General features: G+C 37.3%; 58 protein-coding genes, 1 pseudogene and 1 riboswitch (1 of these 60 running past the window's edge). Of the genes and pseudogenes, 21 read left to right on the top strand and 38 right to left on the bottom strand.

Features of this window, described 5'->3' with window-relative positions; all coding sequences use genetic code 11:
- Positions 1 to 302 precede the first annotated feature (302 nt).
- On the bottom strand, positions 303 to 482 hold the full coding sequence (locus tag ACHZEU_RS17135; protein WP_004230485.1) for a gamma-type small acid-soluble spore protein: 180 nt from the start codon (positions 480 to 482) through the stop codon (positions 303 to 305).
- A gap of 77 nt (positions 483 to 559) precedes the next feature.
- Positions 560 to 1,609: an A/G-specific adenine glycosylase gene (gene mutY / locus ACHZEU_RS17130; protein ID WP_048394777.1), complete on the bottom strand. Its 1,050-nt coding sequence runs from the start codon at positions 1,607 to 1,609 to the stop codon at positions 560 to 562.
- Between the two features lie 197 nt (positions 1,610 to 1,806).
- Between mutY and ACHZEU_RS17125 the strand changes: the two genes are divergently transcribed.
- Entirely contained in the window at positions 1,807 to 2,793 is a 987-nt protein-coding gene (locus ACHZEU_RS17125) for a metal-dependent hydrolase (RefSeq protein WP_054549020.1), read from the top strand.
- A gap of 36 nt (positions 2,794 to 2,829) precedes the next feature.
- Here ACHZEU_RS17125 and ACHZEU_RS17120 read toward each other — a convergent pair whose 3' ends face one another.
- Genes ACHZEU_RS17120 through recX form a run of 3 tightly spaced genes read right to left on the bottom strand, consistent with a single transcriptional unit; the run spans position 2,830 to position 4,229 of the window.
- Positions 2,830 to 3,099: a YfhJ family protein gene (locus ACHZEU_RS17120; protein ID WP_048394780.1), complete on the bottom strand. Its 270-nt coding sequence runs from the start codon at positions 3,097 to 3,099 to the stop codon at positions 2,830 to 2,832.
- Positions 3,100 to 3,429 carry a YfhH family protein gene (locus tag ACHZEU_RS17115; protein WP_036076977.1) on the bottom strand — a complete coding sequence of 110 codons (330 nt, stop codon included), beginning with the start codon at positions 3,427 to 3,429 and terminating at the stop codon, positions 3,100 to 3,102.
- Complete coding sequence (recX, locus tag ACHZEU_RS17110) at positions 3,426 to 4,229, bottom strand: recombination regulator RecX (protein ID WP_036219262.1); 804 nt, start codon at positions 4,227 to 4,229, stop codon at positions 3,426 to 3,428. Before recX ends, ACHZEU_RS17115 begins: the two co-directional genes overlap by 4 nt.
- 162 nt (positions 4,230 to 4,391) lie before the next feature.
- Between recX and ACHZEU_RS17105 the strand changes: the two genes are divergently transcribed.
- The 3 genes from ACHZEU_RS17105 to rlmD all read left to right on the top strand — a co-directional run bounded on the left by ACHZEU_RS17105 (position 4,392) and on the right by rlmD (position 7,609).
- Positions 4,392 to 5,300, top strand: a complete 909-nt coding sequence (locus ACHZEU_RS17105; RefSeq protein ID WP_103118836.1) for a TIGR01777 family oxidoreductase — start codon at positions 4,392 to 4,394, stop codon at positions 5,298 to 5,300.
- A gap of 67 nt (positions 5,301 to 5,367) precedes the next feature.
- Positions 5,368 to 6,192: a polysaccharide deacetylase family protein gene (locus tag ACHZEU_RS17100; protein WP_009371550.1), complete on the top strand. Its 825-nt coding sequence runs from the start codon at positions 5,368 to 5,370 to the stop codon at positions 6,190 to 6,192.
- Between the two features lie 37 nt (positions 6,193 to 6,229).
- Positions 6,230 to 7,609, top strand: a complete 1,380-nt coding sequence (gene rlmD / locus ACHZEU_RS17095) for a 23S rRNA (uracil(1939)-C(5))-methyltransferase RlmD (RefSeq protein ID WP_279496211.1) — start codon at positions 6,230 to 6,232, stop codon at positions 7,607 to 7,609.
- A 325-nt stretch (positions 7,610 to 7,934) separates the two neighbouring features.
- Here rlmD and ACHZEU_RS17090 read toward each other — a convergent pair whose 3' ends face one another.
- Both ACHZEU_RS17090 and ACHZEU_RS17085 read right to left on the bottom strand, forming a co-directional pair.
- Positions 7,935 to 8,570 carry a hypothetical protein gene (locus ACHZEU_RS17090; RefSeq protein WP_048394785.1) on the bottom strand — a complete coding sequence of 212 codons (636 nt, stop codon included), beginning with the start codon at positions 8,568 to 8,570 and terminating at the stop codon, positions 7,935 to 7,937.
- A gap of 238 nt (positions 8,571 to 8,808) precedes the next feature.
- Entirely contained in the window at positions 8,809 to 9,993 is a 1,185-nt protein-coding gene (locus ACHZEU_RS17085; RefSeq protein ID WP_279496212.1) for an MFS transporter, read from the bottom strand.
- A gap of 371 nt (positions 9,994 to 10,364) precedes the next feature.
- Between ACHZEU_RS17085 and ACHZEU_RS17080 the strand changes: the two genes are divergently transcribed.
- A complete protein-coding gene (locus tag ACHZEU_RS17080) occupies positions 10,365 to 10,550 on the top strand; it encodes an SE1561 family protein (RefSeq protein WP_016995373.1) in 186 nt (61 codons plus the stop codon).
- Positions 10,551 to 10,590: 40 nt separating this feature from the next.
- On the opposite strand, the gene ACHZEU_RS17075 is transcribed toward ACHZEU_RS17080, so the two are convergent.
- Positions 10,591 to 11,391: a YwqG family protein gene (locus ACHZEU_RS17075; protein ID WP_054549016.1), complete on the bottom strand. Its 801-nt coding sequence runs from the start codon at positions 11,389 to 11,391 to the stop codon at positions 10,591 to 10,593.
- A gap of 188 nt (positions 11,392 to 11,579) precedes the next feature.
- Here ACHZEU_RS17075 and ACHZEU_RS17070 point away from each other — a divergent pair, with 188 nt between their 5' ends.
- Together ACHZEU_RS17070 and ACHZEU_RS17065 are read left to right on the top strand one after the other, a co-directional pair.
- The gene (locus tag ACHZEU_RS17070; protein ID WP_048394791.1) at positions 11,580 to 13,118 is read left to right on the top strand and encodes a fumarate hydratase; all 1,539 of its coding nucleotides are present in this window, start codon (positions 11,580 to 11,582) and stop codon (positions 13,116 to 13,118) included.
- Between the two features lie 272 nt (positions 13,119 to 13,390).
- Positions 13,391 to 15,295 (top strand): heavy metal translocating P-type ATPase, encoded by a 1,905-nt coding sequence (locus ACHZEU_RS17065; protein WP_259951029.1) that lies wholly within the window; start codon positions 13,391 to 13,393, stop codon positions 15,293 to 15,295.
- Between the two features lie 174 nt (positions 15,296 to 15,469).
- Here the strand turns inward: ACHZEU_RS17065 and ACHZEU_RS17060 are convergent, their stop codons facing one another.
- Both ACHZEU_RS17060 and ACHZEU_RS17055 read right to left on the bottom strand, forming a co-directional pair.
- Positions 15,470 to 16,387 carry a YihY/virulence factor BrkB family protein gene (locus ACHZEU_RS17060; protein ID WP_259951028.1) on the bottom strand — a complete coding sequence of 306 codons (918 nt, stop codon included), beginning with the start codon at positions 16,385 to 16,387 and terminating at the stop codon, positions 15,470 to 15,472.
- A gap of 22 nt (positions 16,388 to 16,409) precedes the next feature.
- Positions 16,410 to 16,736 carry a YtxH domain-containing protein gene (locus ACHZEU_RS17055; protein WP_115674536.1) on the bottom strand — a complete coding sequence of 109 codons (327 nt, stop codon included), beginning with the start codon at positions 16,734 to 16,736 and terminating at the stop codon, positions 16,410 to 16,412.
- Between the two features lie 177 nt (positions 16,737 to 16,913).
- On the opposite strand from ACHZEU_RS17055, the gene ACHZEU_RS17050 reads away from it, so the two are divergent.
- On the top strand, positions 16,914 to 17,135 hold the full coding sequence (locus tag ACHZEU_RS17050; RefSeq protein ID WP_004225580.1) for a DUF1128 domain-containing protein: 222 nt from the start codon (positions 16,914 to 16,916) through the stop codon (positions 17,133 to 17,135).
- Positions 17,136 to 17,190: 55 nt separating this feature from the next.
- Here the strand turns inward: ACHZEU_RS17050 and motB are convergent, their stop codons facing one another.
- Together motB and motA are read right to left on the bottom strand one after the other, a co-directional pair.
- Complete coding sequence (motB, locus tag ACHZEU_RS17045; RefSeq protein ID WP_048394798.1) at positions 17,191 to 17,955, bottom strand: flagellar motor protein MotB; 765 nt, start codon at positions 17,953 to 17,955, stop codon at positions 17,191 to 17,193.
- Positions 17,939 to 18,742: a flagellar motor stator protein MotA gene (gene motA / locus ACHZEU_RS17040; protein ID WP_004225583.1), complete on the bottom strand. Its 804-nt coding sequence runs from the start codon at positions 18,740 to 18,742 to the stop codon at positions 17,939 to 17,941. The genes motB and motA overlap by 17 nt, the downstream gene beginning before the upstream one ends.
- 191 nt (positions 18,743 to 18,933) lie before the next feature.
- Here motA and ACHZEU_RS17035 point away from each other — a divergent pair, with 191 nt between their 5' ends.
- The 3 genes from ACHZEU_RS17035 to ACHZEU_RS17025 all read left to right on the top strand — a co-directional run bounded on the left by ACHZEU_RS17035 (position 18,934) and on the right by ACHZEU_RS17025 (position 21,194).
- Positions 18,934 to 20,175, top strand: coding sequence for an aminopeptidase (locus ACHZEU_RS17035; protein ID WP_054549013.1), 1,242 nt, complete (start codon positions 18,934 to 18,936; stop codon positions 20,173 to 20,175).
- A 140-nt stretch (positions 20,176 to 20,315) separates the two neighbouring features.
- Complete coding sequence (locus ACHZEU_RS17030) at positions 20,316 to 20,450, top strand: hypothetical protein (protein WP_004225590.1); 135 nt, start codon at positions 20,316 to 20,318, stop codon at positions 20,448 to 20,450.
- 180 nt (positions 20,451 to 20,630) lie between these two features.
- Entirely contained in the window at positions 20,631 to 21,194 is a 564-nt protein-coding gene (locus ACHZEU_RS17025; RefSeq protein ID WP_004225593.1) for a carbonic anhydrase, read from the top strand.
- 72 nt (positions 21,195 to 21,266) lie between these two features.
- On the opposite strand, the gene ACHZEU_RS17020 is transcribed toward ACHZEU_RS17025, so the two are convergent.
- Together ACHZEU_RS17020 and ACHZEU_RS17015 are read right to left on the bottom strand one after the other, a co-directional pair.
- The gene (locus ACHZEU_RS17020) at positions 21,267 to 21,854 is read right to left on the bottom strand and encodes a GNAT family N-acetyltransferase (RefSeq protein WP_054549012.1); all 588 of its coding nucleotides are present in this window, start codon (positions 21,852 to 21,854) and stop codon (positions 21,267 to 21,269) included.
- Between the two features lie 159 nt (positions 21,855 to 22,013).
- Positions 22,014 to 22,838: a polyphosphate kinase 2 family protein gene (locus ACHZEU_RS17015; protein WP_048394803.1), complete on the bottom strand. Its 825-nt coding sequence runs from the start codon at positions 22,836 to 22,838 to the stop codon at positions 22,014 to 22,016.
- A 199-nt stretch (positions 22,839 to 23,037) separates the two neighbouring features.
- Here ACHZEU_RS17015 and ACHZEU_RS17010 point away from each other — a divergent pair, with 199 nt between their 5' ends.
- Positions 23,038 to 23,751 carry a hypothetical protein gene (locus tag ACHZEU_RS17010; protein WP_066038227.1) on the top strand — a complete coding sequence of 238 codons (714 nt, stop codon included), beginning with the start codon at positions 23,038 to 23,040 and terminating at the stop codon, positions 23,749 to 23,751.
- Positions 23,752 to 23,780: 29 nt separating this feature from the next.
- Here ACHZEU_RS17010 and map read toward each other — a convergent pair whose 3' ends face one another.
- Together map and thiT are read right to left on the bottom strand one after the other, a co-directional pair.
- Positions 23,781 to 24,536: a type I methionyl aminopeptidase gene (map, locus tag ACHZEU_RS17005; RefSeq protein WP_048394807.1), complete on the bottom strand. Its 756-nt coding sequence runs from the start codon at positions 24,534 to 24,536 to the stop codon at positions 23,781 to 23,783.
- 162 nt (positions 24,537 to 24,698) lie between these two features.
- Complete coding sequence (gene thiT / locus ACHZEU_RS17000; RefSeq protein ID WP_066038226.1) at positions 24,699 to 25,259, bottom strand: energy-coupled thiamine transporter ThiT; 561 nt, start codon at positions 25,257 to 25,259, stop codon at positions 24,699 to 24,701.
- A 134-nt stretch (positions 25,260 to 25,393) separates the two neighbouring features.
- Positions 25,394 to 25,501, bottom strand: a riboswitch (TPP riboswitch).
- Positions 25,502 to 25,626: 125 nt separating this feature from the next.
- Between thiT and ACHZEU_RS16995 the strand changes: the two genes are divergently transcribed.
- Both ACHZEU_RS16995 and ACHZEU_RS16990 read left to right on the top strand, forming a co-directional pair.
- Positions 25,627 to 25,950: a DUF4870 domain-containing protein gene (locus tag ACHZEU_RS16995; RefSeq protein WP_066038225.1), complete on the top strand. Its 324-nt coding sequence runs from the start codon at positions 25,627 to 25,629 to the stop codon at positions 25,948 to 25,950.
- 55 nt (positions 25,951 to 26,005) lie between these two features.
- A complete protein-coding gene (locus ACHZEU_RS16990; RefSeq protein WP_004225603.1) occupies positions 26,006 to 26,128 on the top strand; it encodes a hypothetical protein in 123 nt (40 codons plus the stop codon).
- 40 nt (positions 26,129 to 26,168) lie between these two features.
- Here the strand turns inward: ACHZEU_RS16990 and ACHZEU_RS16985 are convergent, their stop codons facing one another.
- From ACHZEU_RS16985 to ACHZEU_RS16945, 9 genes are all read right to left on the bottom strand, one after another.
- On the bottom strand, positions 26,169 to 29,249 hold the full coding sequence (locus ACHZEU_RS16985; RefSeq protein ID WP_066038224.1) for an AAA family ATPase: 3,081 nt from the start codon (positions 29,247 to 29,249) through the stop codon (positions 26,169 to 26,171).
- Positions 29,246 to 30,403 (bottom strand): exonuclease SbcCD subunit D, encoded by a 1,158-nt coding sequence (locus tag ACHZEU_RS16980; RefSeq protein ID WP_066038223.1) that lies wholly within the window; start codon positions 30,401 to 30,403, stop codon positions 29,246 to 29,248. The genes ACHZEU_RS16985 and ACHZEU_RS16980 overlap by 4 nt, the downstream gene beginning before the upstream one ends.
- Before the next feature lie 140 nt (positions 30,404 to 30,543).
- Positions 30,544 to 31,419 carry an SGNH/GDSL hydrolase family protein gene (locus tag ACHZEU_RS16975; RefSeq protein WP_404803586.1) on the bottom strand — a complete coding sequence of 292 codons (876 nt, stop codon included), beginning with the start codon at positions 31,417 to 31,419 and terminating at the stop codon, positions 30,544 to 30,546.
- 58 nt (positions 31,420 to 31,477) lie between these two features.
- Positions 31,478 to 32,707, bottom strand: coding sequence for an aminopeptidase (locus ACHZEU_RS16970; protein ID WP_004225611.1), 1,230 nt, complete (start codon positions 32,705 to 32,707; stop codon positions 31,478 to 31,480).
- A 1-nt stretch (position 32,708) separates the two neighbouring features.
- A complete protein-coding gene (locus tag ACHZEU_RS16965) occupies positions 32,709 to 33,857 on the bottom strand; it encodes a DEAD/DEAH box helicase (protein ID WP_004225614.1) in 1,149 nt (382 codons plus the stop codon).
- 215 nt (positions 33,858 to 34,072) lie between these two features.
- On the bottom strand, positions 34,073 to 34,774 hold the full coding sequence (locus ACHZEU_RS16960; RefSeq protein ID WP_066038221.1) for an aspartate/glutamate racemase family protein: 702 nt from the start codon (positions 34,772 to 34,774) through the stop codon (positions 34,073 to 34,075).
- Positions 34,771 to 36,003, bottom strand: a complete 1,233-nt coding sequence (locus ACHZEU_RS16955) for an ATP-grasp domain-containing protein (protein ID WP_404803585.1) — start codon at positions 36,001 to 36,003, stop codon at positions 34,771 to 34,773. Before ACHZEU_RS16955 ends, ACHZEU_RS16960 begins: the two co-directional genes overlap by 4 nt.
- A 55-nt stretch (positions 36,004 to 36,058) precedes the next feature.
- Positions 36,059 to 37,141: a C39 family peptidase gene (locus ACHZEU_RS16950; RefSeq protein WP_254660063.1), complete on the bottom strand. Its 1,083-nt coding sequence runs from the start codon at positions 37,139 to 37,141 to the stop codon at positions 36,059 to 36,061.
- 117 nt (positions 37,142 to 37,258) lie between these two features.
- Positions 37,259 to 38,755 carry a class I adenylate-forming enzyme family protein gene (locus ACHZEU_RS16945; protein ID WP_404803584.1) on the bottom strand — a complete coding sequence of 499 codons (1,497 nt, stop codon included), beginning with the start codon at positions 38,753 to 38,755 and terminating at the stop codon, positions 37,259 to 37,261.
- Positions 38,756 to 38,999: 244 nt separating this feature from the next.
- On the opposite strand from ACHZEU_RS16945, the pseudogene ACHZEU_RS16940 reads away from it, so the two are divergent.
- Positions 39,000 to 39,593 (top strand): annotated as a pseudogene (locus ACHZEU_RS16940) (metallophosphoesterase family protein).
- Positions 39,594 to 39,633: 40 nt separating this feature from the next.
- Here the strand turns inward: ACHZEU_RS16940 and ACHZEU_RS16935 are convergent.
- From ACHZEU_RS16935 to ACHZEU_RS16910, 6 genes are all read right to left on the bottom strand, one after another.
- On the bottom strand, positions 39,634 to 41,385 hold the full coding sequence (locus ACHZEU_RS16935; RefSeq protein WP_004225627.1) for a methyl-accepting chemotaxis protein: 1,752 nt from the start codon (positions 41,383 to 41,385) through the stop codon (positions 39,634 to 39,636).
- Between the two features lie 281 nt (positions 41,386 to 41,666).
- Positions 41,667 to 42,251, bottom strand: a complete 585-nt coding sequence (locus ACHZEU_RS16930) for a DUF305 domain-containing protein (RefSeq protein ID WP_004225628.1) — start codon at positions 42,249 to 42,251, stop codon at positions 41,667 to 41,669.
- Positions 42,252 to 42,353: 102 nt separating this feature from the next.
- Positions 42,354 to 42,542: a cysteine-rich CWC family protein gene (locus ACHZEU_RS16925; protein WP_048394824.1), complete on the bottom strand. Its 189-nt coding sequence runs from the start codon at positions 42,540 to 42,542 to the stop codon at positions 42,354 to 42,356.
- A gap of 78 nt (positions 42,543 to 42,620) precedes the next feature.
- The gene (locus tag ACHZEU_RS16920) at positions 42,621 to 42,818 is read right to left on the bottom strand and encodes a gamma-type small acid-soluble spore protein (RefSeq protein WP_279496234.1); all 198 of its coding nucleotides are present in this window, start codon (positions 42,816 to 42,818) and stop codon (positions 42,621 to 42,623) included.
- A 12-nt stretch (positions 42,819 to 42,830) separates the two neighbouring features.
- Complete coding sequence (locus tag ACHZEU_RS16915; protein ID WP_004225632.1) at positions 42,831 to 43,040, bottom strand: hypothetical protein; 210 nt, start codon at positions 43,038 to 43,040, stop codon at positions 42,831 to 42,833.
- Between the two features lie 44 nt (positions 43,041 to 43,084).
- The gene (locus ACHZEU_RS16910; protein ID WP_048394826.1) at positions 43,085 to 43,318 is read right to left on the bottom strand and encodes a hypothetical protein; all 234 of its coding nucleotides are present in this window, start codon (positions 43,316 to 43,318) and stop codon (positions 43,085 to 43,087) included.
- 134 nt (positions 43,319 to 43,452) lie between these two features.
- Here ACHZEU_RS16910 and ACHZEU_RS16905 point away from each other — a divergent pair, with 134 nt between their 5' ends.
- Entirely contained in the window at positions 43,453 to 43,947 is a 495-nt protein-coding gene (locus ACHZEU_RS16905) for a L,D-transpeptidase family protein (protein ID WP_048394827.1), read from the top strand.
- 39 nt (positions 43,948 to 43,986) lie between these two features.
- Here ACHZEU_RS16905 and ACHZEU_RS16900 read toward each other — a convergent pair whose 3' ends face one another.
- Positions 43,987 to 44,754 carry a DUF2935 domain-containing protein gene (locus ACHZEU_RS16900; RefSeq protein ID WP_054548999.1) on the bottom strand — a complete coding sequence of 256 codons (768 nt, stop codon included), beginning with the start codon at positions 44,752 to 44,754 and terminating at the stop codon, positions 43,987 to 43,989.
- A gap of 210 nt (positions 44,755 to 44,964) precedes the next feature.
- Between ACHZEU_RS16900 and ACHZEU_RS16895 the strand changes: the two genes are divergently transcribed.
- A complete protein-coding gene (locus ACHZEU_RS16895; protein WP_054548998.1) occupies positions 44,965 to 46,638 on the top strand; it encodes a ribonuclease J in 1,674 nt (557 codons plus the stop codon).
- Between the two features lie 44 nt (positions 46,639 to 46,682).
- Here the strand turns inward: ACHZEU_RS16895 and ACHZEU_RS16890 are convergent, their stop codons facing one another.
- On the bottom strand, positions 46,683 to 47,336 hold the full coding sequence (locus ACHZEU_RS16890) for a hypothetical protein (protein ID WP_404803583.1): 654 nt from the start codon (positions 47,334 to 47,336) through the stop codon (positions 46,683 to 46,685).
- Positions 47,337 to 47,547: 211 nt separating this feature from the next.
- Between ACHZEU_RS16890 and ACHZEU_RS16885 the strand changes: the two genes are divergently transcribed.
- Positions 47,548 to 47,937 (top strand): helix-turn-helix domain-containing protein, encoded by a 390-nt coding sequence (locus tag ACHZEU_RS16885; RefSeq protein ID WP_004225641.1) that lies wholly within the window; start codon positions 47,548 to 47,550, stop codon positions 47,935 to 47,937.
- A 41-nt stretch (positions 47,938 to 47,978) separates the two neighbouring features.
- Here ACHZEU_RS16885 and ACHZEU_RS16880 read toward each other — a convergent pair whose 3' ends face one another.
- A complete protein-coding gene (locus ACHZEU_RS16880; protein WP_048394836.1) occupies positions 47,979 to 48,854 on the bottom strand; it encodes a radical SAM/SPASM domain-containing protein in 876 nt (291 codons plus the stop codon).
- 194 nt (positions 48,855 to 49,048) lie between these two features.
- On the opposite strand from ACHZEU_RS16880, the gene ACHZEU_RS16875 reads away from it, so the two are divergent.
- The gene (locus ACHZEU_RS16875; protein ID WP_404803582.1) at positions 49,049 to 49,462 is read left to right on the top strand and encodes a hypothetical protein; all 414 of its coding nucleotides are present in this window, start codon (positions 49,049 to 49,051) and stop codon (positions 49,460 to 49,462) included.
- Positions 49,463 to 49,663: 201 nt separating this feature from the next.
- Here ACHZEU_RS16875 and ACHZEU_RS16870 read toward each other — a convergent pair whose 3' ends face one another.
- The 3 genes from ACHZEU_RS16870 to ACHZEU_RS16860 form a co-directional block, all read right to left on the bottom strand.
- The gene (locus tag ACHZEU_RS16870; RefSeq protein WP_066038215.1) at positions 49,664 to 51,067 is read right to left on the bottom strand and encodes a SpoVR family protein; all 1,404 of its coding nucleotides are present in this window, start codon (positions 51,065 to 51,067) and stop codon (positions 49,664 to 49,666) included.
- Positions 51,068 to 51,111: 44 nt separating this feature from the next.
- Positions 51,112 to 52,269, bottom strand: a complete 1,158-nt coding sequence (gene yhbH, locus ACHZEU_RS16865; RefSeq protein ID WP_404803581.1) for a sporulation protein YhbH — start codon at positions 52,267 to 52,269, stop codon at positions 51,112 to 51,114.
- Positions 52,270 to 52,508: 239 nt separating this feature from the next.
- Positions 52,509 to 54,404 carry a PrkA family serine protein kinase gene (locus ACHZEU_RS16860; RefSeq protein ID WP_039884612.1) on the bottom strand — a complete coding sequence of 632 codons (1,896 nt, stop codon included), beginning with the start codon at positions 54,402 to 54,404 and terminating at the stop codon, positions 52,509 to 52,511.
- 212 nt (positions 54,405 to 54,616) lie between these two features.
- On the opposite strand from ACHZEU_RS16860, the gene ACHZEU_RS16855 reads away from it, so the two are divergent.
- Together ACHZEU_RS16855 and ACHZEU_RS16850 are read left to right on the top strand one after the other, a co-directional pair.
- Complete coding sequence (locus ACHZEU_RS16855) at positions 54,617 to 55,612, top strand: M23 family metallopeptidase (RefSeq protein ID WP_279496241.1); 996 nt, start codon at positions 54,617 to 54,619, stop codon at positions 55,610 to 55,612.
- A 262-nt stretch (positions 55,613 to 55,874) separates the two neighbouring features.
- On the top strand, positions 55,875 to 57,569 hold the full coding sequence (locus ACHZEU_RS16850; RefSeq protein WP_279496243.1) for a HAMP domain-containing methyl-accepting chemotaxis protein: 1,695 nt from the start codon (positions 55,875 to 55,877) through the stop codon (positions 57,567 to 57,569).
- A gap of 56 nt (positions 57,570 to 57,625) precedes the next feature.
- Here ACHZEU_RS16850 and ACHZEU_RS16845 read toward each other — a convergent pair whose 3' ends face one another.
- Positions 57,626 to 57,671: the 3' end of a hypothetical protein gene (locus ACHZEU_RS16845; protein ID WP_054548995.1), read on the bottom strand. 629 nt of this gene lie beyond the right edge of the window; the window shows 46 of its 675 coding nt (coding positions 630–675); its start codon lies beyond the right edge, outside the window; its stop codon occupies positions 57,626 to 57,628.

The raw sequence follows: 57,671 nt of genomic DNA, 5'->3' as shown, positions 1-57,671 counted from the left end.
TTCGTCTATGCTACCTAAATCTAGCAGTCTCTAGTATATTATAGCAATGTGTACGCGAAAGGTGTAGTTAGAAAACCACAAATTTCACTACGCTATTTTGAATTTGTATAAAATTTAGTCAATTATAAGCGAATTTTATTATAATGTCAGCTTTGATGGGATTTTTTAGTTAATGCCATAGAGAATTTCCTTTTAAGCTGACGATTTACTTACCTAAACAATTTGAAAGGGGCTGTCTTTTTCATCTTTTCGGATTTAAGACAGCCCCTTAGAGGTAAATGCAATTATGCAGTTACAAAGTGTTACTCACCTAAATCTTGGTTAGTTTTTGAGAAACGGCCAGAAGCTGGAGCTTTCTTTTGCTCTGCTTTCGCATTTTGCTTTTGCACTTCGTTTACGTCCGTTTCATAACCAAACTCTTCACTTTGACGTTGCATGTTTTTATTCGGTTGGAAATTTTGGTTGTTTTGTTTTTTCATCATTCATTCACCTCCACGCTAGTTATTGTGTACGGAGGTGATGACTTTTATGCTCATGTATCAATGATTTTAAGAAGGTTTTATTTTCCTGCCGTTTGCTTTTTTACTTCATCCCAAATTTTTAGCATAGGCACAGGCATCGGTAAAAGTTCTATTTGCTCACGATTTAGCCAATCACCTAGCTCAGTCGATTCGCATTTTATATAATAGCTATTTAAATGCCAAGTTAAATGTGAAAAAACATGTTTAAATGTAAGTAATTCATGTTTGGCTTGGACAATTACTTTATATTCCATTGTAAAGTTTTCTACCGAAGATTGGCTTGTATCAATCATTGGAAATTGCCATAGATTAGCTAGCAGGCCTTGCTCAGGACGTTGTTGCATTAAAAATTGTCCTTTGTCATTTTCATATACGAGAACATCATATGTGAGATGCTTCATTTTTATCTTTTTTGATTTGACAGGTAATTTTTCTGGTTCTCCCTCATTAAAAGCTGTGCAATACTCTCTGACTGGGCATAATAAACATTTTGGAGAGGTAGGTGTACAAATAAGTGCACCTAGCTCCATTAAGCCCTGGTTAAACGATGAAGCATGATCAGGATCAATTAGTTCCTCAACCGCACTTTCGAAAATTTTCTTCGTTTTGGGAATAGCTATATCTTCATGTATATCAAGCACTCTACTTAGAACCCGCATAACATTACCGTCAACTGCATGTTCAGGCTTATTATAGGCAATACTTAAAATAGCACCTGCAGTATAGGGACCAACACCTTTTAATTTAGATATTTCATGGCGATTGTCAGGTACTATACCACCGTAATTTTCTATAACCTCACGAGCACCTGCTTGTAAATTGCGAGCACGAGAATAATAGCCAAGACCTTCCCAATGCTTTAATAAGTATTCTTGGGGTGCTTCTGCAAGCAAATCTAATGTTGGAAAACTTTCCATAAAGCGATTGTAATAAGGAATAACTGTGTCGACACGTGTCTGTTGTAGCATCACTTCAGATACCCAAATTTTATAAGGATCTGTTGTGTGTCTCCACGGTAAATCACGCTTCTCTGTGTTAAACCAGTCAACTAATGATTGTCGAAATTCTGTTACATATGGGTAATTCACAGTGACCTCCGTTGTTTTTACGATTTAATTTATGATGAAAAGGGTATACAATGAAGAAAAGAATATTCGTGGAAGATCGACAATAATCGTCGCTTTCGCACGAGTGTCAGAATATTTCAATATACCTTTTATTATGTTCGAAATAAAGTTGTATGCACATTGTACTCGATTTTAATGCATACTAGGAGTGGATATTTTTGGATTCAGGTACACATTTCGTTATGGGTATTGCCCTTGGCGGTCTTGCATTAGCTGACCCTGTAGTAGCCAATCATTCAATGACTTTTACAGCAGTAATGGCAGGTACAATTATTGGCTCACAAGCTCCAGATGTCGACACTGTGTTAAAACTACGTAATAACGCCATCTATATCAGACATCATCGAGGAATTACACACTCACTACCAGCTGTAGCTATATGGCCTATTTTAATTACAATTGTTTTATCACTGATTTTGCAAGATGTGAATGTGTTACATTTATGGCTTTGGACATTTTTAGCTGTTGCACTTCATGTTTTTGTCGATATTTTTAACGCGTATGGTACACAAGCAATTCGACCTTTCTCTCGAAAATGGGTTGCGTTAGGTGTCATTAATACCTTCGATCCCATCATTTTTACCTTACATTGTGTAGGTATTGTGTTATGGGCATTTGGCACAAATCCAGTATGGACATTCAGTATCATGTACGTGGTTATCGTGATTTACTATATTTTACGATTTGCTGTGCAAAAAGCAGTAAAAAACGCGGTGCATCATACTATTCAAGATGAAGAATATGTCATTGTAGCACCTACTATGCGCTTCTTCCACTGGCGAATCGCAGCAAAGTCCAAAACTCATTATTATGTTGGCCGTGCTTATGGAAGGACTGTTAATATTTACGATAAATTCGAAATTAAGCCTTTGCCTAAAACTGCGCTTGTAGATGCTGCAATGAAAGATCCTAACTTAGCTGCATTTGTGTCTTTCTCTCCTATGTATCGATGGGAGATTTCCGAGCTTGAAAACGGCCTAATAGAAGTAAGGTTAATCGACTTGCGTTACCGTAGTGACAATCGCTATCCTTTCGTTGCCGTAGCACATTTAAATGATGCGAATGACATTATTACGTCTTACACAGGCTGGATCTTTACAGAAGATAAGCTACAGAAAAAACTACAAATTGGTGCGAGTAATTAAGCAGTAAACCCTGACCAATATTGGTCAGGGTTTTTATTATTGTACCATATCATCACTAGCATCTAGTAAATGTATATACTTCGGATTGCGCCCTGCAAAAGCATGTAGTTTATCACCATAGCTAGCAATTAATTGACGAACAAGATTTTCTGTATACTCTGCCCCACGATAATCATACCCTGCTTTCGCGGCAGTTGATTCAAAGTCACTCCATAACAACTCCACCCAAACCTGTGCCCGTCCAACAGACATCTGAGGATTCTTTGCAAGTAACTCTTGTGTTAGTTTCTCAATTTTTTCATCCATTTATTTGCCCACCTTTACTGGTGAAAGGATAGATACTGGTAGTGCCTCTTGGTACTTGTCTCCGCCTAAACGATGACCCCAAGCAAAGCGTCCCTTCAAATAATCTACTTGGAAAAACTCATTATCTGAACCATCAATACGATACATTTCTCCTGGAACGATTGTATCAAGATCCACTAAATAAGCCGCAGCCATTAAAGCTTTGCGTTCATAAACAGCAAACTCATTGATGATCCCTAGCTGTTCTGCCTTTCGAGCTTTCTCTTTTAGAAAAGCAATTTCCTCTCGCAATTCATGTTCAGACATAGCTGCATAATTTTTTTCACTCATTCTTCATTCTCCTTCTCTTCTATAAAACGATCTATTACTTCTATAGGAAAACCCTTTTGATAGAGCGCCTGTTTAACCTTCATTTTTAGCTCATAACCAGTATACTTCGATACGTACTTTTTCCAAACTTTTTCGCCTTGAGCATCAAGTAGCTGCTGCCAGTTGTCATCATCCTGCCCTATCTCAACTTGGCTAAGCACCTCTTCTACAATCGAGAAAGCATACCCTTTTCTTAATAAGTAATCCTGAATTTTGGTCTTAATCTGTGTTGGGGTCTTCTTGCTCTCCGCTCGAACAATTTTCTCTGCCAGTTGCTTCGCCAGTTTTACTTGTTCCTCAAAACTATATGTAGCAAGCACCTCATCCTGCAAGTTTTTCTCAATGCCTTTTTTGATCATGTCTTGTCTAATGGCTCTTGGTCCTTTTTTCATAGTAGCTTTCTTTGTATCAAGCAGAGCCTTTGAATAGTTTTCATCATTAATAAAGCCATAGGATTTTAACTTTTGGATTGCCTCTAACACTACAGCTTCTCCAAATTCTAAGTTGAGCAGTTTTTTCTTAACCTCATGCTCACTTCGCATTTGATATGAAAGGAAGTTTAACCCCTTATTAAATGCCTTACGTATCTCATCTTCATAGGCAATCTCTTGAATTTCGAATTCATCGAGCACCTTTCCCTTTGTTAAACCAAATTGAATGAGAATGGCTTCATCAACCGGAAAAGCATACTCTTCATTTAAATAGATATTATAGCGTTCAGGATTGTTTTTTTGACGTGCAATTTTTGTAATCATACGCATAGCAAACACCTCACTATTATCATTATAGCATTTCTTTATGGTGGATCTGACAATTAGCACGGTTAATTTCCCTCTCTGCAATTAATGCCTAAAGATGTTTACTTTTTGGTTACATGATAAACTTAAAAGTAAGCGTTTTATTCGAGAAAAGAGGTGCTTGTTATGAAAATAGTGATTGCAGGTGGCACTGGCTTTGTTGGAAATGCTCTTATACAGCTATTGCAGCACAACGGACACGACATTTTTGTCTTAACGCGTCATGAGTCAAAGCTAGAAAATGGCGTTCACTATGTTCAATGGCTACATCAGCAGGAGCAAGCTTTGGAAATCTTTGAAGGTGTAGATGCCTTTGTGAATTTAGCAGGTGTTTCATTAAATAATGGTCGTTGGACAAAAAAGCAAAAGAAAGCTATCTATTGGAGCAGAATGAATGCCACATTAGAGATTATACGTATAATGGACATGCTCACGATAAAACCAAAAGTCCTTGTCAATGCTAGTGCAGTTGGTATATACCCAACTTCCACACAAGCCATCTATGATGAAGATTTTACGGATTACGCAACTGATTTTTTAGGCACTACAGTCCACGATTGGGAGCGACATGCGAAACGAGCAGAAGCATTAGGTATTCGTGTGGCTCTTGCACGCTTTGGTGTCATTTTAGGTAGAAATAGTGGCGCACTTCCACCAATGCTATTGCCCTATCAAATGCATATAGGTGGAACGATTGGCTCTGGAGAGCAATGGCTTTCGTGGGTACATATTGAAGATGTAGCACGTGCTATTTATTTCGCTATTACAAATGAAAATATTCATGGACCATTTAATATAACAGCCCCGCATCCTATGAGAATGAAGGAATTTGGTCAAACGATTGCCGAAGTCATGGGCAGACGTCATTGGCTGCCTGTTCCTAGCTTTGCGATGCGTTTAGCTCTCGGCGAACAAAGCACACTTGTTTTAGAAGGACAACAAGTGCTACCAACCCTATTAGAACAACAACATTTTATATTTAAATACCCTTATTTAAAGCAAGCACTTGAAAATTTGTTAAAGGCTCAAAATTAGAAAAAATTAAGTTGGATAATTTTTTTAGTAATTACGCATTCTAATGAAAAAGAAAGGATGCGTTTTTATGTGGAAACAACATATTGTTGGTGCGGTAATTGCTACTTTTATTATTGCCGCAGGAATTAGCTTTAATCCATTTTTTGCTGCTGGTTCTGATGAACACCATTGGGGCTTTAAACGTGCTAAAAACGGTGAGCAGGCAGAGGCAGGAGCACAGCTCGATCAGTTACTTGACAAATATGGTGCGATTTATAAAGGGAAGGCAGATAAAAAAATTGCCTATTTAACATTTGATAATGGCTATGAAAACGGCTTTACTGAAAGTATTTTGGATACATTGAAAAAAGAAAATGTACCTGCTACTTTCTTTTTAACAGGCCATTACTTAGACAGTGCAAGCGACTTAGTGAAACGCATGGTGAAGGATGGTCATACTATCGGGAATCACTCATATGGTCACCCAAATATGGCTCGACTTTCACCAGATGGCATGCGTGCAGAATGGCAAAAGTTCGATGGCAAGTTACGTGAATTGACAGGCATCGATCGTACAACATATGCTCGTCCACCTGAAGGAATTTTTAATGCAAAAGTGCTAGAGGTGGGTAATGCAGAAGGTTATCGTCATATTTTCTGGTCTGTGGCCTTTAAGGATTGGATGAAGGATGAGCGTCGTGGTGCAGATTATGCTTATAATGCACTTATGGAACAACTGCATCCTGGTGCCGTTATTTTAATGCATACCGTAGCACAGGATAATGCCGAAGCATTACCAATGTTTATTGCAGAAGCTAAAAAGCAAGGTTATACGTTCTTATCGCTTGACGATTTAGTATTAGAATATGAAGATTTCCCTGTTGCTTTGCAATCGCCTGCTCCTTCGCTATAATGGGGAGATGACAATATAGAGCAGGGACGTGGAACGTTTGACGCAGCAAACAACAATGACCGTGGGACAAAAATTCCCACTAACAATAAAAAGGCTAGGCATAAATGGTGAAGGTGTAGGTTTTTATAAACGTAATGTGATATTTGTAAAAGGAGCCATTCCTGGTGAAGAGATCACAGCTCAAGTAACAAAAACACAACGTAATTTTGCTGAAGCAGAGATTTTAGCCATTCGTAAAGCTTCAAAACATCGTCAGGAAGCACCTTGCCCAGTGTACAATGAGTGCGGGGGCTGCCAGCTTCAGCATATGACCTATGAAAAACAGCTAATAGAAAAGCGAGACATTGTTATACAAGCATTAGAGCGTTATGCCAAACCTTTACTCGAAACAATTGAAGTGAGAAAAACACTTGGCATGGATGATCCTTGGCATTATCGTAATAAAAGCCAATTCCAAGTACGTAAAGAAGGCAAGCGTGTTTACGCAGGTTTATTTGCTGAAGGAAGTAATAAGCTGTTAAACATTAATGATTGCCTTGTTCAGCACCCAATTACTTCCAAAATCACCGTTGCCACTCGAAAAATTTTGCAAAAGCTAAATATCACTATTTACGATGGTCGTACGCTAGATGGTTTAGTGCGTACGATTGTTGTACGTACAGGTATTCGTACCGGGGAGACACAAGTCGTTCTTGTCACAACAAGGAAAGAAATCCCTCATTTAGCTGAATTGATTACACGTATTAAAAAAATTGATCCGAGTATTGTATCCATTGCACAAAATATTAACCGTGAAAAAACATCATTAATCTTCGGTGATGAAACTGTTGTACTTGATGGCAAAGAAACCATTCATGAAGAGCTTGGCGAATTGGCCTTTGATTTATCTGCCCGCGCCTTCTTCCAACTAAATCCAAAGCAAACAGTTCATCTTTATAATGAAATTAAAAAGGCTGCTGCTTTAACGGGAAAAGAAACGGTGGTTGATGCATACTGTGGCGTTGGCACAATTGGATTATGGTTAGCGGATAAAGCGAAGGAAGTTCGTGGAATGGATGTCATTCCTGAAAGCATTCAGGATGCTCGTAAAAATGCTCGAAATCACGGCTTCAAGCATACGAAATATGCGGTCGGTACAGCGGAAAGTGTCCTAGCGAAATGGCGCAAGGAAGGATTTACTCCTGATGTGATTACGGTAGATCCACCACGTACAGGACTAGCACCTGAATTTATTCGAACAGTCCTTAAACTAAAACCTAAACGTTTTGTTTATACCTCCTGTAACCCATCCACTTTGGCAAAGGACTTACAACAATTATCTAAGCTTTATCTTGTTGAGTATATTCAGCCTGTCGATATGTTCGCACAAACGGCGCAGGTGGAATGCGTTGCAAAACTTGTTTTAAAAAACAAATAGTATGAAAAGGACGTTTCCCTAGGAGACGTCCTTTTTCTAATGCACAGCACAAGCTGCCTGGTGGATGATGGATGGTCCAGAAAAGTCGATACCTTAACCAATAACCCAGGATTTAAATGATTATTAAATGTTAAATTTTCAGCTTTTATTCAAAGAACTTTCAAACGTAAGATTTGTACTTTCACCTTTTACCTTTGAACTTTCAAATCAGTTTAGTTGAAAATTACCATTGGAGTAAGGCATGTTTTACGTTTTAACTCGCACACATGCCTTGAAGCGCGAGCGACTTTTCGTTTTCCATTTTCGCTAGGACATGCAAATCTTTTTAAACTTGTACTTCAATAAAGGTTGTGGCATTCGACTCTGATAAGACAGCGTCCACCTCTGATTCAAATTCTTCAATCCGATTGCTCAATTTCTCAATTTGTTGTTTAACATTTAGGGGATCAATGATTTCAAACTCATTTCTTTTCATAAATGTTTCGGTATGTAATTTGACTTCCTCTGGTGATTGTTTATCTTTATTGCCCAATATGTTAATTAAATAGGTTTCCAGCTTTGCAGGTAATGCATCATTTTCTTTGGCAATCGTATTGATAGCTGAACGATGCTGATGCTGTATAACTTCTAGCAAATTCTTTTCGTATTGAATGGATTGTTTCCGTTCAATTGCCTCCGCTACAGTCATTTCCTCTTTGCCCACCAACACCTTTGTGTTTGCATTGGACTGCACAACTAGTGCTTTTATTTTATTTCGATAGGAAATTAAACCTAGCACTTTATCATAGGATGCTTGCATTTGTTTTTCATATTCAGGAATGTCTACACCATTAATTTTACGATTGCTTTTTCGATTAGCTACGACTGCACTAACCTCATTTGTTGCTGCTTCAATTCGCAGAGTCAGCATTTTTAATTCTGTTAAAGCACGGTGGATAGATAGTTTTTTCATTTCTGTCATGATAAAAACCTCCTTTTTAAGCAAGTGTTCTTTTATTATAAATAGAAAGATGGATAATGTCCAAAAATACCCATTTTCTTTTTTATTGCTTTCATTAGAACATGTCTGTATAATAATTTTCTAGGTGCCAAACCTATGTAACTTGGACGGAACATCCTTGTTACGCAAAAAACGCCATAACAGCACGGATTTGCTGGGCGTTTTTTGTTTTTTGAGCGGGAGATGAGCCCCGCTCTTTTTATTTTGCCATCCTTGGTTGTTGATGCTTGCGGCGTCCAAATATAAATAAAACGATTGCAACGGCTAGCAAAAGCATAGCCACAAGTAAAAGGAAGCTATAATTTTTTACATATTCTAAATAAACTCCACCTAAAAATGGACCTGTTAAGCTACCAATACTTAAAGCAATTCCGCAAAGTAAATTCCCCGTAGGCAGTAGCTCCTTTGGTGTCAAATCAGCCATAAATGTAATCCCTAAAGAAAACATCGAGCCAACCAGCGTACCCGTTAAGAAAAATGCGACAGCCACAGCGAATTGTGAATGCTCTAAAAAGCTTGCAATCGCAAAAATAATTGCGCCACCAAATGACCCAATCATCAAAATATTCCTTCTCCCTACTTTATCTCCTAGTGCACCAAGCGGTACTTGCGTTAAAATACCACCAAATGTAAACACAGATAAAATGATAGGAATCATGCCGACTTCAAAGCCCTTGCGTAGTGCATAGACAGGAAACAAGGCATTTAGTGAAGACTCCAGAAAACCATAAACAAATGGACCTAAAAAGGCAATCCACCCAAATACAATAGCCATTTTATACCGTTGCCATCCTCTGGCATTTAAATCACCTGTTAAACGCTCAGGCTTTTCATTTTGTAAGAGAAATACAAAGGACCATGCAAAGAGGCACATTATTGAAGATACGATAAACGGTAGCGCTTCAGCAATTTCAATGAGCTTCACCATAAGTGGCCCAACAGCAAAACCTATGCTAAATGATAAGCCATAAATGGCCATCCCCTTCCCTAAGCTTTTATGATCTGCAGTACTAGTAATCCATGTTTGTGTGGCATAATGCAAGGCATGATCACCTACGCCAATTAATAAACGAAGGACAAACCAAAAGGTCACACTTTTCCATAGAGGAAATACAAGTAAAGACGCAAAAACTAGTGCTCCACCAATTAAAATAATCGGTTTATAGCCCCACCTGCGTAAGGGCTGCTCGATAAATGGTGAAATCAGTAATGTTCCTATGTATAAGCCTGTTGCATTCAAGCCATTCAATGCAGAGGATACCCCATCACGTTCAAATATTATCGAAATAAGCGGTAATAGCATCCCTTGTGAAAAGCCTGATATGGATACAATTACTACTAAAATGGTAAATCTTTTTTTGCTGTAATCTGAGAAGTACGTCATTTTTCCCTCCACTATCTAGTCATTCTTCCAAAGAACAGCATACCAAAAAGCCTTAGCGCTCACCACATGTGATTTTACGCTAAGGCTTAACTAATACTTATCCTCATTTAATTGTATAAACACGATTTTCGGCTTTTGAATATTACCGATTACTTGTTTAAACTCCCTCCTTTTCGAGTTAGCGTTGCAGATGACTTTTTCCAATCAGCTCCTTTACTTTATCTTAAAACAACTTTAACATACATCCTCAATATTGTAAATATTCTGTTTATTGTTTTTTAAAATTAATCTCTTAGTCCTAGGTGTTTCCCTAAACATTGAAATTTAAGCTCAAATCGGCTACGATGAAAGGGATGAAATGAGGTGTACGAATGTCAAAGCCAATCACTGATAAAGAGCAACAAGTAACCTATTTAAAAGAGCGTCTGGAGATGTTTTTAGAAGTATTAGATGCCCTTGATCCTGAAACAGCTGAGTTAGAAGATATTGATCGCTTAATCCAAATGATGGATGATTTAGAGGACAAAATGGAGCAATTTCATGCTCGTGAACAATAATGAATAAAAAACAAGCGAGCATCGTGTGCTCGCTTGTTTTTTAATGGCAATCCCAATTATAAAGTACCTTGCTAAAATCTTTATTCATTAACTCTTCCTCTGTGATAAAGAAATTGCCAACGCCACAATCGCCCCAAAGAATATTGTCGCCGACACTATCAATCTGTAACAGCAAAATGATTGAATCTTTATAATCACCATATGCTCGAGGATCCTCTTGCGTAAAGAATGGATACCCTCCAATTTTATGACCATCACCAGTCATAGCATCATAGAAGCTGTCTTCTAATGCTTCGTCATCCTCCAAAGCTGTTAAGATGCTAGCATACTTTTCATTGCTTCTAAAATCATCAATCGACATCGGCTCAACGCCTGTAATAAAGGATAATGCCATTTCACGCTCGACAGGAAAATATAATTCCTCATCATCTATTTCTATAAAAGAAAAGTCTTGAATAAGCTGTGCTTCATCTTGCATAACTTGTTCATGAAATATTACACGAAAGCCTTCTTGATTTTGTCCATTATCAAAATCCATTCCTAAAACATCGTCATAACCATCAATATAAAACTGCAATATTCCCTCTTCTGGGAAATTGGGTAAATGCATAGGAACCTCTGCAAAGTTAATTTGAGCTAATAGCTTTAACGGTTGTCCCTTCATGTTTTTTGGATAGTCCATTCCCAATGGGAAATAAGGATCTCCTGCAAACTTACTTTGAAATAAAGTTGTTTTACTTATTTCCGTATTAACCAATACAACAGGCTTCATTGTCCCTTCTATTAATGGTCTATATTGCTCGAATGCTTCGGGTAATTCAAGTAAAGTTTTAGCAGTCATGCAAGTTCCTCCTAATATTGGATTTATTCTATTTTAGAACAAACGTTCTATAAAATCAATACTCTCCTTCTATATTATTAAAATATGTTTTAATTTAGCGGTCTCAGATAAGGACTCTTTTTTTCATTAGTTGAAAAGAGTATAATGTAACGTGGAAATAATCAATTTTTCTATGGGGGGCAATACCAATGAATCTACAAAATTTGGAGAAGAGTCTTTACGATTTAATTACTGAAACATCTACGAATTTACCTAAGGATGTACGTCGTGCTATTAAAAAAGCAAAAGAAGCTGAGAATGCTGGTACTCGTGCAGCAATGAGCTTAGACACAATTGCAAATAATATTATTATGGCAGAAGATAACGTGTCACCAATTTGTCAGGATACAGGGCTACCAACTTTCAAAATTTATACTCCTGTTGGCGTAAACCAATTAGAAATTAAAGCTGCAATCAAAAAAGCAATCAACGATACAACTGCAGATGCTAAATTACGTCCTAATGCGGTGGATTCATTATCTGGTGCAAACAGTGGTAATAATCTTGGTGATGGTTTGCCAGTAATGAAATTTGAGCAATGGGAAAAAGATTACATTACAATAAAGTTAATTCTCAAAGGTGGCGGCTGTGAAAATAAAAACATTCAATACAGTCTACCATGTGAACTAGAAGGTCTTGGTCGTGCAGGGCGTGACTTAGATGGTATTCGTAAATGTATTTTACACTCTGTATACCAAGCACAAGGTCAAGGGTGTTCTGCTGGTTTCATTGGTGTAGGTATTGGTGGAGACCGTTCTTCGGGCTATGATTTAGCAAAAGAGCAATTATTCCGCCATGTTGAAGATACAAATCCAAATGCAGATCTTGCTAAGTTAGAAGAGTATGTTGTTAAAACGGCTAACACATTTGGTATCGGTACAATGGGCTTTGGTGGTGAAGCAACATTATTAGGCTGTAAAATTGGCGTAATGCATCGTATACCTGCCTCTTTCTATGTATCAGTAGCATATAATTGTTGGGCTTACCGACGTATGGCTGTGGACATCGATCCTCAAACTGGCGAAATTTTGAATTGGCACTATCAAGAAGGTGAAAAAATTACCTTCAAAGAGAATGAAGTAGCTGCTACAACAGAAGATACAACTACAGATGTAGTAGAACTTACTGCGCCAATTACTGAAGAACAAATTCGTTCATTAAAAGTTGGAGATGTCGTTTCTATTACTGGTCGTATGTATACTGGCCGTGACGCAATCCACCATCATTTAATGAGCCACGATGCACCAGTTGATTTAAATGGACAAGTTATTTATCACTGCGGACCTGTAATGGCTAAGGATGAAGAAGGCAATTGGACAGTGAAAGCTGCTGGCCCAACTACTTCAATTCGTGAGGAGCCTTATCAAGGCGATATCATGAAAAAATTCGGTATCCGTGCTGTTATTGGTAAAGGTGGAATGGGACCAAAAACATTAAAAGCGCTTAATGAGCATGGTGGCGTTTACTTGAATGCAATTGGTGGAGCAGCACAATACTATGCGGACTGTATTAAAGGCGTTGATGGTGTTGATTTAATGGAATTCGGTATTCCTGAAGCTATGTGGCACTTAAATGTAGAAAAATTTACAGCAGTTGTAACAATGGATTCACATGGTAACTCACTACATGCAGATGTGGATAAATCATCATTAGAAAAACTTGCTCTGCATGCAGAAAGAGTCTTCTAATTAAATAATAGATAGCAGTAGTAACTCATTTTATTGCACAATTTTGTAGGGCACAGAATATTCCTAGTGAATAGACTGTGCCTTTTTCAATCCTTTCGCATATTGTTTAAAAATCTCCATCAAACTTCCTACTTTATTTTTATAAATTCCTTTGTTATAATAATTCTAAACAAAAGAGATGGTAATTGAAATCCATTTTCAATTGAATAGCTCAATACAACGCTAATTTATAAAGGTTTTGATATTGATTTTCATTATCAGGAGGGATAAAGATGGAATACTCTAATCGAGAAAAGATAAACATAATTGAGAAAATAAAAGAACATGCAGAATTAATTGCTGCATTAATGGCTGGAATTTTCATCTTACTAGCATGGCGTTTAGACACAAGTGGACAAACAACAGCTTCTGTTCTACTATATTTAATTGCCTTTTGTGTAGGTGGTTTCGCGAAAGCAAAAGAAGGCATTGAAGAAACCATAGAAGAGCGAAAGCTAAATGTTGAGCTCTTGATGGTATTAGCTGCAATTGGCTCAGCTGCAATTGGCTATTGGACAGAGGGGGCCATCCTAATATTTATTTTTGCAGTAAGTGGTGCACTTGAAACTTATGCGATGAATAAAAGTCATCGCGAAATTTCTGCACTTATGAATTTACAGCCAGAAGAAGCTTGGTTAGTGCGTGGCGGATTTGAGCCTATGAAAGTATCAGTTTCCACATTACAAATCGGGGATCATTTATTGATTAAACCGGGCGAACGAATTCCAGCAGACGGCATTATTTTTAAAGGCCAATCTTCTATTGATGAGTCAGCTATTAGCGGTGAGCCACTGCCAATCTCAAAAAGCGAAGGAGACGAAGTTTTTGCAGGCACAGTCAACTTAAATGGTGCTATTACTATGGAAATGACAAAGGCGAATTCAGAGACCCTTTTCCAAAAAATTATACAGCTCGTTCAAAGTGCCCAAAGTGAAAAATCTCCCTCTCAACAATTCATCGAAAAGTTTGAAGGGACTTATGTAAAATTTGTTTTACTTGGTGTTGCCATTATGATGGTTCTTCCCCACTTCTTACTCGGCTGGGACTGGACAACAACCTTTTACCGAGCAATGGTGTTATTAGTGGTTGCTTCACCTTGTGCACTCGTTGCCTCCATTATGCCTGCAACACTCGCTACTATATCAAATGGTGCAAAAAATGGTGTGCTATTTAAAGGTGGTTTACATTTAGAGCATCTTAGTGTGTTACGTGCATTGGCGGTCGATAAAACAGGTACTTTAACGCAAGGAAAACCAGTTGTTACAGATTTTATTGTCCGTGATGGAGTAGAACGTGAGACGGCTCTAGCAATTCTTGCAGGAATTGAATCTCAATCCAATCATCCCCTTGCCCAAGCGATTACCTCCTACGCTAAGGCTGAAGGAATCGACATACTGCCACAAGCAACAATTGAAGATATTCCTGGCTGGGGTATTAAAGGAACGATTCAAAACAAGGAGTATCAAGTAGGCAAACCAGAGTTTGTTGATGTACAACTTGCTAACAGTTTTGCAAATAGTGCTGTAACTAAACTTGCAGCAGAGGGAAAAACAGTTATTTTCATTCGCGATCAACATGGTATTGTTGCATTAACAGCATTAAAAGATACTGTGCGCTCTGAAGCTAAGAAAGCTGTTACATTATTAAAAGAGCTTGGTATTCAAGTGGTGATGCTTACAGGTGACAACGAAAAAACAGCGAAAGTTATCGCGAAAGAGGCTGGCGTTACTGAATACGTCGCAGAATGTCTGCCAGAAACGAAGGTAACTGAAATGAAACGCCTACTTACACAACATCAATTTGTTGGCATGGTCGGCGACGGTATTAATGATGCACCTGCATTGGCTACCGCAACTACTGGCATTGCTATGGGTGAAGGTACAGATGTGGCGCTTGAAACAGCGGATGTCGTGCTAATGAAAAATGACTTATCAAAAATCGCCTATGCTGTTCGTTTATCACGTAAAATGCAACGTATTGTGAAACAAAATATTTTCTTTTCTATCGGGGTTATTATCTTATTAATCGCCTCTAACTTTTTACAAGTTGTCGACTTGCCATTAGGCGTAATCGGGCATGAAGGTAGTACAATTCTAGTTATTCTAAATGGTTTACGTATGCTCAATAAAAATGTTTAACATCAAGTAAGCCTCAGCATAATTGAGTCCAGCTTGCTTGAAGCTACTCTTCCTGTGACATGCGCTGTGGCTTTCATTGAATAATTGATGCATTTAATCAGGTAAAATCAAGTAAAATAGCCTCGCTACTCTTTATGAGTTTAGCGAGGCTCTTGTTAATAAATGATCATTTCCTTATCGACGAATTTCCTTTTGAAGTGCTCTTTTCTGCATTGTAGCATTTAATACGCCACCAAAGATTAAAATGATTCCCGTAAAATATAACCAGAGCATTAAAATAATGACGCCACCAATACTACCGTATGTAGCAGAATAATTTGCAAAATTATTAATATAAAAAGAGAAACCATATGTGACTGCTAACCAAGCAAGCGTGGCAAATAACGCTCCTGGCCATACGCCCATTATTTTCAAACGAGGACTTGTATTTGGCACAAACCAGTAGATGCCCATTAATACGATGAAAATCAATAATGGCGGGATTGACCATCTTAATCTATGCCAAACTGATTCAAATTGCTCCTCTATTCCGACGATTGAGAATAGGAAATGTCCAATTTGCTGACCAAAGACCGGTAATAAGAGCGCAACGGCAATAACAATAACGAGAGCGATTGTAAAAACAAGTGATAAACCCCTATCTAATAGGCCTGCTCTCCCTTCTGTATCATAGGCTTTATTTAAAGCACGAAGTAATGCATTAATGCCTTTAGATGCAGACCAAATAGTACCTAAAACCCCAATGGACAGTAAACTACTGTTGCGATTTGTTAAAATCTCATTCAGTGTATTTTCAATCAGCTTATACACTTCATCAGGTAAGATATTCACTAAAAATGAATAGACCTGAGTGGTTTCTAAGTTAAGATATGGTAATAGCGTCACCAAGAAAATAAGTAAGGGGAAGAACGATAGTAAAAAGAAATAAGCCAATTGTGCAGCAAGCGCAGATATTTCAACTCGCTTGAGCCGACCTATTAAATCTTGGATAAAGCCTTTGGATGTCATAATATCAATCGCTCCCTCCTCTGGAGAAACAAACGATTTTACAAACCCAAAAGCGTTATGCCATGTTGCTTTATTCTTTTCCATACAATTCCTCCTAAAACGACCTTTACTCCTTATGAGGTAAAGTAAAGGCTGATTTCGTATCTTCAATCATTCCCTGTATCGTGGAAGGTAAATCCTTAAATTCATCCACCTTTTCAGCAATTGTGTTGACATTATCTGACACACTTTCACAAAGCACCTTTGCCGCGAGTACTTTTTCCTCTACCAAAACCTGCAATTCTTCTCGATTTGCTGCATAGTATGAGATGGCTTCCTTCATCTTTTTTGTTGAGGCAATTGTTTTTTCTCGTGTAGCCCGATCTAACATACTTAATGCTGCTCCTACTGCTGCTCCTGCTACAATAGATGCTAATAATTTACTTTGACCCATATTAAAACCCCCTGCTTGTATAGTTGCATATTCCCTATTATTTCATAAATAAACAGTCTTCTGCACTTATTCTACCCAATAACAGTCTATTTTTAAAGCAATGCCCAAATACGGAGTTGACATTTTTTTTATTCAATGAAATGATATGTGCGAGGATGACGAAAGGTAGGGTAAAAAATGGATTTATCAGTTCCATCTAAAGAAAACGTTATGTATATGGTTGATCAAATGAAGGACAAGCTTCGTATGGTGAATGTCGATGCAATGAAATCAGAAAACTTCGATGAAGCAAATTATGAAGATTTAGTGTATCTATATGAAATGGTTATGAAGAGAGAAACTTTTAGTCCAAGCGAAATGCAAGCGATTGTTGCTGAATTAGGATCTTTACGTAAATAGGTAAAACAAAAAGCTATTAGCTCAAGACATTTGTCTGCTGCTAATAGCTCTTTTATTACGGTGTAGTCTTTGTTTCTGAACCATCCTCTGTAACTAATGGTTGAATTAAAACTTCTACACGACGATTCTTTGCGCGTCCTTCGGCTGTGTCATTTGGTGCAATTGCACGATACTCACCGTTTCCTTTTGCACTAAAGCGCGTAGGATCTAACTGGTCATTACTTTCAATAAGAAGATTTAAAAAATTCGTTGCACGCAAAACAGATAGTTCAAAGTTTGATGAGAAATTCGGACCTGCTGGTACATTATCTGTATGACCTGTGATGACAATATTTCGAGCTGGATCAGATACCAGCATAGTTGATAGCTCTTTGGCAATAGGGACATACTCAGGTTTAACTTTTGCCTGCCCTGGGTCAAATAAAATACTATCGCGGATTGTCACTAGTAATCCCTCATCCGTCATTTCTGTGGCAAACTGATCTTCCATTTCATTGACTGCAATAAAATTATCCACACTATCTTTTATTTCAGCTAACTCCTGTTGATCCTTTAAATAGGCAGAGTTTTGCTGTGGCGTTTGGTCGCTATCCGCATTCGGAGTAGGGACTGGTGCAGGTTGCTCTAGAAAACTAGTTCCACCATCAAAGACTTGACTAAAAACTGCCGACATTCTTTCTAGCTTTTCTTGATCGACTGAACTTGAGGCAAACAAAATAATGAACACGGCTAGCAGCAAAGTTAAAATATCTGCGTATGGCACTAACCAAGATTCATCAATATGTTCATCATGCTTTTTCTTCTTAGCTTTCTTTGCCAAGGCCACCCGCCCCGCTTTCACCAGAAATTTGACGACGTTCTTCCATCGTTAAGTATGATGATAGTTTCTGTTCAATTACACGTGGAGCCTCCCCTTCTAATACTGAAAGGATACCCTCAATCATCATTCTCTTTTGTTTTACCTCTAAAGCAGATTTACGTTTTAGCTTGTTCGCAAATGGATGCCATAAAACATACCCTGTAAAGATACCGAGTAATGTAGCCATGAAGGCAGCTGAGATAGCATGTCCTAGCTTTTCGATATCATTCATATCAGCCAATGCGGCGATTAACCCTACTACTGCACCAAGAACCCCTAAAGTAGGTGCATATGTACCTGCTTGTGTAAAAATAGCTGCTCCACTAGTATGTCGCTCTTCCATCGCTTCTACTTCTTCTGTTAAGACATCACGTATGTAATCAGCATTTTGACCATCAATTGCTAATGTAAGGCCATTTTTCAAAAATGGATCTTCAATCTCTGAGGCCTTACTTTCAAGTGCTAATAGCCCTTCGCGACGAGCTAAGTCAGCCCATTGTGAAAACATTTTAATAATCTCTATATCATTTGCTAATTTTGTTTCTTTAAAAAGAATCTTAAATAGCTTCGGCACACGCTTTAACTCCTGCATAGGAAAGGCAATTGTTACTGCGGAAATAGTACCAAAAATGATAATTAGGATAGCTGCTGGGTTATAAAATGCAGATAAACTTACACCCTTCATTACCATCCCTGTTAATAGTGCTACTAAAGCAAGTATTAACCCTATAATCGACGACTTATCCATTCTAGAACCTCCAAATCTACTATCTAATGTTATTTCGTCTTTTTTTCCATATTTTAAATATATATATTCCTAGTATAAATGTATTTCATATATTTTTCGATGTAATTAATGCTTTTTATTCACATTTCGACCATTTTTGATTATATTGAATTAAGAATATTACACTTAACTGTCTTAAATTGAAAGGGGATATGATTTTGTTATTATCGTTTGACACAAAATTACTAAAATATGCCGAGTTAGCGGTGAAAGTAGGAGTAAATATCCAAAAAGATCAGTATCTTTATATAAGCTGTTCGACTGATAACCTAAAACTCGCACAAATAATTACTAAAATTGCCTATAAAAATGGTGCTAAACAAGTTTTTGTCGATATATCCGATGATGAACTTGTACGTGCTCGCTATGAAGGGGCACCAAAAGACTCATTTGATTTCTTCCCACCTTGGAAAGTGAAGGAACGTGAATGGTTAGCTGAACATGGTGCTGCTTTCTTAAGCATTAGCTCACAAAATCCCGATTTATTAAAAGGTATTGAGCGTGATAGAATCATGGCATTCCAAAAAGCATCTGGCCAAGCACTTGCCAACTATTATCAATGGTTACAAGCAGATAAGTTTAGCTGGTCTGTTATTGCTGCTCCATCTAAAGCTTGGGCAGCAAAGGTCTTTCCTCACCTTCCAGAAGAACAGCAAATGGATGCATTATGGGAAGCTATCTTTGCAGCCACACGTATAGACGTTGAAAATCCTGTTGAAGCTTGGCATACACATGATCAGGAATTACATAGCAAAGCTGATTATTTAAATGCAAAGCAATTTAAGTCACTGCACTATACTGCACCAGGCACAGATCTAACAATTGAGCTGCCTCCACACCATGTGTGGACAGGGGGTAGTAGTATAAGTACACAAGGCCAAACATTTATGGCCAATATGCCTACTGAAGAGATTTTTACAGCACCGTTAAAAACAGGTGTTAATGGTTATGTATCAAGCACTAAGCCTTTAAGCTATGGCGGCAATATTATAGATAATTTCACACTAACATTTAAAGATGGTCGAATCATTGACGTCAAGGCAGAGCAAGGCCAAGAAATTTTAGCTTCTCTTATTGAAACAGATGAAGGTGCTCATTACCTTGGTGAAATAGCATTAGTACCACATCAATCACCTATTTCACAATCCGACCTATTATTTTACAATACATTGTTTGATGAAAATGCATCCAATCATTTTGCCATTGGTAGTGCATATGCTTTTTGCATTGAGGGCGGCAAAGAAATGACTTCTGAGGAACTAAGCGCGCATGGTCTTAATCAAAGCTTGACACATGTAGACTTTATGATTGGCTCTACCAAAATGAATATAGATGGAATAACACATGATGATCAAATAGACCCAATATTCCGTGATGGAAATTGGGCATTCTAAATAATCCATTCCTACTAATAGTATTCTAGGCTAAGTATGTTAAGGTTGTCATAAATTATCCTTAGATTTTCCTAGTAACCTATTGTATAATTGTTTTAGGGAATTTTAGTAGATCATTTAAGTAGAGAGGAGCTCTAATAATGTTCATTACAACTGTTCTTGGCTTTTCAGCAGTTTTATTAATTTCAACGGGATTCTTCATCCACTACCTACAAGTTGGTTTAGATAGCAAGTCTTCAGTAACTGTAGATCCAAAGCCAAACGAAAAATTTTAATGTGTAAAAAACAGCTACTATTTATAGGTAGCTGTTTTTTTATAGCTTACAAGTTATTTCATCTACTAAAGCGTATGAAACTGCTCCTTTATTGTAAAAATTATCTGAATAAAGTCTTTATTGTTTGCATATTGAAAATTTTGCTCTACAATATTTTTTGTAAGGAAGGGAGCAATATTCATGACAATGTTACAAGATATTCTAGAATTTAACAAAGAGTTTGTACAAGAAAAAAAATATGAGCCATTCATCACTACGAAATATCCTGATAAACGTATTGTTGTTTTATCTTGTATGGATACTCGTCTTGTAGAGCTTTTACCAAAAGCGATGAATTTGCGTAATGGCGATGTAAAAATAGTGAAAAGTGCTGGTGCGTTAGTGAGCCATCCTTTCGGTGCAGTTATGCGTAGTTTATTAGTTGCTGTCTACGGCCTACAAGCTGATGAAGTGTATGTTGTTGGACATTATGACTGTGGTATGAGTGCGGTTGATCCTGACGCCATGCTTAGCGAAATGGTACAACGAGGCATCGATCCAGAAACAATCAAAATGTTGGAATATTCTGGTTTTGATTTGAAAGAATTTTTACGAGGTTTCGGTGATGTAGCAACAAGTGTTAAGAAAAGTGTCGATACAATTCGTAATCATCCATTAATGGTAAAAGACGTACCTGTTCATGGTTTAATAATTGATCCAAATACAGGTCATCTAGATTTAATTGAAGATGGAAATAAACAATAAAATTATTTCTTCATACATTAATAAAAGAGCAAGTGCCTATCCTCTCTATGTGGAAGATAGGCACTTATTTTTCTATTCATCCTCTAAACGTGCATACATATAGTGATCTACCCAATGACCATTGATATACAGTAGCTTTCTTAGCAGACCCTCCTGCTGAAATCCAGCCTTCTCTAATACACGCATGGAGGCATTATTTTGTGTCGATACGTAGGCCTCTACACGATGTAGACCAATTTGTTCAAATGCAAATCGGACCACCATATTCACAGCTTCTGTGACAATGCCCTTTCCAACATAAATCTCATCCATCGCATAGCCAACAAATGCACTCGAGTACGGTAAGCGTTTGACAGCATAAAGTGCAATATGCCCTATTAGATTATTTGTACTATGCTCAAAAATACCAAAAGTAAATTCACGCTTAGACTCCATTAAATAGAGACTTTCTTGAATTTTTTTGTATTGAGCATCGACTGTATAGTATTCAGGTCTTTGCAGTGGCTCGTATATAGACCAAAAGTATTTATTACGGCTTACGAGACCCGTTAAACTTCGTGCATCTTTTTCTTGGAATGTGCGGATGTAGCATTTTTCCCCCTTTATTGTTACCACATTCCCACCCTTTTTTCTTAATAGATTCCAAATTTTAAGCACCATTTCTCCACACTAGCCTTCCAATAAAAATCAATACATTTCTCTTTGTTTCATTGGCTACAAGCCATAATTGCAAACCCTATTTAATTTCATTGTATGTAAAAAAACAGGCTGCTACAACCAAAACAGCTTATGTCTTATTGTCATAGCAGCACAATTCAATTATTTAGTTTTTTGTTCTTTCTTTTTCTCGTTTACTATTTCTAAGCTGGAGGAATCAGCATCCTCTAGTTGAGTATTGTCTAACACATTTGTTAAATGAAGACCACGCCTTTGAGCCTCTCGTTCAATGTGTGCAATAGTTTCCTGTAGCACCTGAACACGTGCATACTTTTTGTCATCTCCAGCGACTAAGACCCATGGTGCATCTTTTTTATCTGTCTTTTCAAACATCGCATTTGCTGCTTCAATATACTGAGGTGTTTTATCTCGATTGCGCCAATCCTCGGCTGTTAACTTCCAAGATTTATAAGGGTTTTGTTCACGTTCTTTAAAGCGTTTTAATTGCTCCTCATCTGAAACATGAAGCCAGAACTTAATAATTATGTAATCTCCTGCAGTTAAAATCTTCTCGAAATTATTAATTTCTTCATAAGCACGAGACCATTCATCCTTTGTTGCGAATCCTTCGATGCGTTCTACTAGTACGCGGCCATACCACGAGCGATCAAAAATAGCGATTTGCCCATGTTGAGGCAATTTTCTCCAAAATCGTTGTAAATAATTGTAGCGTAATTCATGAGCTTGAGGAGCAGAAATAGGATGTACAACATAACCGCGGGGATCGACACGTTCGATTAATCGTTTAATAGCGCCACCTTTACCAGCTGCATCCATTCCTTCAAATACCAAGATCAAGCCAATCTTGTTTTTTAATAAAAATTGTTGTGCGTTCAACATTTCATATTGGAGTACTTTTAATTTCTTTTTATACATCTTTTTGTCTAGTTCAACAGTTAGATCTAGATTTTTCAAATTTTGTGTCATGAAACTTCACTCCTTTTATTTGGCTATTCTTATTGTACTAAAGAAATATATGGATGCCTATCAGACATGGTAAATTGTAGGTATTAATAGTAAAACAACACGATACATTGTTGGAAATTTCCGTTATAATAAAAAAAGTGACAGTACTATACTTATTTGTCTTTTCCCTATACAATCTAACACGAAGGGAGAGGAAAACATGCCTCGGTTTATCTTGATGACAATCTCTTATCTTGTCTCAATCATCCTAACCTTTTCATCCTTTTTCGTGAACATCAACGGTCAATCTTCGCTAGAAATCGCTAATCGTTTTTCTGTTGTATTTGCACCAGTTAGTGTAAGTCATGTAATTTGGATTATCATTTATTTTTTACTCGGTTATTGGTTAGTTATGAACATGAAAAAGACAACTTTGAAACAGTCTGCGCTTTTTAGTTGCATAAATATATTACAAGCATTGACGATATATGTCTGGCACCATGAGTTATTTATTGTTTCTCTTGGCATTACATTACTCTTAGTCTTGTATTTGTTTATGTTGTATAATACGTACCCTCTTCAGGACAAATCCTTGTTTGGTCGTATTCCTTTCTCTATTTATTTAGCATGGATGACATTTATTTTTATCACAAATACAAGCTTTACGTTAACGGCTTATGGTTGGAACGGCTTTGGTCTTAGTACGCCTCTTTGGGCAGTGATTTTACTTACTTTAGGAGGAGCCATTGCGCTACATATCCGTTTCCATCACTTTGATGTTGTGTATCCAAGTGTTTTTATTTGGGCTTATATTGGAATCGCCATACATAATGGTTTTGATGAGCTACTTGTCACTACAGCTGCTTTATTTTTATGCGGTGTTCTCTTTGTTGGCATTTTATTTATTAAAAAAAATCCTGCCTACCAAAAATAAATTGGTTAGCAGGATTTTTTCATTACATCCTATTCTTCGTCTAATGACGTTAAGATAATTGGTTTATCTTTTGTTACAATGACTGAATGTTCGATTTGTGCTACAAGTGATTTATCAGGCGTCACGAATGTCCAGCCATCACCTGCTTCTACGATATGCTCTGCATTTGCTGAGATAAATGGCTCAACCGCAAGGACCATACCTTCTTTCATAATAGTAGTATCCCATGCATCGTAATAATTTAAAATATGGTTTGGTTCATCATGTAAAGATTGACCTAAGCCATGACCTGTTAAATTCATAATAACAGTTAACCCATTAGCATTTGCCTCGCGTTCAACAGCTTTACCAATTTGATTTAATTTAGATCCAGCCTTTACCTTTGTCATTGCTCGATCAAAGGCACTTTTAGCAACACGGCAAAGCTTTTCTTTGTCCTCATAGCCATCACCCACAACAAATGAAATACCTGTGTCAGCAAAATAGCCATTTAAAGAGCCTGAAACATCAATATTTACGATATCTCCCTCTTGAATAACACGCTTTCCTGGAATACCATGTGCTACTTCTTCATTGACGCTAATACATGTATACCCTGGAAAATCATATTCTCCCTTTGGTCCTGAAATAGCGCCAGCCTCTGCAAACATGCGACCAGCAATTTCATCAAGCTCAAGTGTTGTAACACCTGGTTTTGTGGCAGCTTTCATTGCTTCGCGAATTTCAGCACAAATGCGTCCTATTTTTTTAAAAGCTTCAATCTCTTCTTGCGTTTTTACAATCATGTATAACGTCCCTTTCATCTAATATCTATTCTTTAATATAACATAACTTTTTATGCGTATAACGATAAACGCTTTAAATATTGTATGCTTTCCTACTTTGCAAAGTGCTAAAAGAGTTATTCACGACAAAAAAGTCCCTCCACTCACGTGAAGGGACTAGCATTAAGCTTTTCTTTGCATTAATTGGGGAGCGGCTGTGAATAAAAGAACACCAACGACAGCCGTTAAAATGGTTGCTGGTAGCATATATGTACCATTGTAGATGATGGAATAGATCCATGCATTCTGGTCACCCGCATATTCGGCAAAAAATACAGCACCAGCAATTGTATGTGCTGTGTATCGTAAGAAGCCCGCGATAACGGTACCTATGATTATATAAAGTGCCATTTTTGTTTTGTTCATATGTTTAGCAGCGTCTAACACTGGTCCACGTACAACCGCCGCTAATCCTACAACAGTAAAAGCAACACCATAATCTAGTAATCCTTGTAGCCAGTGCACGATATAAGAACCAAACATTGTTTGCATAACACCCACAAGTAGTCCCGTAGTAAGACCAGCTACTAAGCCCCAGCGAAATGCTATTAACATAATCGGTACCATAACAAGACTAACTGAGCCGCCTTGTGCCCATACTTTAAAGGAAACCTGATCCAGTACGAGACCTATCGCTGCAAAAATCGCAATCTCCACTAGCATTAATAGTCTTTTTTTGTCCATACATATTCTCTCCTTTGTTCCGATGTAGGATACAAGAGCAGGAATAGAAAAGCGCTGATATGTCTCTTTCTGACACCTTTTTTCCTTTACGGACGAAAAAACGATGTCAGGACAGAGCCTCACATCGTACAAGTGTCGGTTTCTATCCACATCCCTACGCAAGCGTTAACTTACAGGTTCGAAGAGTCAAGGCATTACGTGCCCAGTCTCAGCTGACATCATCAGCTCCCCTTGTGGTCGTTACATCTGAATTTATTTGAACACTCTCATTGTACGCAAAGGATTGAAGGATTACAACCTTCCATACATCATTTTTTTGAAACTTTGCTGTTTTTCATGCGTAAATATTTAAAAAGGAGGTACAACTATGGAGAATCAAAAAATTTTAGCTGCCTTTAGTTATCTTAGTATTTTCTTCGCCCCTTTTATCGTTCCATTAATTGTATATTTCGTGACAAAAGACAGTGATGTAAAAAGCCATTCGATTCGTGCACTTGTCTCTCATTTAATACCCTTTGTTTTTGGCATTCTATTCTTTATTGTCTTTGTTTTTTCCACATTTAGTTTAGATCCAACCTCCAGTAATAATACAGTGATGATTATTTGGTTTGCTTCATTCACCATCTATGCTCTCGTCTCACTAGGTATTGTGATTTGGAATATAATTCAGGCTGTTCGTGTTATCCGTTAATGTTTTATTTTTAAGTGAAACAGGTAGTAGTAATTGTAAAAGGAGCTGTTTTGGGATGAAAGTATCAAACGTTGTAAAAACTGCCGTTAAGTTAGCACCTATTGTTATTCCTATCGTAAAAAAAGTAATGGCTGCAAAAAAGGGCACAACGCCTACAACCACAACTCGAAAAAAATAAAACGGAGGCGTATTTCCTCTAGAGGAAATACGCCTTCGTTTTATTTCACTTCAAAATGGGTTTGACTATGGCCATTTAATGTTTTTTCCACATGTAAAACTGCTGGCATCGCAGATTTCAATTCAGGCACATGCGAAATAACGCCAATCATACGACCAGAATCCTGCAAATCAATTAATGTATCGATTGCTTTATTTAGTGATTCCTCATCGAGCGAGCCAAAGCCCTCATCAATAAACATCGTTTCAATATGAATATTACCTTGGTAGCTTTGAATCACATCTGCCATCCCCAATGCAAGGCTCAACGAAGCATTAAACTTTTCGCCACCTGATAAAGTTTTGACATCTCGTAATTGATCTGTATAAGCATCATAAACATCAAGACCAAGGCCACTTTGCTTCGCATGCTTTTCTAATCTATCTGAACGTCTAAGCTCAAATTGACCGTTTGATAAATGATACAGACGTATATTGGCAGCTTCTGTAATTTGATCTAAGTAGTTAATTTGTATATAACGCTCAAAGGATAACTTTTTCGAATTTTGTCCATTTAATAATCCATAGAGCTCCTTTACTCGTCCTGCTTCTTGTTCAAGTAAATGAAGCTCTTTCGCTATTTCTTCCACCCTTTCACTAAAGCCTTGGCATGCTTGTATAAAGCCATTCATCTGTTGCAAACGTTTAAATGCTTCCTCATAGGAAACTCGATGCTGTTCTACTCTTGCTTCCATCGCCTCTAAATCTTGCTTCTCTTTTCCTTGAAGGTATGTAGCCCCTTCGGTAATCTGAATTTGCAACGTGTGTACTTGTAAAGCATAGTCGCTACATGCTTTTCGAAGTGCATCCAATTGTATGGCACTCCGTTTAGCAGTTGCATAAGCCTCATAGCTTTCGAAACCTATTTCTTGCATATCTGCTGAAAATTGCTGAAGCTTTTCATTCATTTTAAGCTGTAATTCCTCAAAGGACTGTTTGGCAATCTCTACAGTTAGTGTTGCATTGCTAGCTGTTTCCTTTGCTGCATGCAAATTTTCTTGACTCACTTGCCAACTTTTTTGAAGCTCTTCTTTCTGTTTACTAACTTCATTCAGTTGTTGCTTTAATTGCTGTAAAGTTGGTAAATTAGGGGGCATCTGCTTAAGTTGTTCGTCTACAACCGCTTGTAATTTTGTCCATTCTTTTATCTGCTCTGCTAAATATTGCTCTAGCTTCATATGCTTATTTCGTAGCTGCTCTATTCGGTCATGCTGATGCTTTATTTTTAATCGCACATCAGCTAATTGATGTTGAATAATTTTTAATGCAGCAATCTCTTGTTCCACTTCATGTAAAGTAGCGGTGATCTGTGGTTGGTCTTCTTGTTTAATATGTTGAGCCTCGAGTTGTCGCCATGTATCTTGAAGAAGTTGCTGCGCTGATGCTAAAAATGCCTCTTTCTCTAAATACTTACGCTCGTCTGATGATGCCTTCGCTCTTAATGCTTCCACTTGAGCAAGCTCAATAACTTCCAGTTGCTCATTGTGTGCTTTCTGATGTGTCATACTACCACAAACAGGACAGGGTTCTCCTTCCTTCAGTTGTTCTGCTAAAATACTAGCTTGACTTGTCAGCCATCGTTGCTGCAAAAGTTGAAGAGCCTCTTTACTTTCTTGATAGAGACTTTCTGAAGCAACTACATCCTGCTTAGCTAAATCTGCGGCATGTTTATATTTATCCGCTTGCTTGATTAAAGCAACCTGTTCCCGTAGTTTCGGTAATTGTTCTAAATAGCTTTCATAGGGTTCAACCTGTTTTTCATAGCCTTCTAATGATTGAGAAAAATGCTGTAATTGCTCTTGTTCATTTTCCAAAAGTTTGACGTTATCATTTACTGCTCGTTTTGCATTTTCAGCATATTGCTCCGCTATTTGCAGCTGCTGTATATTGTTTTCATAGGCTTCAAATTTCGGTAAAAGCGCTAGCATCTGCATTTCCTGCTGTAAGATTTGCTGTCGTTCAGATTCTTTAGCCTGCTCTATCTCATATTTTTCTTGCGCTTCTTGCAACTTTTCTTGTGACTGCTGTTGCTTAACCTTTGCTTGTTGAAATGCTATCTCTTTAACATTCAGTTCAGCACGTAAATCCTTGCATTGTTGTTCGAGGAGCACAAGTCGCTCTGCTTGTTCTGCCAAAGCAATCTCCTTCTCCTTTGCTTGGTATAAATCCTGCTGTTGTAAAAGCATTTGCAGCCGTTGCTGTCGATTAGCTTGTTCATCAAATTGCTCATTTAGCGTTTTTGCTAAGCGATAATATTCCTGCTCTTTTTGATGAAGGCTATATGCTTCTTCATAGTATGACTGTTCATCTTCTCCACATTTCTTATAGTAGCTAAGCTCCTCATCAAGTGCCTCTGTCAGTTGATGTAAATTTTCCGTATTATCAGCAATCAATGTGAATAAAGCGGAAGAACGTTGTGGTAAGGCGCCCACAATTTGGCCAAGTAAATGCTCTTTTAATTGTTTGGCACGCTCAAGATCACTTTCTGCTTCTTTACGCTTGGCATCAAGCTTTTTCGCCATGACACCGAAACGATCTGTTTTAAAGATTTTCCGTAAAATTACTTCTTTATTTGTTGAATCAGAGGTTAATAGTTTTCTAAATTCACCTTGAGGTAGCATGACAATTTGGCTAAATTGATCTTTTGTGAGACCTATGATTTCCTGCACTTTCTTATCGACTTCAAGCGTTTGCTGTTTCTCTACAATGCTATAATCTAGCTTTCCGTCTTTTACTTCTGCTAGCTCTATTTTCTTTCCAGTAACCGTTTTATTTTTTTCTTTAATATGACCTGGCTGTCGTACTATTTGATAGACCTTTCCATGCATTTCAAAGACGAGTTCTACAGCTGTATAAACTTCATCATGTGCAAAGCCGCTTCTTAGTAAAGCTGTATCCTGCCGGTCCTCCCCACTACCTGATCCGTAAAGAGCATAGCAAACAGCATCGAAAATGGTTGTTTTACCAGCACCAGTTTTTCCAGAAATGGCAAACAATCGATGCTCCCCTAGCTCTTGAAAATCAATTACTTCCGTGTCTTTATATGGACCAAACGCTGTAATTGTTAACTTTAAAGGCTTCATTTTACAGTCTCTCGCTCCTCATCTAATAACTCCTGTAACATCTCTGTGAATAGGCGTTCCGTATCTTCATCAGGCTGAATGCCAATAATATTGGTGAAGAATGAACGGAATAAATCAATATCTTCTAGTTTTTCAGCTTCTACTACTTGTAGTTCACGTGGCATATCTTGTCTTAGTACCTTCCGCTCCACATGCATAGCGTGCGGAAATACACTACGAATACGTTCCATCGGTGAAGTCACAGATATTTTATCCGTCAATCTAACAAATACATAATCCTCACTTGGTGTGAGCGTTAATAACTCCTCTAATTGACCTTCTACTACTCGTAGATCTCTTCTTGGCACAAGCTTTCTTTTACTTACTGTGGTGTTACCTTGCTCATCTAATTCGATGATTAAAAATCCTTTCTCATGTAAATGCTCAGATAACGAGTACTTTAAGATAGAGCCTGCATAGCGTATGGTTTCGTTTAAAACAAAATGTGCCTTATGTAAGTGCCCAAGCGCCGTATAGTGAAAAGGTTTGAATAAAGCTGCATTCACACAATCTGAGCCTCCAATGGAAAGGGGTCGCTCGGAATCACTAGTATTTGCTTCCTCCTCACCATACTTCGTCACAAAGGCATGTCCAACAAAAACATGACGCTTACTTGTGTCCATGTCTTCCGTGATATACTCAATAATTTTTTGCATAGCGTCTTGATGAGAACGGATTGATTCATCTTCAAAGATGTTGCGAATAGCAGCTGGCTCCGCATAGGGCACTAGGTGAAAATGTACTTCCCCATGTTGATCATTCAAAACAATAGGTGCATGATTTTTTGTAAATTGGCCCTTAATATATAAACCACTATCACTCATTAAACGGCTACCAAAATTTAAACGACCTGCACTATCATGATTTCCCGCCACTGCTAGAACAGGAATCTTCTTCTCTAATACTATTTTCGCTAATACATCATTTAGTAAATTAACTGCCTCAATAGGAGGCATCGAACGATCATATAAATCACCTGCGATGATAATTACATCTGGTTTTTCCTCATCAATCGCTTGTATAAATTGTTGAAGAATATAATGTTGATCTTCTGTCATATAGACACCTTGAACAAGCTTTCCTAAATGCCAATCTGCTGTATGAAATATTTTCATTCTAGTACCTCCTAGTCTTCTCTATATTTTAGCATGACTATTCCCAATCTAGTGAACACTAAAGGTTTAGTAGTTCTAGCCAAAATTGGTTTTCATAGAAAAAAGCATCTTATAAGTAAGATGCCTTAGATACCTGTTATTTAGATGTATTTGATAAATGCCTTATATCCCGGGAATCCCTGAATTACGTAAGTCATACGAGGAGATTGATGTTGTGTCACATTTTGCTTCTGAGGTTTCGCTGATGATTGTTGCTTTAGGATTTCCTCAAATGACTTGGGATTTGGCTTTGGCAATTCTGCTGAAGAGATGTTTAAAGCATCACTACCACTATAAACTTGTAAAAATGAGTTAGCCATTTGTCGATAGCCTTCAATATTTGGATGAACATCGGCACTATTTGGTAAGTAGTTGGTTGCATTCAATCCAAAGGCATCATAGACATTTATATAAGCTGCGCCAGCTTGCTCTGCTTGTTGTTGTAAAATCGTATTTAATCTAACTAGCTGGGCATTGGTTCCTTCTTTTTGCGTCGGATGAACTGTTGGATAAGCAAAATAATACCCTATAACATAGATTTTTGCTTTAGGCGCACGTTCTTCTAATTCATCCAAAATCGATAGCATATTTTTTCTTGCCAAATTTAAAGCGTAATCTGCCTGAAGCTGTGAAAAAGCTAAGGTCTCTGCATTTGGGTTTACCTGGACAAGACGTAATAAATCATTAGCCCCTGCCGAAACTGTAATAAGCGTCGCATTTGCTAATAAATTTTGCGCTTCCTCAGATCGTATTCGTTCTAATACATCTGCCGTAGTAAAGCCAGGAAAAGCAAGTTCTTTTGTATAAAATGCTAATTGATCAATCGAACTTAATTTCATGGCAATCAAATCACTATACCCTACATCAATTTCTTTGTAGGGTGTTTGACCTGCTGCTAAGGAATCGCCAATAGCCACATAGGTTTCTGTTTGAGCAAAAGCAGATGAAACCCCAATTGTCATGAATACTATTGTCATACCTATCAAGCTACAAAATCGTTTCATCTGCTTCCCTCTTTTCTTATTGACTAAAAATTTAAAATGCCCAGCTACCCTTGCGGAAAATTGGCTCAACCGTACCATCTGGTAAAATACCATCGATGTCCATTTCACCACTGCCAATCATGAAGTCTTCGTGTGTCACAGAAATATTGGCACCCAATGCTTCAAGTTGACCGTTTTCTAGGTCTCTACCACCCTCTAAGCAAGTCGGATATGCCTCACCAATAGCTAAATGGTTTGAAGCATTTTCATCAAACAGCGTATTAAAATATAAAATTTCCGACGCTGAAATTGGTGACTCGTGAGGGACAAGTGCTACTTCACCTAAGTAGCTTGAGCCTTCATCCACTTGAATAAGCTCTTGCAATAAATCATGTCCTACTTCAGCCTCTGCCTTAATAATTTTGCCCTCTTCAAATGTTAATTTAAAGCCATCGATGATATTGCCCTGATAGACTAATGGCTTCGTATTACTAACATAACCGTTTACACCTTGTTTCATTGGCAGTGTATAAACTTCTTCTGTTGGCATATTGGCCACAAAGACATTATCTTCTGGTGTTTTACTACCACCAGTTAGCCATTTATGTTGTGGTGCTAAAGCGATTGTTAAATCTGTACCAGGTGCTGTATAGTGAAGCTTTGCATACTTTTTATTATTTAAAAGCTGTGCACGAGATTCTAAATTAGCTACATGCTGACGCCAATTATCAACGGCATTGCCTTCTCCAATATGAACCGTTTTAAAGATAGCTTCCCATAATGCAGGTACTTGCTGCTCCTCTGTTAATTGAGGGAAAACCTTTGCTGCCCATTTAGCTGAAGGAACTGCTACGATGGACCAAGCAATTAAATCCTTCATGACTGCATTGCGATAGTTTTTCAATGCTGCCCCTGATACTTTTTGATGTGTTGCTAGTCTGTCTGCTGGAATTCCTGTTAGCTTATCAGGATCTGCTGCATCAATCCATAATAGAGCTCCTTTACGTTCAATCAGTTCATCACGCATTTTCACAACCCATTCAGGGAAGCGATTAAATTCCTCATCGGATGCATGCTCAAAATAAGCACGATCCAATTCATCATCGGAAAAGTTTACATGAACACGGCCTGCCCCAGCCTTGTAAGCCTCTTTTACAACTAAACGGGCAAAATCTAAAGCATCCACAGATGTATTGACTAATAAGTACTGGCCTGGTTGGATATTCACCCCCACTTTTACTGCAAGCTCTGCATATGCCTGTAATTTCTCTTCAAATGTCATACTATTTCCCTCGCTTCTGTCCAATTGTTTTAGAATTACCTTCAATCAGCTCGCCATCATGCCATATTTTTTGCACAGGCTTGCCCGGAATTTCCCTTGTCCATTTTTTATAGGTTTTTTCATCACGATAAGATAATAAGGTTAATACTTCACCATCAGCTCCAGCACGCCCAGTACGACCAGAACGATGCAAATACTGTTCAATTGTTCGTGGGACATCAACATGAATAACATGTGTTAAACCTGCAATATCTAAACCACGAGCTGCAATATCTGTTGCAATTAAAATACGTGCATCTCCTTTACGGAATGCATCTAACGCTTTTTTACGTTCTTCTTTCTTCATATCAGAATGGAGCGTGACAATCGGTGCTGAACGGTATTGTAGTTTTGTTTCCTTCATTAATAATTGATCGATATTATTAACAAAAGCCAACGCTCTTAAACCCTCTGTATGGGAAAGTCGGCGCAGGAAATCCGTTTTATCACGTTCTTCTACCTTCACAAAAGAATGGACAACTTTACCGACCTTTAACATGTCCTCAGGCTTAATTTTAAAACGCAGTGGCTCAAACATCATACGACTTGCCACTAATTCAATTTCCTCTGTAATCGTAGCCGACACAACAACAACTTGTCGGCCATAGGCAGAACCTTCGATAAAGGATTTGATTACAACACGGTATTCCCGACTTAGTAATTGATCACATTCATCTAAAATAACTGTTTCGACTTCTTTGAGTTTTAATTTTCCTGCTCGTGCTAATTCGTTTAAACGCCCAGGTGTGCCAACAACAATCGTTGGCTTTTTCTTCAACTTTTCAATTTGACGAGCAGAATTGGCACCACCAATCAGCTGTTGAACAGTGATGTCTGTTCCAGCTGTCCACTCACGAATAACTTCTACGATTTGCATAGCGAGCTCTTGCGAGGGAGCTACAATCAGTCCTTGTGTTTGCTTTTTTGCCCCATTCACTTTATTTAATAATGGTAAGACATATGCTAACGTTTTACCTGATCCTGTTGGTGATTCCGCCACAATATCTTTGCCTTCAAGCATAGCTGGTATCATTTCATCTTGAATTTTCATGGGTGTTTCAAAGTTCCATTTTGCTTGTAGTTCTTCTTTTAATAAATTTATGACTGACATGTTATTTCCCACCTTCTATCTACTTGACACTAGTTTAACACACTCCGTAGGTTCCTACTTTATATGTACGTAAGCAATTGTCTAATCGTTTCAAGAGAACATTGCTTCCTTTCATAAAAAATCTGCTTCACTCAACACGGAAAGTAAGCCTGTCCACAACTCTTTCAAGAATTGTAGCTTACCCGTGAAAAGCAAGCAGATTCTTTTCAATTCAACTAATCGACTAATTCATAACCACAAGCTAAAATGGCACATTCAGCTAAAACGATTAATGAATCAATATAAATGTCACTTAGCTTTAAATCTCTGTTTACAACAGATAGCTCTGTACAACCTAATACAATTCGATCACAATTTAGTGCTAGCATCGCCTCTTCTATCGGTTGCCAATCTTCTAGCGTAACATCCTTCCCAGCCTTGACATAATCATAAATGATCGACATCACATAGGATCTCATTTCATTATCTGGAACAACTGGTGTAATACCAAACTCCTCAAGTGCTTCCTGATACATCCGTGATGTTAACGTGCCTGTTGTTGCTAAAATACCTACTCGCTTTGCTCCTAAATCAGCAGCACGCTTCGCTGTTTCGCGAATCATATGCAAGACAGGTATAGGAGAACCCTCTTCAATTTCTTGATAAAACGTATGCGCCGTATTACATGGGATCGCTATTATGTCTGCTCCTACCGAAGCTAATTTTTTTGCATCCTCAATAATGACTGGAACTGGATTATCCTTTGTATTATCTAAAATAAAGGCCGTACGGTCAGGAATATTTGTATCATTATCAATAATGGTATGTAAATGATCCTGATCTTTTTGTGCTTTCGTACGTCTTACAATCATTTCTCCTATAAACATTGTTGCAAGTGGACCAACGCCACCAATTATACCTAAAGTTTGTTTTTTCATGTGTTAGACAGACCTTTGTTATTAAAATATTTCTTATAGCTACGATAAAAGCTTAAATTATCAAGCGTGACATTCAACCAACGTTTTGCATTCATATCCTTATAATTAAAAATAGAATCTGTAGCCATACCTTGACGAATTAAACTTTTCGCCTCCATTACTAGTTGTTCATTTTGAACATATTTGAACAGCACACCATTCGGTACAATTGTCCAAAGATGCTTGTTCCTCACATATGTTAGTTGTTGTTTACTTCCTCGAACATAATCGTTCGCTACATACTGCATTAAATTAAAGCCACTGGCCGTCACATAATAATTGGAAAGTTCATTATGTAATTCAATACTCAACAATTTATATTGACCATCACGATCATCATATTTCATATCAAATGTGGCAAAGCCTTGGAATTGTATCGCTTCAAGGAATAGCTTAACATTATCCATTAATTCCTGATGATAGGTTGTCATAATCGCTACATAACGTCCTATCCCTTCTGGAGAATGTTCTTCTAAAATAGGGTTTCCTACGGCAAGAAGTTTTGCCTTCCCATCTTGTCCTATATATGCATTAACAACACGCATGTTAGCGTCTTCACCTGGTATATATTGTTGAATCATCAGATCATCACGATAAGCTGATTCTTTATAGATAGCACGTAATATACTGTCCTTTTCGTCCTTATCATATGCAATATATACTTTTTTCTTACCAGGAAAAATACAAGTAGCATATTTTGTCATATTCATGGGCTTAATGACAACTGGATAATCAAATGGCATGTTGTAGTCTTCATAATCATTCACCGTGCATACATGTGTAGCAGGGTATTGAAAACCAAATTGTGCACATAGCTCATACATGCTTTCACGAGTTAAAAGTTGATGCGCAAGTGTGGCGTCTACATAGGGAACTAGAAAATCCTCTGCTAACTCTTCTTTGTGTTCTACGATTCTTTTGACATAAAATTCATCACAGGTTAATAGCAGWAATTTTTTGTCTCGGAACTCCTCMGMTATGGMTTTTARGGCGGWYACRAATCTTTCTTCGAWATRAAGTMGCGGTATCTCGCGAAAAGTCCATAAATCACTTTGTTGAATTTTTTCCATGTTTGTATGGTTTAGTGCAAGTGGCTTCACACCATAGGCTTCGTAAAATGCTCTGGCCATGCCATAAGCATTCATTTCATCTCCAAGTAAAACAGGTAAAAAAACGTGCTCAATGGCCATTCTACTCAACTCACTTTAACTTTTTTATTAGTGTAACATACTAATGATTTATAGCTTATTTATGAACAGCTACAGCTTGTTTGCCTAATTCCTGATAACTTTTGAAAAATTGATCGACATTGTAAGTAACATACCCTTTTAAAGGATCCATTACGACTACCTTATCACCTAAATGTCCCGTTAAGACGACTGCATGTAAGTTCATAAAAGCATCATGTCGAGTCGTTTCACCTGCATAAATCCAGCCTCTTTCTGCTTTTCGTTTAGGCTTTGATAAATCTAGCGTTACCCATGTCACGACAGGAATACCTTCACGCACAAGCTGTAAAATGTCATCCTGTGAGGCGTTACTCATATTTTTGACATGTAAGTCAGCTTGTTTATCTGTAATAACTGCCTCAGCCGCTTTGACAATTGGAGCAGCAAAAACATACATGCCACGAGCTTTATCACGAGGATTACCTGCAAAAGCTTCATTGGGATTTGGTCCAAAACGTTGATTGCCTACTGTTCGTATTTCTTGCTTTGGTAAATACTTGTCAGTCATTTCGAGTTTTGACACATTCATTCCAAAATAATTTAATACGGCTGTAAGTGAAGTAATTTCACAGCCATGTGGCAGCTCGGGGTTTTGCATGACAACAGGGACATCTAACTCCTGATCGTCTCTTAAAAAGTGTGTTTGCAATCGATAATAGGGCTTTGTTGTATCGTAAGTGAAATTCTCGATTGTTGTATACCCATTATTTGTCGTACTATTTTCAAGTGTCGTTGCCGCAATTGCATATTCTCTCCCTGCCTTTAGCTTCGAAAATATAGCTTCTCCCTCTTCTGAACCAATCGCTTCTTCCACTACATCACCTGTTTGTACATCTGTAACCGTAAGGAAAAGATTTGGAATAGGTGCCCCGCTATTAAATTCTACTGTTAAAACCGTTAATTGATTTTTTTGTTCAGCACCTTGCCAAGAAAATGGCTGACAGCCTGAAAGTAACATAATAATCAAAATGCCAATAAGTAAAAGGCGTTTATACCCCGTCCACAAGACAAATTCCGCTCCTATTCTAAGGCGAAGAGCAGCCTCTTCGCCATTCTCATTATTCAATTTGTCGTAGACTCTATTATACGATACTTTCATAGCCGTTCCTATTTTATCTTCATTTAGTAACTATTTTTTGTACTAATAGCGAGTTACACAAGACAGTGAACCCCAAAAATCTGGATAGCAATTATGCCAAAGGATAATTGAACTGTCTTAAATTGTTGTCACTTTCGGCCGTAATGTATGCTTTAGTACCTTCCCAGAGGCATTTCGTGGCAATTCTATTAAAAATTCAATTTCATAAGGTACTTTGTATTTGGCAAGTCGTGTTTGACAATAGGATAGTATCGAATTTTCATCAAGAGACTTCCCTTCCTTTAACACAACAAATGCTTTTGGTACTTCTCCATATACTTCATGTGGCAATCCAACCACTGCTGCTTCTAAAATTTCCGGCATTTGATATAGAACTTCTTCTATTTCGATGGGATAAATATTTTCTCCACCACGAATAATCATATCTTTTTTTCGATCTACAATATATAAATAGCCTTCCTCATCAAAGCGTCCTAAATCGCCTGAGTACAGCCAGCCATCCCTCATCGCTCTTGCTGTTTCCTCTGGATTGCGTAAATAGCCCTTCATTACTTGTGGTCCTCTTACGCATATTTCGCCCACCTCTCCAGCTGGTACGGTCTTTCCTTCACTATTAACTACGCAAACCTCTGTCTGTGCTAATGGTTTTCCAACTGAGCCAATTTTCGTCAATGCATCCGTATCTAATAAAGAGGTAGCTGCAGGTGAATTTTCAGTTTGACCATAAAGATTTTGAACCTTTACATTTGGAAATGCTTCTTTCACTTGCTTTACAAGCTCATAAGGCATCGGGGCAGCACCGTAACATAATAAACGTAAATGATTAAAGATATGTGCCTTGAATCCAGGAGTATGTAATATAATGGTATACATAGATGGAACACCAAAGAAAATTGTCGCCTCAGTAGCTACAATTTGAGCTAACGTTTTAGTTGGTGAAAATGCTTCTTCAATGACCACTGTTCCCCCTCTATAAAACATAGGCATAGCAAATACATGAAGACCTGCACAATGAAACAAAGGCGTACAAATAAACATTTTGTCCTTGCTAGACATATTCATAGAAGAAGACCAAATATCTGCTGTAGCCACGATATTCTGATGCGTTAGCATGACGCCTTTGGGTTTACCTGTTGTTCCCGACGTATACATGACCACTGCCGTATCGTCAGCCTCTAATTGCACAATTTTTCTAGCACGATTATCATATTCAATTATGTTTTTCATTTCTTGAAATCCGATTGTATGTTGGAATGAATAAGAAACGTCCTCTAATACCTCTGTTAATCTTTCATCAAAAATTAAGCCCCTTGCTTGTGAATGATTAAAAATAAAATCAACCTCAGGAGCAGCTAATTTAGTGTTAATTGGCATCACAATAAATCCAGCTAATTGGACACCTAAATATGCGATTAAAAATAAATCTGAATTGAGCGTATATAGGGCAATCACATCATCCTTTTTAAAATCTTGTTCCTGCAAGTAAGTCGCAAATCTTTCTACACGTTGGTAAAAATCATGATAGCTTATTGCCTTTCCATCATACAATGTTGCAATTGCATTTGGTTGCTGCCCTGCATAGTCTTCCAGAATATCTGTCATAAACTTCGTCATTATAAGCCCTCCATACTTTCATTTTATTATTATTGAATAAACAAGAATGGGAAACTATTAAACTTCTTAAAATTCTGAAAATTACGATTATATTTTATCAAGCAATGTATTTCTTGGCAATTTTTCCACACATTCAAAATATGTAGCTGAAGTAACGAAATATTCATAGACATTTTACTTTTCTAGTAATTTCTATTAGGTGTATGATACTTGTACGATTATTATTAGGAAAGGCCGGGTTTAAATGCTTTATGCACTTTTAGGAGATTTACATTCTAATATAGAAGACACTAAAGCTGTTCTAGCTCATATTCAACAAACAGCAGAGGAAGCAACAATCATTGGGTTAGGGGATTTATATGAATGCACTGTTAGTAAGAAAAAGGCACAAACCATATCTGGCTTACCTTTGCAAAAGGCGGCCATAGTAGAAAGTGAATTTGAAAAACTGCTAACCTTCCCCTCTATTCGAGGCAATCAAGAAGAACGTATTACTCAGGTCACTGGCATTGAACGTTTTAAAGCTTTACCAGAGACAATAGAGATTGATGGAGCCACGCTTATGCACGGACATCAATTTAGGTGGAATGTAAGCTGGCAACCGACTTTCCCACACTTTCAAAAACCATTATTTTTCTTCGGGCATAGTCACGAATCAGGTCYTTATCATCWACAAAAAAAGCTGCCGATTMGTATTCGYTTCKGGCAACCAATTGCGTTAMAAGACAAACAATATGGTDSWMMTSTMGKYYTTSKTMKCYWYCMMCYWRAATGGTGTCTTTATGATAGCCAAAAGCGTACAGTGACATTTATGTGTGTTCCACCTATTAATCTATAAAAGAGCAAGCTAGTATGTAGACTAGCTTGCTTTCCATTTTTTAATGAATATATTGCTTTTTCTCACTCAATAAAATTTCCTTTAACTCTTTTAATTTTTCAATTACAACATACGATTCATCCGTAATTTCTTTCAGGTATTTTTCAGCGCCCGTTTTATTGCCTACATTGTACTCACGCACTGCTTTTTTTGCTATATCATGCACGTGAATAAATGGTTGTTCTAACTCTGCGTAGACACGCTCATCACCTAAGAGTTTCTTTCCTGTGCCGTAGTACCATTCGCCAAGGCGTGATTCTTTTGGAGACCCTACATCCTGCTCCGTCATCGTTTCAAAGCCTAGTAGCAAATTGTAGATTTTCCATCTCCACAATAGGTGATCGGTAATAGCTAATTCAATAATATCCTCTTGGCTAATAATAAAGTTTTTAGAAATTGTTGTGGATCGGTATCCATCAATCATTTTACTTAATTTATAAATGGCGGAGCCCATATCAAAAACGATTACCTTACTTTTTTGCATGCTCTCTGTAATTGTATGGTTACGTTCAGAAATAGTAGTAGCAGATTGTGCCTGTACCTTTGTCGTTGTAGCTATTTCCTCAAAGCGCGCCCCCTGCTGCTGTAAGTTTTTATTTAGCTCAGCTAGCGTCTGTGATATATATAAGGTATCTGTAACACCTTGATGTAAATCTTGGGAAAATTGAGTCGTTAATGAACTAATATTATGGGTAATATGAAGTAGCTCCTGTATATCTGTATGTATAGATTTGACAGATGTACTTGTATCATCAGCAAGTTTCCGAACTTCCTCTGCAACAACCGCAAAACCTTTTCCTGCTTCTCCAGCACGAGCGGCCTCTATTGATGCATTTAAAGCCAACAAATTTGTTTGATCTGCTATTTTTTTTATTAATTCCATTAATTTCGCTACACTATTTACACGCTCAACTAAACGCCTAATATCTTCCTGCATTGATTTATGGCCTTCATCGGTTGTCTGTAAAATAGATGATACTTGTTGTAATGATTCCAAATCCTGATTTAATTTTTTAAAGGCATGCTTTGTTTGCTCTGAAATATCACCCACTGATGTGGCAATTTCTTCAATACTTTCGTCTAACTCATGCATTAATTGATCTGCTGCAACAATCTCCTGTTGCTGAATCTCCTGAAATTCAATCAGTTCCTTAATGGTGTCTAACTGTGTATTATAAGTAATTATTTCACCTAATCCATTTACTACAGATCCTGCTTGAATTTCAATATAGGTCTCCAAAATAATTTGTTGATCAATTGTTACTAAGCTATCGTAAGACAATAAAACATCCAGCATTTTTTCTTCATCACGAGATAGTTCTTTGACAATAAGTGGAATGATTAATTGATTAATCAGTGTATAGGCAGATATCATCCAATTCGGTAGTACACCAATTCTTGCATGAACATAAGCAATTTTACGACGCTTAAAGACATAATCTAAATCTAATTCATCATCAAATAAGCTAATAAAATGTGTATCAAATAATCCTTTTAAGCGCTCTACTGTCGAATGTGTATTGATGACATGATTAAACTCTGGGATTTCCAGTAGACGAGCATAAAAATTATCGAGTATATGCTGTCGATTATTCTCATAAATTTTACGTAAAAACCCAACAGATTCTCTTCTAATTCTAGATAAAGCAAGGAAATCCAATTTTTCTTTAAAGCGTTCATTTGTTTCGATGTCTGAATTTTTCGTAGCCGAAAAATAATCATAACTTTGATTAATCTTCTTCCTTTTGAACATAGCTCCCACTCCTAGTTGTATTCAAGTAAATTAAAATTACCAATATTTTAAAGCCAATTATAGATTTCTCTTCATTACCTTCAACTAATAAAACATATATATTTTACCAACAATAGAATGACAAAAATAGATTCTCATTTAATTCTTTACACTTTATTATTTTTTCGTCCACTTTATTGACAATTTCTTATTTTCTTAGTTAAACACTGTCTTTACGCAGAAAAAGCGCTAAAATCCTGATTGATTTAGCGCCTTCTTCCCATATAAACTTCTCGTTAGTGCTAGCACTCGCAATCGCAATTTTGTAAACTATCCAGTAGCTTTTCCATGGCTTCTAGTTGCTCACACAGCGTTTGAATCATGCAACGTAGGATTGGAATTAACTCTTGACAGATGCAGAATCTAAGCACATTTTGTGCCAGTCGTATACCACCCTGATGATGGACAATCATTTCCCGAAGATAATTGATATTAATGCTATTAGAGACTGGTGGAGCACACATTGCATTGAACATAGCTTCTGTAATTTCTTTGTAAGCACACATATACTCGTATAATTCATACTCTGAATTTTGTACGACACAACATCGATTTTGTATCGCTTCAAGACTCTCAACCATTTCTGTATGTGTGCGAATGATTTCTAAGGCGAGATTTTGCACAGGTATATTCGTTGTATAACGTAAAACATTTTCAGACATTTGTATTGCTGCAACTTGATGAGGGATGATTTGCTTAATAAAATTTTCTGAGATACTACAAGTAATGGTTACATAGGTCATACCCTGCATCATTTTTTTGAGGATTCGCTGATATTCCTCTAAATATGCCTTTGTCACATTACTGAGTTCAATTGGTTTAGCCATTAGACACACTCCTTTCAGAGTAATGTATGCCTGCTAGGTTGTTGTGCGATAGACAATTGTACCAATTGCTAAATTTTTACCAACCTTTATCATCGTAAAAAACTATACTTGCTCTTTCTTATATGTAGCTATGCATGTTGAACAAATGCATAGATTTGGCTCTCTTTGCACTGTAGTTAACAGGGTTTCTGGAATGCTAACTGTCATACACCAGCACTCTTTTTCACCTTTTGCCACGCCACAATGGTTTTCGCCTCCGCATAATGGACATTTTATTTCTCCAGTTGACATGCTTTTACAACTCCTTTATTTTTCATCATTGTAAAATAAAAAGGGAAGAGCGCTCAATACCTTGCTCCTCCCAAAACTTTAATGTTGATGCTTGTGTATATCTTGTTTTACTTCTTCAATGTCAGTGTCACTATAAATAGATGTTCCACGTCCGCCACTTTTTGCTAACAGGGCCTTCACTTCATTATAGGATAATCCTGCCTCTGCATTTTTTTTCTTCACTTCGTTAATATTTGTGCCTGCAGATGTAAACTGGATGTCTTTTTCACGATTCATCATTTTTACCTCCTATAATTCATCTGGCTGCATTTCAATTAATTCGTCGCCTTCTCTTTTTACACGCTTATTGAGTTCCTCTATCGGAATGGCATCTACAGTTTGCATATCCTCATGCAGATCGAAAAGACTAATCGTATCTGATTCAACCATGTCAGGCTTGTCCTTACTATTTAAATTCATGAACATTTTCTTTTCATGTGGTATTTTTTCGATGTCCATTCTGTCACACTCCTTTTCCTATAATGTGTGTAATGCTGAACAGATTATGTGTCTTTCTCTTTCGTACTTTTATCAATTCGATGATACTCAGCTATTTGAATAACTCGTACATGTTTTGTGTGCAGTTCATGGTATATCCCCCTACTATCCGTAAAGGAGATATATTGATCACGTTCATTTTTCACTAATTTTTCTGCCTCTTGTTGCGATTCAATAAAAATGAATCTTCGTACATAATGTACCTCATCAAAAAAATACGTAATTTTAAATTCCTTCATCTTTATGCCCCTTAATCCTGCAATGTCACCGCTTATTCTGTCCAGAAACTGAAAAACCTTGCATTCCTAAAATTACATAAAACATCTAATGCATATAGTAGAGCAATAAACCTTTGCATTGGAGGGAACAATAATTGATTCATACTGTCAAAGCTGGTGAAACCCTTACTCAAATTTCTCAAGATTACCGTACATCTTTGGCATCCATTCTCGCTGCTAATCCAGGAATTCAGCCTGATCATCTTTTCATGGGTCAACAAATCGTCATCCCTGGCTTGCCTGAGCCCGACACAATTCCTTACCGTATTGAGATATCTACCAACAATCGCTGGCTCCGTTTATATAGAGATAATATCCTTCAAAAACAATACCCAATTGCAGTTGGACGCATGCTTCACGAAACACCAGTAGGTAGTTTTATGATCATCAATAAAGCACCAAACCCTGGTGGTCCTTTTGGCACGATGTGGATGAGTCTTTCTAAACAACACTACGGAATTCATGGCACAAATGATCCTAGCTCTATTGGGCATGCTGTTTCACATGGGTGTATCCGCATGCAAAATCGAGATGTTGAAGAGCTAGCCAGTATTGTGCCAATAGGTACAGAAGTAGTGATTCATCCCTAACTTAAAAGGCTATCTAGTTAGTTTAGATAGCCTCTTGTTTTACTTATCTTGTTCTCTAGCCTGTGCGAGCTTCGTTAAATAGTATTGCTCCTCACGCCACATATGGTCCGCCATAGGAGCTGTAAATGAACCTAGCACCTCTGCACTTAGCTCCATTTCTTCTAGCTCTCTTAAAAATGTTTTAAATAATGTCATTTCAAGCTCAACATCTTTACTAAAGCGTTTTAAAGCAGGAAAGGAATTCATATTTGTACGTAAATAGCCTGTTAATTCAACAGCCTTTAAATAAAATTGCTCAAAGTGTTGAGCAAACTCATGGCTCTTTTGCTTCAAACGCTTCTCAACACCGTCTAAATCATCATTAATAATGCCTGCATGTCCAGACGCATCTAAAAGCCAAACTAAATGATGATGAAGCTCATGAAAAATAGGTGGTGCTTCTCCTTTTTTTAAATAACCCAGCACATTTTGATATTCTTCTAATTCATTAACCATATGATTGACAAAAGTAGGCGTTAAATGAATCCCAATATCCCCCAATAGTTGATGTCTGAGTAGATGAAGCTTGAACTGCTTAAATTGCTCAACATTGTCGTCCACGGACACTGAAAAGGATACAGCATTTGAATCATCGAGTGAAGGGACATAGGTAAGTAACTGCGAGAATTGATAAATATACATATGGGCTCTTTGAATGTCTTCTTCTTCTGAGGGATAAAGGGCGTCATGAATAAATTGAGCGTGGTTTTGCATGATTTCTAGCCAAAATCTATGCTCGAAAATGGCATGTTGCACAAAATTTGACAAAGGTCTACCTCCTCTTATCTTGATTTTAGAGAAATAAACTAAAAAACTTCCCTCGAGCTGTCTTTGCTTTCTGTTATCTCCCCATTCTATTCTTCGTGCTATACAATTAGTCTTACTGTAAATTTCGTATAGGATGAAATGCTAAAAGCTATACTACCTATGGCAAAACCATTTAGATGGCTTTATTGAAAACTATAGGAGGGAAATACGTTGTCAACAAGTAAACAGCTATTATCCATATTCGCCCTAGGTGGGATAAATGAAATTGGTAAAAATATGTATGTAGTACAATATGCAGATGACATAATTATTATTGATTGTGGAGCAAAATTTCCGGATGAAACCCTGCTCGGAATTGATTTAATCATTCCTGATATTACGTTTTTACTTGATAATAAGGAGAAAATTAAGGCATTAATTGTCACACATGGACATGAGGATCATATTGGTGGAATTCCCTATTTATTAAAAAAATTAAACGTCCCTGTGTATGCTACCCGATTCACCCTCGGACTTATTGAGTTAAAGCTTAAGGAACATAAACTTTTAAGAGAAACGGATTTAATTGAAATTCATGCTGATTCAGCACTACATTTAGGACAAATCGATATTAGTTTCTTTAGAACCAATCATAGTATACCCGATTGTTTAGGAATCGTTTTAGCTACCCCTGAAGGAAATGTTGTCCATACGGGAGACTTTAAATTTGATCTAACGCCCGTTAACAATCAGTTTGCTGATATTCATAAAATGGCTGAAATCGGTTCAAAGGGTGTGCTTGTCCTTATTTCAGAAAGTACAAATGCAGAAAGACCAGGTTTGACCCCTTCTGAGCAACTTGTAGGGCATCATATCGAGGAAGCCTTCTTACATGCTGAACGAAAAGTAATCATCTCAACCTTTGCTTCAAATGTTAATCGCATCCAACAAATCGTACATGCTGCAATTGCCACCAATAGGAAGCTAGCTTTAGTAGGGCGTAGCATGGTCAATGTCGTTGATGTCGCGATTGAACGAGGTTATTTATTTGTACCAGAAGATCTGTTAATTGATGCACGAGAGGTCAAATACCTCCCACCAGAAGATGTCGTGGTCCTCTGCACAGGTAGCCAAGGTGAGCCTCTAGCTGCACTAGCAAGAATAGCAAATGGTAATCATCGTGAAATTAAGGTTTTACCAGACGATACAGTCATTCTTGCGGCTTCACCAATCCCAGGTAATGAAAAGGGCGTTTCTCGCATTGTAGACAATTTATTTCAGCTTGGTGCTAAGGTTATTTATGGTTCTTCCAGTCATACAGGTATGCATGTATCAGGACATGGTCATCAAGAGGACTTGAAACTTATGCTGACGTTTATGAAGCCTAAATTCTTCATCCCTATTCATGGTGAGTATCGTATGTTACATCAACATCGTTTATTAGCAGAATCTATTGGCGTTCAAAAGGGACATACATTTATTATGAAAAATGGTGATGTAGTTGATATTGAAAATTCAAAGGCAAGGCAGACACGGAAAATTCCTGCTGGGGATACCTATGTTGATGGGATTGGCATTGGTGAGGTGGAAGGTATTGTCCTCCGTGATCGCAAGCAACTTTCAGAAGACGGAATGCTTGTTATTGTGTTGACACTCAATAAAGCTGACGGAGCTTTTATTTCAGAACCCGATACCATTTCACGTGGTTTTGTTTATGCTAAAGATTTCGAGGCACTGTTAACTAAAGTCAATGTGCTTACCAAAGAAATCGTCAATGAGCTTCAAGAAGAGGGCAGACAGCAAATACATGTCCTTCGCCGAGAAATTAAAAGAGCTGTTGGACAATATTTATTTACCCAAACAAAAAGAAAGCCCATGATTTTACCAATTATTATTGAAATTTAACAAGTCGGTGCAAGGATTGCCCAATCCATTTGCACCGACTTATGTTAATTGCTCAACCTTTGAAAGGAATCATTTAAGAAATCTCCATTATAAACCTTATGTAACATATCAGCATATAAATATTGGAGCTGTTCAAAGCTATGATGTAAGTTTTTTGAATGCTGATTTACTTGTTTTGATACATTATCGAAATACTGTGGAAGTTTTTCTACCGCTGTGACTAAAGAATCTTTATTCATTAATAAATGTTGAATAGCGTTTAATAGTTGAGCTGCTCTATGCTGTATATCAAGAGGAGGTAATTCAMTTATTATACGAAGGATATGACGCCTCTCTTTATTTATTTGATACCATTTAAAAAAGTGAAATAAATAGTCACTAACAACAATGGATTCATTTGGAATAATGGCAATGATATCATGACCGATGCACACAGCTTTTTTACATTGATAAATAATGGTTTCCTTTAAATTTAATTTGTTGAGAAGAATGCTTTTTGCAGGTACCAGTGACAAATTTAATGAATCAACCGTGTGATCAATCTTTGGCACTTGACTAGCATCATCATCTACCAATAATTTCAAAAGTGTTGCTTTGGTGATAAAAGGAGTACCTTCCCTAGTAAAACATTGATCGTTCAAAATTAAATGACCAATTTGGACTTTTGCTATTTCTTCTAAAAAAAACTGCTTCACCATGTATGAACCCTCCAATCCTCTGTCCCAATTAATACCCTAAATACAATCTTCATTAACGCATACCTAGTTATTTATTTAGGTCATTTGTCTGGATAAAAGTATTACTCTAAAGATTGTACCATTTTAATGTAACTTTTTCTCTATTATACCACTATAATAGTATAGTCATTTCCATTGTTTTTCACTAGCTTTTAACATAGAGGTGAATCATATGTCAGATTTTTTAAAGCTAGTAGGTGAACAACTTCGGATTATTCGATTATCTAAAGGACTTAGCCAAGAAGAAGTGGCTGAAAGAACAGGGAAGTTAGGTTTCAGTAAAGGAAGAGTTTCCAATATTGAGCATGGACAATCTAATATTACCTTAAGTACTTTGGAAACAATCATGAAGGCATTAGACATTACCCCTGAGGAGCTATTTAATTTTCAAAAATTATCTGGCGTTACTGATATTGAGGAGAAAAACCTCATGCTAGACATTCATCGCTCATTATTAAGAGAACGAAATTTAGACGAGGTAAAATATGTAGTTCGTATAACGAAGGATTTTTTAGATACGATTGATTCTCAATCAAAGAAAAACAGCTCTAACGGTCAATGACCATTGGAGCTGCTTTTTTATTTCAAAGTAACTTTTAGTAGCTACATACCAAACTTTTGACGATAGCCACATTTTCTACATAATTCTTCCACAGCTTCTCTTCTCGAGAAGCCTTCAACAATCTTATTGGCACGCTCCCCTTCTACAATGTCGGAGAAGGATTTTTCATGTACATTTCCTAAATTAATGACACCTTCCCCATCCAAACAGCAAGGTACTACGGTACCATCCACCAATATAGCTGCTTGACTACGCAGTGCATGGCAAAAACCCTTACCTTCATCCTCTGGCTCTAGGAGACTTGGCCATCTAAACTCATGATCCTGATTTAAATATACATGAGGCGCAATTTTTACCCCTTTACCAGGTTCTACTTTTTCTTCTATACGATAATCAAGATGATACTCATTTTCTAATATTTCTAAAGTCTCGCGGTTGCGACGAGCTGCAACATCCGAAACATGATCCTGTTGTAGATTCCATAAACGATAGGAAATAATCGTATTGTATTCCCTAGAATCTCGCACAAAATCCAATATATCCTCTAAATATTTTTCACGATTTTCAGAGCCTTCATGCCCATCAAAGCTATGCAACGAGAAATTAATTTGACGTAATGCTGGCTTTCCTAATATTTTCTCGCGATTTTTTTTGATTAGCGTACCATTCGTTGTAATATTGACTTTGAATCCTTTTGCATGGGCAGCGTCTAATAGCTGATCAATTCTTGGATGTAGTAATGGCTCTCCTTTCACATGCAAATAAATATATTTTGTATGTGGACGAATTTCATCTAATATTTTATTAAATTGTTCGACTTTTATAAGCCCCTTTGCACGCGCTGTAGGTGGACAAAAACTACATGCTAAATTACAAACACTCGTAATTTCTATATAAACCTTTTTAAATGTTCTCAATGTTGCTTCTCCGTTCCCATTCACTAAATAATCAAATCTCATTCATTTTAACAAATTTATTGGATAGATAGCAAAAATCGTTGAGCTTCCCCTGGACACTCCTACCTTTTCTCTAGGTAACATGGCTACACGTACAGGTGGGTTCAAGAAGCGCTAATATCTTAATAGTAATAGGAAAGGAAGGAGGAGAAACGATGTCTGGTTTTAATTCTAAAAAATTTTATGGACCTGACGAACCTGAGCAGGAATCCWSTAACAARSRAKGGAARAATCRTATAACARTAAACTTCACATTCAATATAGGAAATACAGATTTTCACTTTGAGCAACGTGCAGAAGGCGGAGGCCAAATCAATCATGATGTAGGCACAAATGCCAACCAAGGTGGACAAAATGCTAGTAACGGTAGTCACACACGCAACGTCAATTCGCAATTTGCTGACGGTAATGGAAGAAGTGGTATTGCTGGTAATAATAATGACGAGGCTGGTGGGCAACAAGGCATTAAAGTACGGGATAGTCTTGTCATTGAAAGTGATATTCATTCATCCTCTAACCATAGTGAAAGTAATGAAGAAACTGATGTATTAACTGAAGAAGATGAGTAGATTGGTTTCAAAAAGATCATGTCAGTAGCAAAAAAAAGGCCATTTTACACGAAGGGGCTCTGTGCTCTGCCACTGGAAAGCAAGTAGCCTGCAACCGATTGTTGACATTTCACAAAAATACTATTGATGGTTTTGTTTTTTGACACGATGAAAAAACTTCTATCTGCTTGATGGTACCCTCAACAGATAGAAGTTTTTTTATTATACATTGCGTTTATAATTTTTTGTGCCGTCATATGAATAGAGCATCGGCTTTTTATCGACATAGGTTTCTAAATGAACAGGACGTCCCCATAGCTGGTAAATATAAGGTAATACATTTTCTAAATAGTGTGGATCTAACTCCATCCCTTCATAGCCATGAACTAAATATAGCTCGCCATTCCGCAAATAATCACCATTTTTTACCACAATATATGGGAAGCCTCCGTTTACACGCATGGATACAAGTTGATCGCGAACCATCTCGTGATCCTTATCCGTTATACGGTATTCATTCCCTTTCTTTTGGAACAAGTACAAATCTTCACGCTTCGCTAAATCCTTTGTTAAATAGTTTCGAATAAAGGAAATATCTGATTCTACCTCTCTTACCTCAAAAATCTTTTCACGTCCCGTATTTGGCAAAACACCTAACCGTTTCATTTCCTCGGTAGGATTATTATAGCGATTTTCAATATCCTCGAAAATTTTAATCCCAAGATAATATGGATTAATCGATGTTTTGGAGGGCTGCACAACCCCCGCATTTAATTTGGCATATTCGATAGTTTCAGCAGTAGTTAACTTTAGCTCCCGCATGATTCGTTGATGCCAGAATGAGGCCCAACCCTCGTTCATTATTTTAGTCTCTAATTGAGGCCAAAAATAAAGCATTTCCTCTCGCATCATTGTTAATATATCTCGTTGCCAGTCTTCCAATTCACGRCTATGTTCCTCTAAGAATAACAACAGGTCCTTTTCTGGCTGAGGAGGAAATTGCTTTAATCTGCGTCGAATTGGTTTATAAACTTTTTCTTTTTCTTCTATACTCCATAAATCATCATACGGTGATTTTGTTGGTGTTTTTTCCTCCTCAAGCTCATCCTCCTCACTCCAGGATAGCTTTGGTCTTAAAATTGATGGATCAATATGTTCTTGAATAGCTAAAACAGCATCTAAAAACTGCTCCACCTCATCCTTGCCATACTCTCTCTCATAGCCAGCTATTCGCTCCGCAGTTGCGGTCATACTTTCTACCATATCTCTTCTTGTATTAGAAAAACGTATATTATTTTTGAAGAAATCGCAGTGTGCTAGAACATGGGCAATAATCAATTTATTTTGGGTTAAAGTATTGGTATCGAGTAAAAATGCATAGCAAGGATTTGAATTAATGACAAGCTCATAAATCTGACTAAGTCCTAAATCATATTGAAGCTTCATTTTATGAAATTGTTTACCAAAGCTCCAATGGGAAAAGCGCGTGGGCATACCGTAGGCGCCAAATGTATAAATAATATCTGCTGGACAAATTTCATAACGCATTGGATAAAAATCTAAGCCAAAGCTTGAGGCAATTTCGGTAATTTCATCTATTGCACGATGAAGCTCTTTTGTGTCCATTTTACGCCCCCTCCTTTGAACGTGGTGCTGAGGATACTTCCATGTTACTCTTCACTTTTCTTGAAAAAGCTCTTTAAGGCGTCATACACATCGCCTTTTTTTCTCAAAATATGGTATCTGAATTTAGGATCATCAATTTTTTTATACGTATACATAAGCGTTGAGAATCGGTTATGCTGATTCACCTCACCATAGCCAAACATGCTGGATACATCCATTAACTCTCCTACTAGCTTCAAGCACTTTTCATTGTCCATCGATATATTTTCACCATCTGAAAAATGGACAGGATAAATATTGTAGCGAGACGGATGATATTTATCCTGAATTAATTCCAATGCCTTTTTATAAGCTGAAGAACAAATGGTTCCTCCACTTTCACCCTTTGTAAAAAACTCCTCTTCTGTGACAACCTTTGCCTCAGTATGATGAGCAATAAATTCAATTTCTACTGTTTCATATTTTGACCGTAAAAACTTCGTCATCCAAAAGAAGAAGCTTCTCGCACAATATTTTTCAAATGCGCCCATTGAGCCACTTGTATCCATCATGGCGAGCACTACTGCTTTGGATTCTGGTTTCTCCACTTCATCCCATGTTTTAAAACGTAAATCGTCATTGTGGATTGGCGTTATTTCTGCTTTCCCATGCATCGCATTGCGCTTTAATGCATTTAAAATGGTACGCTTTTTATCGACATTACCCATGAGTCCTTTTTTACGAATATCATTAAACTCTATTTTTTCTGTTCTAATATCTGCCTTTTCTTTTTGCTGTAAATTAGGTAACTCTAGTTCATGAAATAAAACATTTTGAATTTCCTCAATACTGACTTCCGCTTCATAATAATCTTGGCCAGGCTTGTCACCCGCTTCTTTTCCTTTACCTGGAGCCTGATTGGCCTTACTGCCATCCCGCGCTACTACATCTCCAACACTACTATCCCCTTGTCCCTGCCCTACATGCTTAGAGTTATCATAGTTATATCGAATTTTATATTCATCAAGTGACCGAATTGGTATCTTAATAACCTCGCGACCATTGGACATCACAATACTTTCTTCGCTAACTAAATCAGGTAAATTATTTTTAATCGCATCTTTCACTTTTTCCATATGGCGTTGTTGGTCCTGGTGCCCTTTACGATGGAGGGACCAATTTTCCTGAGAAATGACAAAGCGTTTATTTTCGTGTTCAGTCATTTTTATCCTCACCCATCTATCAAATTCGCTTTTTCTATACTATGCTTGTGAGCTAAATTTTTGAACTTTTTTCATAAAATCAATTGTATATTTATCAATCACGCCTCAAACGTCCAGATTTTTTTCGACCATGCTCTAAAGTATCTCTTCAAAGTCTCGGACATCTTCTCCTCCTGATAATAAAAGGAGTGCCCTAAAAATGGGACACTCCTATCTTAATTGGAACAATGCACATCAAGTTATCGATTGAGCAAACTTCCTACATACTGTAGCAACTCATTTGCTGATGTTGTATTATAGCCATGTTCATCAACAAGCCTTGCCACAACCTCATTAATCTTCTTCAGTTGAGATTCATCTGGCATTTTAGAAGAAGTAGTAATTTTAACGATATCTTTTAAATCTGCAAATAATTTCTTCTGAATGGCCTCTCGCAATCTTTCATGAGAATTATAATCAAAACGTTTACCTTTTCGTGCATAGGCAGAAATTCGAATGAGAATCTCTTCACGGAATGCCTTTTTAGCATTTTCTGAAATGCCAATTTGCTCCTCAATCGAGCGCATTAATTTTTCATCTGGATTCATTTCTTCCCCAGTAAGTGGATCATAAATTTTATTTTTATTACAGAATGCCTCTACATTATCAAGGTAGTTATTCATCAATGTTTTTGCCGATTCCTCATAGGAGTACACAAAAGCCTTTTGTACTTCATTTTTAGCAATCTCATCATATTCTCTACGAGCAACCGCAATGTAATTCATGTATTTTTCACGATCCTCTTGAGAAATCGATGCATGCTGATCTAACCCATCCTTCAATGCTCGTAAAACGTCTAATGCATTTATCGATGGTATCTCTTTGCGGATAATAGCAGAAGAAATACGGTTAATAATATAGCGTGGATCAATACCGTTCATGCCTTCATTCGGGAACTCTTTCTTCAGCTCCTCTAAGTCAACGGAATTAAATCCCTCCACATTTTCTCCGTCGTACAAGCGCATTTTTTTAATTAGATCCACACCTTGTTTTTTCGGAACTTCCAAACGAGTGAGAACCGAAAAGATTGCTGCGGCCTTTAAAGCATGCGGTGCAATATGGACATGGGACATATCGCTCTCTTTTATCATCTTTTCATAAATATGCTCTTCCTGACTAACTTTGAGGTTGTAGGGAATTGGCATAACGATAATTCGAGAATGTAATGCCTCATTCTTTTTGTTCGAAATAAATGAACGATACTCTGTTTCATTTGTATGAGCAACGATTAACTCATCTGCACTAATTAAAGCAAATCTTCCTGCTTTGAAATTTCCTTCCTGCGTTAATGATAATAAATTCCATAAGAATTTTTCATCTAGTTTTAGCATCTCCTGGAATTCCATCATTCCTCTATTAGCCTTATTCAGCTCCCCATCAAAGCGGTAAGCACGAGGATCCGACTCTGAACCAAATTCACCAATTGTAGAAAAATCAATACTTCCTGTTAAATCTGCAATATCCTGTGATTTAGGGTCTGATGGTGTAAATGTCCCTATACCCACACGTTTATCTTCTGAAAAAGTAATACGTTCAATCATTACATTTTCAATGCGTCCATCGTATTCCTTTTCAAGACGCATTGTATTTAAAGGCGATAAACTTCCTTCAATTCTAATCCCATATTCCTCAAAGAACTCATTACGCAAATGATGTGGAATTAAATGGAGCGGATCTTCATGCATTGGACATCCCTTAATTGCGTAAACTGCACCTTCATCTGTTCGCGAATATTGCTCTAATCCGCGTTTTAGTAAGGTAACGATAGTTGATTTACCACCACTAACTGGTCCCATTAATAATAAAATACGTTTTCTAACATCTAACCTGCGTGCTGCTGGATGGAAATATTCCTCCACCAGTCTTTCAATTGCTGTTTCAAGCCCAAAAATTTCTTGTCCGAAAAATTTGTACATTTTTTGCCCATCGCGTTCCTCTACACCAGAACTTTTTATCATATTGTAGACGCGTGAATGGGCTGTTTGAGCAACTTCAGGTCTTTCCCTAATGATGTTTAAATAATCTGCAAATGTCCCTTCCCACTTCAGCCTGTTTTCTTCTTCGCGATAGTTTTTCACTTTATCTAAAATGTTAATAGCCTTCCCTCCATTCAGGGCTTGATTTATAACATAGTATGAAGTTAATGGCATGATGATACCATTACTTTTTCTTTGATGAAGTTTCTTCTTATTATTTCTATTTTTTGGGGCAAAAAAATTGCGGATATATCAACTGTTTTCATACATAGAACCTTACTGAATGAAGATAAAAATTTCGGTTATTCTAACGTTAGAAAGGAGGTCCATCATTGCATCGCCATTTTATATTTCTTTTCACATTTTTATTTTTAGGGATTATGCTGTACCCTTCTGTCTCTTTTGCAAAGGAGGATCTTACAGAAGAAGAAATTTTACAGCAGCGTATGTCCTATTATGTACAATTCGATGAATTACTCATTCCATGGCATTTTTTAGCCGCTATCGATCAATATGAAAGAAACCTACAATCAGTTCGTAAAGACATCCCTAAACGAGAAGGCTATTTGGCTATCCAATTTTCTGATGAATACTGGTCAGGTGCATTAAATCCTGTAAAGGAAGACACTTCTCCTGAGACAATTAGCTATTTCGGAGGAATGGGCCTTGATGGTAATCATGATGGAATCGCTAGTCCAAAGGATGATGAGGATGTCATATTTTCGATGGCTAGTTATTTAGGGAAATTTGGAACGACTGATGAGGATTTTAAATTAGCTTTATGGGAATATTACGGAAGCGAAGAAGCCGTCAATCAAGTATTTACCATCTCCACATTGTACAGACATTTTAAAACCATTGAACTTGATGCACATACCTTCCCGCTAAATATTCGCTCTGATTACAGTTACCGGGGCACTTGGGGCGCCAATCGTGGTTGGGGTGGACGCCGTATTCATGAGGGAACTGATATTTTTGCCAGCTATGGAACGCCTGTATTATCTACCTCTTTTGGAATTGTTGAGGTAAAAGGATGGAATCAATTTGGTGGCTGGCGTATTGGTATTCGCGACAATCATAATTCCTACCACTATTATGCCCACCTCGGTAGCTATCATAAGGAAATTGAAGTAGGTACAATTGTAAAACCTGGTACTGTTCTTGGCTATGTTGGAAGCTCTGGCTATGGAAAAGAAGGTACATCGGGCAAATTCCCTCCACATCTTCATTATGGTATTTATAAATTTAATGGAAAAACGGAATGGGCTTTTGACCCTTATCCTTCCCTTCTACAGTGGGAACGCCAGGCGAAAAATCAAAAACAATAGAGAATCCTTTACTTATGGCACTTGAAGCATTTTGCTTCAGGTGTATTTTCTTTCTATATAGGAAATTTTACATAAATATATAAATTGGTTGTTAGACATCTGTATATATTTAACTATTAAGAAAAGGAAAATAATTATATCATTGTACTAAAAAACTATTTTTAAATATTTCTATCGAAAGGCTTATTAATACGCATAATTAGTTATAAAATAATACTTGTGTTGAAAAAATTTCTCAATGAGATAGTAAAGGGATGGGAAAATGAAAGGCATTATCAAGTTTAAAACACTTAAAACACGAATTTTAAGTGCATTTATTCTTTTGTTAGTTTTAGTAGTTAGCTTTACAACCTACACTTACAATTCCAATACAAATATGGAAAAACAGGCAAAAGATTTAGTAAAAGAAGATTTAGTTGTTTTAAATGCAAGTAAAAATTTAGCACTCTCTATGAGTGTCCGTCTATCTGCAGCGTTAAATTATGTGTTGACAGGCGACGAAAAATACAAAGAATCATTTGATGAGTATCGCAAAATGGCTGAGGAAAATAATGCTATTCTAGACAAATATGAAAAATCAGATGAACGCGATCAACTTGTAGTAATCGCTCGTGATTGGAGTACCCTTGTCAATACAGAGGTATTTGATATCTACCAAAAGGGCAATAAAGAATTAGCTTTAGAAAATTTAATGGATACACATGAACTCGTAACGAAAGTGCGATATGGTTACGAAAAACTGGCAGATGAACGAGCTAAAGCCATTACAGATGTCGGTAATGATGTTGTATCAACTAGCTCTGAGAATCGAACAATTGGTATCGTCTTTAGCTTGATTCTAACTATAGCTGGTATTCTAATTGCCATTATCACAGCCAGTACCATCTCTAAACCTGTTACAGTAGTAGCCGACCGGATGAAAGAATTAGCAGATGGAAATTTGCAACTAGAGCCTCTGCCTGTAAAAGCCCGAGATGAAATTGGAACATTAATGGTAGCAGCCAATGACATGAACGAAAAATTAAAACAAACGATCCAGTCTATCTACTCGGTTTCTGAAACAGTAGCAGCTAGTAGTGAAGAACTTGCTCAATCATCGAATGAGGTACAAGCAGGTACTGAGCAAATTACAGTAACGATGCAAGAGCTGGCATCTGGTACAGAAACACAAGCATCTACCACAGGTGATTTGGCAGAAACAATGACAGCATTTAAGCGTAGCATTCATGAAACTACACAAGAGGGCATTGAATTAAGCGAACATTCTAGTCATGTTCAAAAATTAACGGTTTCAGGGAAAAGTTTAATGGTGCAATCTACCAAACAAATGGCTACAATCAATGAAATTGTATTAGACTCTGTGAAAAAGGTAGAAAATTTAAATGAACAGTCTGCTGAAATATCCAAGCTTGTGTCAGTTATCGATGATATTTCAAACCAAACAAATTTACTTGCATTAAATGCAGCCATCGAAGCAGCACGAGCAGGTGAGCATGGCAAGGGCTTTGCTGTTGTGGCAGATGAAGTCCGAAAGCTTGCTGAGCAAGTACAGTTCTCTGTCACGGATATTGCAACAATTGTCCAGCGTATTCAAGGTGAGACTGGCAATGTAACATCTGCCCTTCAGACTGGCTATGAGGAAGTAAAAAGAGGAACAGCACAGCTCGATGAAACAAATGAAACATTTGAAAAAATTTCTGATGCTGTTGGGGATATGATTGTTAATATTTCAACGATTTCAACGAATTTAAATCAGCTTGCTCAAAATTCGGAAACCATTAATGCTTCTATTGATGATATGGCCTCCATTTCACAGGAATCCGCTGCTGGCGTTGAGCAAACAACAGCAACTGTGGAGGAAACCGCCGCTACAATGGATGAAATCGCTAGAAGTGCAAATCAGCTTGCTGGAATGGCCGAAGAGTTAAATACGCAGCTACAGCAATTTAAAATTTAATCATCTAAACAACAAAGGCTATCTCAAATTTTTCTATTTTGAGATAGCCTTCTCTCTTATTGCCAATGACTTATTGGCACTCGTTCCAGTTCATGACGTTTA

The sequence above is a fragment of the Lysinibacillus sp. S1 genome (assembly GCF_044986265.1).
Lineage (GTDB): Bacteria > Bacillota > Bacilli > Bacillales_A > Planococcaceae > Lysinibacillus > Lysinibacillus capsici.
The sequence above is the reverse complement of the archived record's forward strand: the minus strand, read 5'-3'. Positions and strand labels throughout refer to the sequence as shown.

Coding starts and splice junctions, on each gene's coding strand:
- ACHZEU_RS17135 (WP_004230485.1), bottom strand. CDS start 482: ATGATGAAAAAACAAAACAACCAAAATTTCCAACCGAATAAAAACATG.
- ACHZEU_RS17120 (WP_048394780.1), bottom strand. CDS start 3,099: ATGGATGAAAAAATTGAGAAACTAACACAAGAGTTACTTGCAAAGAAT.
- ACHZEU_RS17115 (WP_036076977.1), bottom strand. CDS start 3,429: ATGAGTGAAAAAAATTATGCAGCTATGTCTGAACATGAATTGCGAGAG.
- recX (WP_036219262.1), bottom strand. CDS start 4,229: ATGCGTATGATTACAAAAATTGCACGTCAAAAAAACAATCCTGAACGC.
- ACHZEU_RS17105 (WP_103118836.1), top strand. CDS start 4,392: ATGAAAATAGTGATTGCAGGTGGCACTGGCTTTGTTGGAAATGCTCTT.
- ACHZEU_RS17100 (WP_009371550.1), top strand. CDS start 5,368: ATGTGGAAACAACATATTGTTGGTGCGGTAATTGCTACTTTTATTATT.
- ACHZEU_RS17090 (WP_048394785.1), bottom strand. CDS start 8,570: ATGACAGAAATGAAAAAACTATCTATCCACCGTGCTTTAACAGAATTA.
- ACHZEU_RS17085 (WP_279496212.1), bottom strand. CDS start 9,993: ATGACGTACTTCTCAGATTACAGCAAAAAAAGATTTACCATTTTAGTA.
- ACHZEU_RS17080 (WP_016995373.1), top strand. CDS start 10,365: ATGTCAAAGCCAATCACTGATAAAGAGCAACAAGTAACCTATTTAAAA.
- ACHZEU_RS17075 (WP_054549016.1), bottom strand. CDS start 11,391: ATGACTGCTAAAACTTTACTTGAATTACCCGAAGCATTCGAGCAATAT.
- ACHZEU_RS17070 (WP_048394791.1), top strand. CDS start 11,580: ATGAATCTACAAAATTTGGAGAAGAGTCTTTACGATTTAATTACTGAA.
- ACHZEU_RS17065 (WP_259951029.1), top strand. CDS start 13,391: ATGGAATACTCTAATCGAGAAAAGATAAACATAATTGAGAAAATAAAA.
- ACHZEU_RS17060 (WP_259951028.1), bottom strand. CDS start 16,387: ATGGAAAAGAATAAAGCAACATGGCATAACGCTTTTGGGTTTGTAAAA.
- ACHZEU_RS17055 (WP_115674536.1), bottom strand. CDS start 16,736: ATGGGTCAAAGTAAATTATTAGCATCTATTGTAGCAGGAGCAGCAGTA.
- ACHZEU_RS17050 (WP_004225580.1), top strand. CDS start 16,914: ATGGATTTATCAGTTCCATCTAAAGAAAACGTTATGTATATGGTTGAT.
- motA (WP_004225583.1), bottom strand. CDS start 18,742: ATGGATAAGTCGTCGATTATAGGGTTAATACTTGCTTTAGTAGCACTA.
- ACHZEU_RS17035 (WP_054549013.1), top strand. CDS start 18,934: ATGATTTTGTTATTATCGTTTGACACAAAATTACTAAAATATGCCGAG.
- ACHZEU_RS17030 (WP_004225590.1), top strand. CDS start 20,316: ATGTTCATTACAACTGTTCTTGGCTTTTCAGCAGTTTTATTAATTTCA.
- ACHZEU_RS17025 (WP_004225593.1), top strand. CDS start 20,631: ATGACAATGTTACAAGATATTCTAGAATTTAACAAAGAGTTTGTACAA.
- ACHZEU_RS17020 (WP_054549012.1), bottom strand. CDS start 21,854: ATGGTGCTTAAAATTTGGAATCTATTAAGAAAAAAGGGTGGGAATGTG.
- ACHZEU_RS17015 (WP_048394803.1), bottom strand. CDS start 22,838: ATGACACAAAATTTGAAAAATCTAGATCTAACTGTTGAACTAGACAAA.
- ACHZEU_RS17010 (WP_066038227.1), top strand. CDS start 23,038: ATGCCTCGGTTTATCTTGATGACAATCTCTTATCTTGTCTCAATCATC.
- map (WP_048394807.1), bottom strand. CDS start 24,536: ATGATTGTAAAAACGCAAGAAGAGATTGAAGCTTTTAAAAAAATAGGA.
- thiT (WP_066038226.1), bottom strand. CDS start 25,259: ATGGACAAAAAAAGACTATTAATGCTAGTGGAGATTGCGATTTTTGCA.
- ACHZEU_RS16995 (WP_066038225.1), top strand. CDS start 25,627: ATGGAGAATCAAAAAATTTTAGCTGCCTTTAGTTATCTTAGTATTTTC.
- ACHZEU_RS16990 (WP_004225603.1), top strand. CDS start 26,006: ATGAAAGTATCAAACGTTGTAAAAACTGCCGTTAAGTTAGCACCTATT.
- ACHZEU_RS16985 (WP_066038224.1), bottom strand. CDS start 29,249: ATGAAGCCTTTAAAGTTAACAATTACAGCGTTTGGTCCATATAAAGAC.
- ACHZEU_RS16980 (WP_066038223.1), bottom strand. CDS start 30,403: ATGAAAATATTTCATACAGCAGATTGGCATTTAGGAAAGCTTGTTCAA.
- ACHZEU_RS16975 (WP_404803586.1), bottom strand. CDS start 31,419: ATGACAATAGTATTCATGACAATTGGGGTTTCATCTGCTTTTGCTCAA.
- ACHZEU_RS16970 (WP_004225611.1), bottom strand. CDS start 32,707: ATGACATTTGAAGAGAAATTACAGGCATATGCAGAGCTTGCAGTAAAA.
- ACHZEU_RS16965 (WP_004225614.1), bottom strand. CDS start 33,857: ATGTCAGTCATAAATTTATTAAAAGAAGAACTACAAGCAAAATGGAAC.
- ACHZEU_RS16960 (WP_066038221.1), bottom strand. CDS start 34,774: ATGAAAAAACAAACTTTAGGTATAATTGGTGGCGTTGGTCCACTTGCA.
- ACHZEU_RS16950 (WP_254660063.1), bottom strand. CDS start 37,141: ATGAAAGTATCGTATAATAGAGTCTACGACAAATTGAATAATGAGAAT.
- ACHZEU_RS16945 (WP_404803584.1), bottom strand. CDS start 38,755: ATGACGAAGTTTATGACAGATATTCTGGAAGACTATGCAGGGCAGCAA.
- ACHZEU_RS16935 (WP_004225627.1), bottom strand. CDS start 41,385: ATGTTCAAAAGGAAGAAGATTAATCAAAGTTATGATTATTTTTCGGCT.
- ACHZEU_RS16930 (WP_004225628.1), bottom strand. CDS start 42,251: ATGGCTAAACCAATTGAACTCAGTAATGTGACAAAGGCATATTTAGAG.
- ACHZEU_RS16925 (WP_048394824.1), bottom strand. CDS start 42,542: ATGTCAACTGGAGAAATAAAATGTCCATTATGCGGAGGCGAAAACCAT.
- ACHZEU_RS16920 (WP_279496234.1), bottom strand. CDS start 42,818: ATGAATCGTGAAAAAGACATCCAGTTTACATCTGCAGGCACAAATATT.
- ACHZEU_RS16915 (WP_004225632.1), bottom strand. CDS start 43,040: ATGGACATCGAAAAAATACCACATGAAAAGAAAATGTTCATGAATTTA.
- ACHZEU_RS16910 (WP_048394826.1), bottom strand. CDS start 43,318: ATGAAGGAATTTAAAATTACGTATTTTTTTGATGAGGTACATTATGTA.
- ACHZEU_RS16885 (WP_004225641.1), top strand. CDS start 47,548: ATGTCAGATTTTTTAAAGCTAGTAGGTGAACAACTTCGGATTATTCGA.
- yhbH (WP_404803581.1), bottom strand. CDS start 52,269: ATGACTGAACACGAAAATAAACGCTTTGTCATTTCTCAGGAAAATTGG.
- ACHZEU_RS16850 (WP_279496243.1), top strand. CDS start 55,875: ATGAAAGGCATTATCAAGTTTAAAACACTTAAAACACGAATTTTAAGT.